The organism is Actinomadura sp. NBRC 104412 (assembly GCF_030269515.1).
Lineage (GTDB): Bacteria > Actinomycetota > Actinomycetes > Streptosporangiales > Streptosporangiaceae > Spirillospora.
This window is the reverse complement of record NZ_BSTM01000021.1, coordinates 57,672-114,359: the sequence shown is the minus strand read 5'-3', so window position 1 is coordinate 114,359 and position 56,688 is coordinate 57,672. Positions and strand designations below refer to the sequence as shown.

At 71.4% G+C, this 56,688-nt stretch carries 53 protein-coding genes (2 of these 53 running past the window's edge); 23 read left to right on the top strand and 30 right to left on the bottom strand.

The features are described from left to right. Positions 1–160: the 3' end of an MFS transporter gene (locus tag QSK21_RS24460; protein ID WP_285699220.1), read on the top strand. It extends 1,361 nt beyond the left edge of the window; only the last 160 of its 1,521 coding nucleotides appear in the window; the start codon falls outside the window, past its left edge; its stop codon occupies positions 158–160. Here QSK21_RS24460 and QSK21_RS24455 read toward each other — a convergent pair. The 4 genes from QSK21_RS24455 to QSK21_RS24440 form a co-directional block, all read right to left on the bottom strand. Further along, complete coding sequence (locus tag QSK21_RS24455; RefSeq protein WP_285699219.1) at positions 102–1,358, bottom strand: MFS transporter; 1,257 nt, start codon at positions 1,356–1,358, stop codon at positions 102–104. The two genes, QSK21_RS24460 and QSK21_RS24455, sit on opposite strands and share 59 nt — an antisense overlap. 79 nt (positions 1,359–1,437) lie before the next feature. Then, on the bottom strand, positions 1,438–2,805 hold the full coding sequence (locus QSK21_RS24450; RefSeq protein ID WP_285699218.1) for a GH1 family beta-glucosidase: 1,368 nt from the start codon (positions 2,803–2,805) through the stop codon (positions 1,438–1,440). 6 nt (positions 2,806–2,811) lie between these two features. Beyond that, a complete protein-coding gene (locus tag QSK21_RS24445) occupies positions 2,812–3,723 on the bottom strand; it encodes a M56 family metallopeptidase (RefSeq protein WP_285699217.1) in 912 nt (303 codons plus the stop codon). Further along, complete coding sequence (locus QSK21_RS24440; RefSeq protein ID WP_285699215.1) at positions 3,720–4,151, bottom strand: BlaI/MecI/CopY family transcriptional regulator; 432 nt, start codon at positions 4,149–4,151, stop codon at positions 3,720–3,722. The genes QSK21_RS24445 and QSK21_RS24440 overlap by 4 nt, the downstream gene beginning before the upstream one ends. A gap of 91 nt (positions 4,152–4,242) precedes the next feature. Between QSK21_RS24440 and QSK21_RS24435 the strand changes: the two genes are divergently transcribed. Both QSK21_RS24435 and QSK21_RS24430 read left to right on the top strand, forming a co-directional pair. Next, positions 4,243–5,646 (top strand): cytochrome ubiquinol oxidase subunit I, encoded by a 1,404-nt coding sequence (locus tag QSK21_RS24435; protein ID WP_285699214.1) that lies wholly within the window; start codon positions 4,243–4,245, stop codon positions 5,644–5,646. Then, on the top strand, positions 5,643–6,548 hold the full coding sequence (locus QSK21_RS24430) for a cytochrome d ubiquinol oxidase subunit II (protein ID WP_285699213.1): 906 nt from the start codon (positions 5,643–5,645) through the stop codon (positions 6,546–6,548). Before QSK21_RS24435 ends, QSK21_RS24430 begins: the two co-directional genes overlap by 4 nt. Positions 6,549–6,552: 4 nt before the next feature. Here QSK21_RS24430 and QSK21_RS24425 read toward each other — a convergent pair whose 3' ends face one another. Beyond that, the gene (locus QSK21_RS24425; RefSeq protein ID WP_285699212.1) at positions 6,553–7,026 is read right to left on the bottom strand and encodes a hypothetical protein; all 474 of its coding nucleotides are present in this window, start codon (positions 7,024–7,026) and stop codon (positions 6,553–6,555) included. A gap of 129 nt (positions 7,027–7,155) precedes the next feature. On the opposite strand from QSK21_RS24425, the gene QSK21_RS24420 reads away from it, so the two are divergent. Further along, on the top strand, positions 7,156–8,463 hold the full coding sequence (locus QSK21_RS24420; protein ID WP_285699211.1) for an NAD(P)/FAD-dependent oxidoreductase: 1,308 nt from the start codon (positions 7,156–7,158) through the stop codon (positions 8,461–8,463). On the opposite strand, the gene QSK21_RS24415 is transcribed toward QSK21_RS24420, so the two are convergent. Beyond that, on the bottom strand, positions 8,460–8,930 hold the full coding sequence (locus tag QSK21_RS24415; protein ID WP_285699210.1) for a MarR family winged helix-turn-helix transcriptional regulator: 471 nt from the start codon (positions 8,928–8,930) through the stop codon (positions 8,460–8,462). The two genes, QSK21_RS24420 and QSK21_RS24415, sit on opposite strands and share 4 nt — an antisense overlap. Positions 8,931–9,029: 99 nt before the next feature. On the opposite strand from QSK21_RS24415, the gene QSK21_RS24410 reads away from it, so the two are divergent. Further along, positions 9,030–10,157, top strand: a complete 1,128-nt coding sequence (locus tag QSK21_RS24410) for a GDSL-type esterase/lipase family protein (protein WP_285699209.1) — start codon at positions 9,030–9,032, stop codon at positions 10,155–10,157. Here the strand turns inward: QSK21_RS24410 and QSK21_RS24405 are convergent. From QSK21_RS24405 to QSK21_RS24390, 4 genes are read right to left on the bottom strand one after another with little or no spacing between them, the layout of a single operon-like run. Beyond that, a complete protein-coding gene (locus QSK21_RS24405) occupies positions 10,096–11,127 on the bottom strand; it encodes an isopenicillin N synthase family dioxygenase (RefSeq protein WP_285699208.1) in 1,032 nt (343 codons plus the stop codon). The genes QSK21_RS24410 and QSK21_RS24405 overlap by 62 nt on opposite strands. Next, positions 11,124–11,774 carry a nitroreductase family protein gene (locus QSK21_RS24400; RefSeq protein ID WP_285699207.1) on the bottom strand — a complete coding sequence of 217 codons (651 nt, stop codon included), beginning with the start codon at positions 11,772–11,774 and terminating at the stop codon, positions 11,124–11,126. Before QSK21_RS24400 ends, QSK21_RS24405 begins: the two co-directional genes overlap by 4 nt. A gap of 60 nt (positions 11,775–11,834) precedes the next feature. Continuing rightward, positions 11,835–12,134, bottom strand: a complete 300-nt coding sequence (locus QSK21_RS24395) for a 4a-hydroxytetrahydrobiopterin dehydratase (protein ID WP_285699206.1) — start codon at positions 12,132–12,134, stop codon at positions 11,835–11,837. Between the two features lie 59 nt (positions 12,135–12,193). Then, entirely contained in the window at positions 12,194–13,336 is a 1,143-nt protein-coding gene (locus QSK21_RS24390) for a helix-turn-helix domain-containing protein (protein WP_285699205.1), read from the bottom strand. Positions 13,337–13,540: 204 nt separating this feature from the next. Between QSK21_RS24390 and QSK21_RS24385 the strand changes: the two genes are divergently transcribed. Continuing rightward, the gene (locus QSK21_RS24385) at positions 13,541–13,975 is read left to right on the top strand and encodes an ATP-binding protein (RefSeq protein ID WP_285699204.1); all 435 of its coding nucleotides are present in this window, start codon (positions 13,541–13,543) and stop codon (positions 13,973–13,975) included. On the opposite strand, the gene QSK21_RS24380 is transcribed toward QSK21_RS24385, so the two are convergent. Next, entirely contained in the window at positions 13,885–16,263 is a 2,379-nt protein-coding gene (locus QSK21_RS24380; RefSeq protein ID WP_285699202.1) for an MMPL family transporter, read from the bottom strand. The genes QSK21_RS24385 and QSK21_RS24380 overlap by 91 nt on opposite strands. A gap of 71 nt (positions 16,264–16,334) precedes the next feature. Between QSK21_RS24380 and QSK21_RS24375 the strand changes: the two genes are divergently transcribed. After that, the gene (locus tag QSK21_RS24375) at positions 16,335–16,976 is read left to right on the top strand and encodes a TetR/AcrR family transcriptional regulator (RefSeq protein WP_285699201.1); all 642 of its coding nucleotides are present in this window, start codon (positions 16,335–16,337) and stop codon (positions 16,974–16,976) included. Here the strand turns inward: QSK21_RS24375 and QSK21_RS24370 are convergent. The 5 genes from QSK21_RS24370 to QSK21_RS24350 form a co-directional block, all read right to left on the bottom strand. After that, entirely contained in the window at positions 16,966–17,700 is a 735-nt protein-coding gene (locus QSK21_RS24370; protein WP_285699200.1) for an alanyl-tRNA editing protein, read from the bottom strand. The genes QSK21_RS24375 and QSK21_RS24370 overlap by 11 nt on opposite strands. A gap of 28 nt (positions 17,701–17,728) precedes the next feature. Then, a complete protein-coding gene (locus QSK21_RS24365) occupies positions 17,729–18,061 on the bottom strand; it encodes a DUF2516 family protein (RefSeq protein ID WP_285699198.1) in 333 nt (110 codons plus the stop codon). A 111-nt stretch (positions 18,062–18,172) separates the two neighbouring features. Further along, positions 18,173–18,640 (bottom strand): hypothetical protein, encoded by a 468-nt coding sequence (locus QSK21_RS24360; protein ID WP_285699197.1) that lies wholly within the window; start codon positions 18,638–18,640, stop codon positions 18,173–18,175. Then, the gene (locus QSK21_RS24355) at positions 18,637–19,101 is read right to left on the bottom strand and encodes a helix-turn-helix domain-containing protein (protein ID WP_285699195.1); all 465 of its coding nucleotides are present in this window, start codon (positions 19,099–19,101) and stop codon (positions 18,637–18,639) included. Before QSK21_RS24355 ends, QSK21_RS24360 begins: the two co-directional genes overlap by 4 nt. Positions 19,102–19,326: 225 nt before the next feature. After that, positions 19,327–20,301, bottom strand: a complete 975-nt coding sequence (locus QSK21_RS24350; RefSeq protein ID WP_285699194.1) for a neutral zinc metallopeptidase — start codon at positions 20,299–20,301, stop codon at positions 19,327–19,329. Between the two features lie 85 nt (positions 20,302–20,386). Between QSK21_RS24350 and QSK21_RS24345 the strand changes: the two genes are divergently transcribed. From QSK21_RS24345 to QSK21_RS24330, 4 genes are all read left to right on the top strand, one after another. Next, the gene (locus QSK21_RS24345) at positions 20,387–22,156 is read left to right on the top strand and encodes a DUF2207 domain-containing protein (protein ID WP_285699193.1); all 1,770 of its coding nucleotides are present in this window, start codon (positions 20,387–20,389) and stop codon (positions 22,154–22,156) included. Between the two features lie 118 nt (positions 22,157–22,274). Then, positions 22,275–22,514 (top strand): hypothetical protein, encoded by a 240-nt coding sequence (locus QSK21_RS24340; RefSeq protein ID WP_285699191.1) that lies wholly within the window; start codon positions 22,275–22,277, stop codon positions 22,512–22,514. A gap of 70 nt (positions 22,515–22,584) precedes the next feature. Beyond that, complete coding sequence (locus QSK21_RS24335; protein WP_285699190.1) at positions 22,585–23,838, top strand: CynX/NimT family MFS transporter; 1,254 nt, start codon at positions 22,585–22,587, stop codon at positions 23,836–23,838. Between the two features lie 45 nt (positions 23,839–23,883). Continuing rightward, a complete protein-coding gene (locus tag QSK21_RS24330) occupies positions 23,884–24,180 on the top strand; it encodes a hypothetical protein (protein WP_285699189.1) in 297 nt (98 codons plus the stop codon). Between the two features lie 64 nt (positions 24,181–24,244). Here QSK21_RS24330 and QSK21_RS24325 read toward each other — a convergent pair whose 3' ends face one another. Beyond that, positions 24,245–25,078 carry a beta-keto acid cleavage family enzyme gene (locus QSK21_RS24325; protein WP_285699188.1) on the bottom strand — a complete coding sequence of 278 codons (834 nt, stop codon included), beginning with the start codon at positions 25,076–25,078 and terminating at the stop codon, positions 24,245–24,247. 20 nt (positions 25,079–25,098) lie between these two features. On the opposite strand from QSK21_RS24325, the gene dtd reads away from it, so the two are divergent. Then, entirely contained in the window at positions 25,099–25,536 is a 438-nt protein-coding gene (dtd, locus tag QSK21_RS24320; RefSeq protein WP_285699186.1) for a D-aminoacyl-tRNA deacylase, read from the top strand. Between the two features lie 12 nt (positions 25,537–25,548). On the opposite strand, the gene QSK21_RS24315 is transcribed toward dtd, so the two are convergent. The 4 genes from QSK21_RS24315 to QSK21_RS24300 all read right to left on the bottom strand — a co-directional run bounded on the left by QSK21_RS24315 (position 25,549) and on the right by QSK21_RS24300 (position 28,336). Beyond that, on the bottom strand, positions 25,549–26,031 hold the full coding sequence (locus QSK21_RS24315; RefSeq protein WP_285699185.1) for a hypothetical protein: 483 nt from the start codon (positions 26,029–26,031) through the stop codon (positions 25,549–25,551). Between the two features lie 44 nt (positions 26,032–26,075). Further along, positions 26,076–27,086, bottom strand: coding sequence for a CAF17-like 4Fe-4S cluster assembly/insertion protein YgfZ (gene ygfZ / locus QSK21_RS24310; RefSeq protein ID WP_285699184.1), 1,011 nt, complete (start codon positions 27,084–27,086; stop codon positions 26,076–26,078). Positions 27,087–27,096: 10 nt separating this feature from the next. Then, on the bottom strand, positions 27,097–27,516 hold the full coding sequence (locus tag QSK21_RS24305; RefSeq protein WP_285699183.1) for a Fur family transcriptional regulator: 420 nt from the start codon (positions 27,514–27,516) through the stop codon (positions 27,097–27,099). 334 nt (positions 27,517–27,850) lie between these two features. Next, positions 27,851–28,336 (bottom strand): heme-binding beta-barrel domain-containing protein, encoded by a 486-nt coding sequence (locus QSK21_RS24300; protein WP_285699182.1) that lies wholly within the window; start codon positions 28,334–28,336, stop codon positions 27,851–27,853. Positions 28,337–28,528: 192 nt separating this feature from the next. Here QSK21_RS24300 and QSK21_RS24295 point away from each other — a divergent pair, with 192 nt between their 5' ends. Together QSK21_RS24295 and QSK21_RS24290 are read left to right on the top strand one after the other, a co-directional pair. Continuing rightward, positions 28,529–28,891, top strand: a complete 363-nt coding sequence (locus QSK21_RS24295; protein WP_285699181.1) for a DsrE family protein — start codon at positions 28,529–28,531, stop codon at positions 28,889–28,891. Positions 28,892–28,978: 87 nt separating this feature from the next. After that, positions 28,979–30,007: a TerC family protein gene (locus QSK21_RS24290; protein WP_285699180.1), complete on the top strand. Its 1,029-nt coding sequence runs from the start codon at positions 28,979–28,981 to the stop codon at positions 30,005–30,007. A 17-nt stretch (positions 30,008–30,024) separates the two neighbouring features. On the opposite strand, the gene QSK21_RS24285 is transcribed toward QSK21_RS24290, so the two are convergent. Both QSK21_RS24285 and QSK21_RS24280 read right to left on the bottom strand, forming a co-directional pair. Further along, complete coding sequence (locus QSK21_RS24285; RefSeq protein WP_285699179.1) at positions 30,025–30,744, bottom strand: type 1 glutamine amidotransferase; 720 nt, start codon at positions 30,742–30,744, stop codon at positions 30,025–30,027. Next, positions 30,734–31,984: a MurT ligase domain-containing protein gene (locus QSK21_RS24280; RefSeq protein ID WP_285699178.1), complete on the bottom strand. Its 1,251-nt coding sequence runs from the start codon at positions 31,982–31,984 to the stop codon at positions 30,734–30,736. Before QSK21_RS24280 ends, QSK21_RS24285 begins: the two co-directional genes overlap by 11 nt. A gap of 387 nt (positions 31,985–32,371) precedes the next feature. Between QSK21_RS24280 and QSK21_RS24275 the strand changes: the two genes are divergently transcribed. Continuing rightward, on the top strand, positions 32,372–33,709 hold the full coding sequence (locus tag QSK21_RS24275; RefSeq protein ID WP_285699177.1) for a hypothetical protein: 1,338 nt from the start codon (positions 32,372–32,374) through the stop codon (positions 33,707–33,709). A gap of 56 nt (positions 33,710–33,765) precedes the next feature. Next, positions 33,766–34,506: a hypothetical protein gene (locus tag QSK21_RS24270; RefSeq protein ID WP_285699175.1), complete on the top strand. Its 741-nt coding sequence runs from the start codon at positions 33,766–33,768 to the stop codon at positions 34,504–34,506. A gap of 19 nt (positions 34,507–34,525) precedes the next feature. Here the strand turns inward: QSK21_RS24270 and QSK21_RS24265 are convergent, their stop codons facing one another. The 5 genes from QSK21_RS24265 to QSK21_RS24245 all read right to left on the bottom strand — a co-directional run bounded on the left by QSK21_RS24265 (position 34,526) and on the right by QSK21_RS24245 (position 43,478). Then, on the bottom strand, positions 34,526–37,444 hold the full coding sequence (locus tag QSK21_RS24265; protein WP_285699174.1) for an ATP-binding protein: 2,919 nt from the start codon (positions 37,442–37,444) through the stop codon (positions 34,526–34,528). A gap of 9 nt (positions 37,445–37,453) precedes the next feature. Beyond that, a complete protein-coding gene (locus QSK21_RS24260) occupies positions 37,454–39,589 on the bottom strand; it encodes a hypothetical protein (protein ID WP_285699173.1) in 2,136 nt (711 codons plus the stop codon). 168 nt (positions 39,590–39,757) lie between these two features. Continuing rightward, positions 39,758–41,182 carry a glycosyltransferase family 39 protein gene (locus QSK21_RS24255; protein WP_285699172.1) on the bottom strand — a complete coding sequence of 475 codons (1,425 nt, stop codon included), beginning with the start codon at positions 41,180–41,182 and terminating at the stop codon, positions 39,758–39,760. Positions 41,183–41,301: 119 nt separating this feature from the next. Then, complete coding sequence (locus tag QSK21_RS24250) at positions 41,302–42,243, bottom strand: glycosyltransferase (protein ID WP_285699171.1); 942 nt, start codon at positions 42,241–42,243, stop codon at positions 41,302–41,304. Then, a complete protein-coding gene (locus tag QSK21_RS24245) occupies positions 42,240–43,478 on the bottom strand; it encodes a hypothetical protein (RefSeq protein WP_285699170.1) in 1,239 nt (412 codons plus the stop codon). The genes QSK21_RS24250 and QSK21_RS24245 overlap by 4 nt, the downstream gene beginning before the upstream one ends. Before the next feature lie 303 nt (positions 43,479–43,781). Here QSK21_RS24245 and glf point away from each other — a divergent pair, with 303 nt between their 5' ends. From glf to QSK21_RS24225, 4 genes are read left to right on the top strand one after another with little or no spacing between them, the layout of a single operon-like run. After that, a complete protein-coding gene (glf, locus tag QSK21_RS24240) occupies positions 43,782–44,951 on the top strand; it encodes a UDP-galactopyranose mutase (RefSeq protein ID WP_285699169.1) in 1,170 nt (389 codons plus the stop codon). Next, complete coding sequence (locus QSK21_RS24235) at positions 44,948–47,152, top strand: glycosyltransferase (protein ID WP_285699168.1); 2,205 nt, start codon at positions 44,948–44,950, stop codon at positions 47,150–47,152. The genes glf and QSK21_RS24235 overlap by 4 nt, the downstream gene beginning before the upstream one ends. Further along, positions 47,149–48,021 (top strand): ABC transporter permease, encoded by an 873-nt coding sequence (locus tag QSK21_RS24230; RefSeq protein WP_285699167.1) that lies wholly within the window; start codon positions 47,149–47,151, stop codon positions 48,019–48,021. The genes QSK21_RS24235 and QSK21_RS24230 overlap by 4 nt, the downstream gene beginning before the upstream one ends. Further along, the gene (locus tag QSK21_RS24225) at positions 48,018–48,845 is read left to right on the top strand and encodes an ABC transporter ATP-binding protein (protein ID WP_285699166.1); all 828 of its coding nucleotides are present in this window, start codon (positions 48,018–48,020) and stop codon (positions 48,843–48,845) included. The genes QSK21_RS24230 and QSK21_RS24225 overlap by 4 nt, the downstream gene beginning before the upstream one ends. Here QSK21_RS24225 and QSK21_RS24220 read toward each other — a convergent pair. Further along, on the bottom strand, positions 48,815–50,200 hold the full coding sequence (locus tag QSK21_RS24220; protein WP_285699165.1) for a family 43 glycosylhydrolase: 1,386 nt from the start codon (positions 50,198–50,200) through the stop codon (positions 48,815–48,817). The genes QSK21_RS24225 and QSK21_RS24220 overlap by 31 nt on opposite strands. Before the next feature lie 188 nt (positions 50,201–50,388). Here QSK21_RS24220 and QSK21_RS24215 point away from each other — a divergent pair, with 188 nt between their 5' ends. Next, positions 50,389–51,867 (top strand): sulfatase family protein, encoded by a 1,479-nt coding sequence (locus tag QSK21_RS24215; protein ID WP_285699164.1) that lies wholly within the window; start codon positions 50,389–50,391, stop codon positions 51,865–51,867. Positions 51,868–52,080: 213 nt separating this feature from the next. Further along, positions 52,081–55,002: a sialidase family protein gene (locus tag QSK21_RS24210; protein ID WP_285699162.1), complete on the top strand. Its 2,922-nt coding sequence runs from the start codon at positions 52,081–52,083 to the stop codon at positions 55,000–55,002. A gap of 45 nt (positions 55,003–55,047) precedes the next feature. Here QSK21_RS24210 and QSK21_RS24205 read toward each other — a convergent pair whose 3' ends face one another. Next, entirely contained in the window at positions 55,048–55,980 is a 933-nt protein-coding gene (locus tag QSK21_RS24205) for a glycosyltransferase (RefSeq protein WP_285699161.1), read from the bottom strand. A 596-nt stretch (positions 55,981–56,576) separates the two neighbouring features. Here QSK21_RS24205 and QSK21_RS24200 point away from each other — a divergent pair. Then, a protein-coding gene (locus QSK21_RS24200; RefSeq protein WP_285699159.1) for a DUF6177 family protein crosses the window boundary here: on the top strand, positions 56,577–56,688 show its beginning. Its footprint extends 848 nt past the window's final position; 112 of the gene's 960 nt are visible here — the first part of the coding sequence; it begins with the start codon at positions 56,577–56,579; its stop codon lies beyond the right edge, outside the window.

The window sequence follows — 56,688 nt, the reverse complement described above, 5'->3', positions numbered from 1 at the left end:
CGGCTTCCACCTGGCGTTCGGCATCGGCGCGGGCCTGCTGGCCACCGCCTTCCTCATCACGCTGCTCGTCCTGCGGCGCCGGGGCGGCGCCGGGACGCCCGTCACGCGTGAGGCGCCCGCGGTGGCTCGGGATCTGCCTCAGGGAGCACCGGGGGCGTGAGGGTCTTCCCGTCCTCCTCGCCTCGCGCCGCGGCGGCCGTCACGGGCCGCGGCGCGAAGCCGTTCGCGACCACGACGATGGTCACCACCAGCACCGCCGGGACGAGGAACACCAGCCGGAGCCCGGACGAGGCGAGCGCGCCCGCGATGGCCGCGCCCAGCACGAAGCCCACGTAGTTGAAGACGTTGAGCCGCGCGACCGCGATGCCCAGCCCCGTCGGGTCGACCCGTCCCGCCGCCGAGAACGCCACCGGGGCGACGACGCTGAGCCCCAGCCCCGCCACCGCGAACGCCGCGATCGCGGTGACCGGTCCGGGCGCGATCACGACGAGCGCCATCCCGGTCAGCCCCACCGCGCCGCCGAGCCGGATGACCAGGACCGCGCCGTACCGCCTGACGCCGAAGTCGGCGGCGGCCCGCGCCACCACCATCGCCACCTGGTACGCCACGTAGCCCAGCGGGGCCGCGGAGTCGCCGGCGCGCAGCTCGTCCTGGAGGAACTTGGCGCTGTAGTTGGAGACGACCGAGTCGGCCAGGTAGAACACGCCCAGCGCGACGCCCACGATCAGCACGGGACGCCAGGGCACCCTCCTGGCCGCCGCCTTCAGCTCCTCGGCGCTGGGCGCCGTCCCCTCCTCGTCCTTGCGGAACAGCCCGGGTCCGGTGGTGAGCGAGACCAGCACGCCCAGCGCGGCGGGGACGGCGAACCCGCTGAACAGCCCCAGGTCCAGGCGGTTGGCCAGCGCCACCCACAGGCCGCCGAGGATGCCGGCGACGCTCCACACCGCGTAGAACCCGGTGAGCAGGCTCATCCCGTGACGGCGCTCGACCGCGACCGCCTGCGCGTTCATCGCCGCGTCCACGGCGCCGACGAACGTCCCGAACAGCGCCGTGGCCACGAACAGCGGAGCCAGATGGCCGCCCGTCAGCCCGACCAGCACCATCGCGACGCACACCGCCGGCTGCGCCACCCGCAGGACCGGACCGCTGCCGAAGCGCGCGAACAGGGATCCGGCCACGACGCTGCCCACCCCGGCGATCACCGGGACGAGCAGCAGCACGAGGGCGAGCAGCGCGTCGCCGATGCCGTGCGCGTCCTGGACCTGCGGCACCCGCGTGACCAGCGTGGCGAAGCACAGGCCCTGGATGGCGAAGGCGGCGTAGGCCGAAAGCCGTGCCCGCCGGTCCCGTACGGTCATGGGCGCCTCCGGCCGATATGAGGGGGTTTCGCGTTGGCGACGGAGGTCAGAGTAGCGGGACGTTCAGGGAACCGCGCTGTCACCGGGCCTTTTCCCGGTCGAGGAGCTCCTTGTACCAGGCGAAGGAATCCTTGGGAGTGCGGTGCAGCGTGGCGTAGTCGACGTGGACGAGGCCGAAGCGCTGACGGTGCCCCTCGGCCCATTCGAAGTTGTCGAGCAGGGACCAGACGAAGTACCCGCGCACGTCCACGCCCGCGTCCATGGCCTCGCGCAGGGCGCGCAGGTGCCCGTCAAGGTAGGCGATGCGGTCGGGGTCCGCGACCCGGCCATCACCGTCGGGGGCGTCGTCGCAGGAGCAGCCGTTCTCGGTGATGACGATCGGCGGCAGGGCCTCCCCGTACCGGTCGCGCAGGGCGACCAGCAGCTCGCGCAGGCCGTCCGGCACGACCGGCCAGCCGAACGCCGTACGCGGGTAGCCCTCGATGTCGTGAAGGGCGAACGGCAGATCGGGGGGCAGCGCGATGCCCGAGTACGGGTCCGGCTCGCCCGGCCGCGGCGCCCCGACGAGGCTGGGGTTGTAGTAGTTCACGCCGTAGAAGTCGAGTGGCGCGGAGATGGCCTTCAGGTCGTCCTCGACCGGGCCCGGCATGGCCTCGGCGAACCCGTCCGGGTAGCGGCCGGTGAGGATCGGGTCGGCGAACAGCCGGTTCATCAGCGTGTCGTAGAGATCGGCGGCGGCCCGGTCGTCGCCGGTCCCGCCCGCCGTCCAGACGGGGGTGTGGGACATCGCGACGCCGACCCGGTGCCTGTCGCCGGCGGCGCGGAGTGCCCGCGTGGCGCGGCCGTGGGCGAGAAGCTGGTGATGGGCGACCGGAAGCGCGTCGAAGAGCAGCCTGTGCCCCGGCGCGTGCTCGCCGATGCCGTGGCCGAGCAGGGTGAACTCGGCCGGCTCGTTGATCGTGATCCAGCGGGTGACGCGGTCGCCGAGGCGGTCCGCGACGGCGGCCACGTAGTCGGCGAAGCGGTCGGTGATGGAACGGGCACGCCAACCGCCCTCCTCCTCTTCGAGGAGCAGCGGGGTGTCCCAATGGAACAGGGTCGGGACGGGCGCGATCCCGGCGGCGCACAGCTCGTCCACCAGGCGGTCGTAGAAGTCGAGCCCGAGCGGGTTGACCGTGCCCCTGCCGTCCGGGACGACGCGGGGCCAGGCGATCGAGAAGCGGTACGCGCCGACGCCCAGGTCGGCCATGAGCGCGACGTCCTCGCGGTAGCGGTGGTAGTGGCCGGTGGCGATCCGGGCGTCCGTGCCGTCCTTGATCCGTCCGGGCTCGGCGGTGAAGGCGTCCCAGGACGACGGGCCCCTGCCGTCCTCGTCCACGGCGCCTTCGATCTGGAAGGCGGAGGTGGATACGCCCCAGAGGAAGTCCCCGGGGAAGTCCGGCGGCACGATGCCTCAGTGCGGAAGCGCGTAGAGCAGCAGCGGCACCACGCCCACGAGCGGGATGGCGGTCGTCGCGGCGCACCGCGTGTACCGGCCGACCGGCATCGGGTCGAGCAGCCGGTTGACCCGCGCCATCACCGGGATGCCGCTCGCGTCGGCGACGCCGAGCGTCCCGGACGGGGCCGCGGCGGGACGCGCCGCGGCGAACCGCAGCAGCGCCGTGGCCAGCTCGCGGGACGGGCGGTGCCTGCGGGCCCGGTCGTCGGCGGCCATCTCGATCAGCAGCTCGACCGCGTCCAGGCAGCGACCCACCAGCCGGATCTGCGGGAACACCTGGCGCAGCGAGGCGAACGGCAGCAGCACCAGGTCGTGCCGCTCGCGCGCGTGCGCCCGCTCGTGCGCCAGCACGGCGGCCAGCTCGGCCTGGTCGAGCAGCGCGAGCGTCCCGGCGCTGACGACGACCTTGGACGAGCGCACCCCGGGCACGCAGTACGCGGCGGCCTCGGGGTGGTCGAGCACGAGCGTGCCGTGCGGCACGGACGAGTCGCTGCGCGACACCAGCGCCAGCAGCGCCCGGTGCCTGCGCCGCGCCCGCACCACACGGATGATCGCGTACCCGAGCATGACCAGCAGGACCGCGGCCAGGCTCACGGCGGCCAGCAGCGCCGCGACATGCACGGGACCGAGCCGCGCGCCCCGGTCGCCGAGCAGCGCGGGCACGCCCTGAACGATGCCCCGGCCGTACGGGAGGAGGGCGACGCTGAGCAGCGCCCCGATGGTGGCGACACCCCAGCCCAGCCCGAGCGCCTGCCACAGGAGGATCCCGGTGCGGGGCGCGTGCCACGTCCACCGGGCCCGCGAGAGCAGGTGCGCCCCGCCGATGGTCCCCAGAGAGATCAGAGCGAGCAGGGCGGCGGCGGTCATGCCGGTGGCTCCTTGCCGGAGGGCTCCTTGCCGGAGGCGGTCTCGGTGCGGGCGCCCTGGCCCCCGTCGAGGGCGGCGAGGGCCTTGCGGATCACGTCGGCCTCGTCCTCGGAGACCGACCTGACGAAGTGGGTCAGGGCGGCGTCCCGGTCACCGGTCTCGTTCAGCGCGCCCAGCATCAGCTCGGTGATGTAGCGCTCACGGCTGGCCACCGGGCGGTACCGCCAGGCCCGGCCGTCCCGCTCGCGCTCCAGGAAGTCCTTCTTGGCCAGGCGGTCGAGGACGGTCATCACGGTGGTGTGCGCCAGGTCGCGGTCGCTCGCCAGCGCCCGGCTGACGTCGCGTGCCGTGGCGGGCCCGGCACCGGCGTCCTCCCGTGCCCAGAGGACCTCCATGACCGTGCGTTCAAGCTCTCCCAGACCCCTCACGCCGAACAGGGTATGCGATCGAGAGGAATGTCACCACGGCGGGTAGTACGTGGGCTTTAGTACTACAGCTTGTAGTACTACGCTTTGTGGTATGAGCAGTGTCGCTCTCGTCCCCGACGTCCTCGGCGCCCTTGACGCCGTGCGCGAGGCGTCCGGCGCCGCGTCCCCCGCCGACTTCATGGCGGCGCGCCAGCAGATGGCGTTCACCCTCGGCTTCCACATCATCCTGGCCTCCATTGGGATAGGTCTCCCGGCGATCACCCTGCTGGCCGAATGGCGGTCGCTGCGCACCGGCGACGCCGTCTACGCCGAGCTGGCCCGGCGGTGGATGAAGGCCGCCGGGGTGCTGTTCGCGGTCGGCGCCGTGTCGGGCACCGTCCTGTCGTTCGAGATGGGCACCCTGTGGCCCGGGTTCATGGACACCTACGGGCAGGTCTTCGGCACCGCGTTCGCCCTGGAGGGCATCGCCTTCTTCATCGAGGCGATCTTCATGGGGATCTATCTGTACGGCTGGGACCGGCTGTCGCCCCGCGCCCACTTCGCCACCGGGATCCCCGTGGTGATCGCCGGGCTGCTGTCGGCGTCCTTCGTCGTCACCGTGAACTCCTGGATGAACCAGCCGCGCGGATTCCGGCTGGTCGACGGCCGGGTGACCGATGTGAACCCGCTCGCGGCGATGGTCAACCCGGCCACGCCCGTCCAGGCCGTCCACCTGATCCTGGCCTCGCTCATGGTCTGCGGATTCATCGTCGCGTCCGTGTACGCGGTGGCCCTGCTGCGCGACCACCGGGCCGGGCGGGTCGACCGGTACCACCGGATCGGCTTCGCCGTCCCGTTCTCGCTGGGCGCGGTGTGCGCGCCGCTCCAGGTGCTCGCCGGGGACTGGGCCGTCCGGTTCGTCCACGAGAACCAGCCGATCAAGTTCGCCGCCATGGAGGGCGTCGAGCACACCCAGGCGGGCGCGCCGTTCCGGTTCGCGGTGTTCGAGATCCCGAACGCGCTCTCCTTCATGCTGACCCTCGACCCGCACGCCACGCTGCGCGGCCTCGACTCCTTCCCCGCTGGCGCGCGCCCGCCCGGCGAGGTGGTCAGGACGTCCTTCGAGATCATGATCGCGCTCGGGGTGGCGCTGCTGGCGCTCGCCGCCTGGTGGGCGCTGTCCTGGTGGCTGCGCCGCCGCCGCGGCGCGGACCTGCCCTGGCACCCCTGGTTCCTGCGGCTCGCCGCGTGCGCCGGCGTCGCCGCCGCGATCGCCATGGAGGCCGGCTGGACCACCACCGAGGTCGGCCGCCAGCCATGGATCGTGTACGGGGTGATGCGCACCGAAGAGGCCGTCAACCCCAACCCCGGGCTGCGCTTCGGCCTCTACATCGTGCTGGTCGTGTACGCCGTCCTCGCCATCGCCACCATCAGCGTGCTGCGCCGCCTGCGCCGCCGCCACCGCCCCGTCCCCGCCCCCGTCGTGGACGAACCCCCTGTAGGGAGCCCGGTATGAGCCACGGTGACATCGCCCTGAGCCTGATCCTGCTCGGGCTGTCCGCGTACCTGCTGTTCGGCGGCGCCGACTTCGGCGCCGGCCTCTGGCACCTGATCGCCCGCCGCCGCGCCGAGAAGGAGGTGGTCGAGCACGCGATGGGCCCGCTCTGGGAGGCCAACCACGTCTGGCTGATCTTCGTGATGGTGATGACATGGACGGCGTTCCCGCCCGTGTTCGCCGAGGTGATGAGCGCGCACTGGGTCCCGCTGTCGCTGGCGGCCCTGGGCATCGTCGCCCGCGGCAGCACCTTCGTCTTCAGCAAGACCGCCCCTGACCGGCGCTGGTACGCCTGGACGTTCGGGCTGTCCTCCGTCCTCACGCCCTACTGCCTGGGCGCCGTCGCGGCCACCATCGCCACCGGCTCCACATCCTGGCTCAGCCCGTCCGGGGTGTACGGGGGCATCCTGACCACCGCCCTGTGCGCCTACCTGGCGGCCGTTTATCTGATCTGGGACGCGCTGCGGCTGGGCAGCCGGTCCATCTCGCTGCGCTTCCGCGGCTACGCCTTGATCTCGGGGGTGGTGGTGGGGATGCTCGCCATACCGGGTGCCGTGGCCTATGGCGTCCACTCCCCGCTCCTGCTCCTTTCGGTCATCGCGGGCACCGTCTCCCTGGCGCTGCTGGTCCGGCGCTCGTACCTCGCCGTACGGGCGACGGGCGCGCTGGCCGTCGTCGCCGTGCTCTGGGGCGCCGCCGAGATGGCGGGGCTCGACCTCGAATCCACGGTCGCGCAGGACGCGGTGCTGGAACTGGTCTTCGTGGCACTCGGCGTGGGCGCGGTGATCCTCGTGCCGTCGATGGTGTGGCTCTACGTCCTGTTCCAGCGTGGGCCCGGCGACACGGCCGCACGGAGGCCATGACGGCTCAGCAATAGTCGTTGGCGGTGCGGACCAGCTCGTCCATCCCGATGTAGATGTCCACGTCCCGGTCGGTCTTCTCGTCATATCTCTGCCGCAGGATCTGGCCGTTCCCGCGCAGCCTCGCCAGCGAGAACCTTGGGCCGCGGGCGGTGTAGTCGCTGCCGGTGACCGGGGCGTAGGCATGGTAGACGAGGTGGGGTTTGAGCGAGGGCGAGGGAGGCGTGACACGCCATCCCGCGGGCGGGTCGGTGATCGGGACCTGGATGGTGCGCCCGGGGAACTTGCCCGGCGCCTCGAGGACGATTCTTGGTTCCGAGTCGTCGTCAACGGCCGCGATGATGATCGTGTCCGGTGCCTTGCCGGGGCACCAGGCCACCACCGCGGTCGGGCGTCCCTGCGCGTCCAGCGTCATGCCGGTGGCACCGGCGTCCGGCGGCGCGCAGGACGTCAGCAACGGGCAGGCGAGCAGAACGGCCAACGGCGCATACTTGTGCAGTTTTGGGCGCATAACCATATGACGCGCGAGTCGCCCCGGCGGCGCCATGCGACGTGGCGTACCCCGCCGTCGGCACGCGGACATGCGATCATGGCCGGAGGGGGGATCATCATGCCGGTCGGGCGCGAGCACATCGTCATCGTCGGCGCCGGGTTCGCCGGGTTCCACGCCGCGCGGGGGCTGGGCCGGCTGCTCAAGGGTGCCGCCGACATCACCCTGATCAATCCGACCGACTACTTCCTCTACCTGCCGCTCCTGCCCGAGGTGGCGACGGGCATCCTCGACCCGCGCCGCGTGGCGGTGCCGCTCACGACGACCTGCGACGGCGTCCGGATCCAGCTCGGCACGGCCGACCTGATCGACATCGAGGCCCGTACCGTGCACGTGGTCGACCCCGAGGGCAACCCGGACACCGTGCGCTACGACCGGCTGGTGCTGGCCGCGGGCAGCGTCAACAAGCTGCTGCCGATCCCCGGAGTGGCCGAGTACGCGCACGGGTTCCGCAGCATCGCCGAGGCGCTGTATCTGCGGGACCACATGGTGCGGCAGCTCGAACTGGCCGACACCGCCGACGACGCCGCCGAGCGGACCGCCCGCTGCACGTTCGTCGTGGTCGGCGCGGGCTACACCGGCACCGAGGTGGCCGCCGCCGGCGAGCTGTTCACCCGGCAGACCGCGCGGCGCCGGTCCGGCCTGCGCACCCAGCCGATCCGGTGGATGCTCGTCGACGTCGCGCCCCGCGTGCTGCCCGAGCTCGACCCCCGGCTGTCCCGTACCGCCGCGCACGTGCTGGCCGACCGTGGCGTGGAGGTCCGGATGGAGACCACCATCGAGGAGGCCACCCCCGAAGGGGTGCGGCTGTCCGATGGGGAGTTCGTGCCCACGCGGACGCTGATCTGGTGCGTCGGTGTCCGTCCCGACCCGCTGGCCGAGACGATGGGGCTGCCGATGACGAAGGGCAGGCTCGTCGTCGACGAGTACCTGACCGTGCCCGGCCACCCGGAGATCTCCGCGTGCGGCGACGCGGCGGCGGCGCCCGACCTGACCCGGCCCGGCGAGGTGACCGCGATGACCGCCCAGCACGCCGAACGCCAGGGCACCCACGTGGCGCGCAACATCGCCGCCGCCCACGGACGGGGCACGCGCCGCCCGTACAAGCACCACGACCTGGGCTTCGTCGTGGACCTCGGCGGCGTCAAGGCGGCCGCGAACCCGCTGGGCGTCCCGTTGTCCGGCATCGCCGCCAAGGCCGTGACCCGCGGCTACCACCTCTTTTCGCTGCCGCGTAACCGGGTCCGCACCGCCTCGGACTGGCTGCTGGACGCCCTGCTCTCCCGGCAGGTCGTCCAGCTCGGCCTGGTGCGCGGGCACGCCGTCCCCCTGACCTCCGGAACGCCCGACCACCCGCACGCGCCCTAGTCGGGGGTGCGCGCGGTGGCCTCCGGGTTGGTGGCGTCCCGGATGATGCGCAGCCCGGCGGTGAGCACCTCAAGCTGGCCGGGGTCGAGCAGGGAGATGAACCAGCGTTCGATCGCGGCGATGTAGCCGGGCAGAACCTCCTCCAGCCGCTCGGCGCCCTTCGGGGTCAGCACCGCGAACGTGCTGCGCCTGTCGTCCCGGCTGGACTCGCGAGCGACCAGTCCCCCACGTTCCAGCCGGTCCACCAGGCGCGTCACGCCGCTGGTGGACAGCTTGATCTGCGTGGCCAGGTCGTTCATGCGCAGCCTGCGTCCAGGAGAACGGCTCAGCCGCAGCAGGGCGTTGAGGTCGAGCCCTGACAACCCGGCGCGCTTCCAGGTGGGCTCCAGCTTGCCGACCAGGCCGATGTGCGCCTCGAACAGCAGGCCCATGGTCGTCACTCGGTAGTCGTCGACGAGCTCGCTCACGAGCCCAGCGTATTTGATGCGCGGATAGTTGACACGAGGAAGAGTTGGTTATAGATACATGCATAAGCATTATTCCTCACGGCAACGAAGGTGATGACGATGGGATGGGTGGCGGGTTTCCGATCCGCGCTGGTCAGCCCGTACGAAGAGGTCAGGCTCGCCGAGCCGCGCGCCTTCGGCGACCAGACCGTGCGGCAGGTGCTGCACCTCGCGGGCGGCGGTGAACGGCTGAAGGTGCGGCTGTCCAACCGGTACGGGCGGCGGCCGCTGGCGATCGGGAGCGCACGGGTCGCGGTGCGCAAGGCGGCCGAGGAGATCGTCCCGGAGACCTCCCGGGAGGTGCTGTTCGGCGGAGCGGCGCGGGTGACGGTCCCGGCGGGCGAGGAACTGATCAGCGATCCGGTCGACCTGGCCGTGCCCGAGGGGACCGATCTGGCGCTGAGCCTGTTCCTGCCGGGCGAGACAGGCCTCGCGAGCTACGCGGTGTTCGCCCGCGAGACCGCCTACATCACCGGCGGGGACCAGGTCGCGGCGCCCGCCCTGCCCGGAGCCGAGCAGGTCGAGGGACGGTACTACGTCAGCGGCGTGGACGTCCTGGCGGACGAGACGCCCCGGATCGCCGTCGCGTTCGGGGACTCGTGGTTCGAGGGGGTCGGCACCACGGTCGGCGCCAACCGGCGCTCGGTGGACGTGCTGAACGAGAAGCTGGGCCGCGACCTGGTCGTCAACCAGGGAATCGCAGGGAACCGGCTGCTGACCGACGAGGTCGGCGAGCACGCCCTTTCCCGATTCGAGCGTGACGTGCTGTCGGTGCCGGGCGTCTCCCACGTCCTGCTGCATCTCGGCATCAACGACCTGGCACTGCCGGGCATGGCCGGGCTGCCTCCCGCCCGCGAGGAGGACCTGGTCGCCGGCCTCACCGAACTGGCCCGCCGCGCCCGCGACGCCGGTCTGACGGTGACCGCCGCCACGATGGGGCCGTTCGCCGGAGCGATCTACGAGGGGGTCAGCACCCCCGAGGGCCTGGCGGCGCGGCGGCGCGTCAACGAGTGGATCCGGACCGGCGGTGCCTTCGACGCGGTCGCCGACGTCGCGCGGGCCGTCGAGAACCCGGACGATCCCGACTTCATCCGTCCCGACTTCGACAGCGGGGACGGCATGCACCTCAACGACGAGGGAGCCCGCGCCATGGCGGAGGCGTTCCTGGCGGTGACCGATCTCCAGTGAGCACGTCCGCCCCCAACTGGGGGAACACCTTGGCGACCTTGCCAAGGAGGTAGTCGCCGTAGGTGCCGCTGAACGCCCGAAGGTCCCGCCCGTCCCAGCGAGGGCGCCGGGCATCGGCGTTCTCGCTGGACGGGAGCGGCGGCACCTCGGCGTCCCAGCCGGGGTCGAAGAAGAACGGCATGGAAAGCCGGTCCCGGCCGCTGGTGTTGCGGACTCGATGCGGGGTGGACAGGTAGTGGCCGCCGGTGAGCCTGTCGAGCATGTCCCCGATATTGCAGACCAGCGTGCCGGGAATCGGCGGAGCCACGATCCACTCGTCCCGCACCCGGACCTCCAGGCCGCCCACCTCGTCCTGGGCGAGCAGCGTGAGCAGGCCATAGTCGGTGTGCTCCCCCACGCCCCACTCCTGCGACCCGGGCTCGGACGGCGGATAGTGGAACACCCGGAACAACACCGTGGGATCGGCCGTGCAACCCGCCGCGAAATAATTCTCAGGAAGGCCCAAACTCAAGGCCACACCACCCAGAACCGCCTGCCCCAGCCGGGCCATCCGATCCAGGTACTCCAGAACGGCATCACGCAGCTCCGGGACCTGCCTCGGGAAGAGATTCCGCCCATGAAGGGGCGTGCCGGCCCGTACGCGCGGATCGTCATCGGGCAGTTCCGCCCCGAAATAGATGCCCTCCTTGAGATCGGGACGCCCGGAGGTGAGCTCCGCGCCGACAGGGAAGAACCCGCGCCAGGCCCGCCCGCTCCGCTCCATGGAGATCTCCATCTTCTCCACGAGCGGCAACCGAAAGAACCGGCGGCTCGCGTCGGCCAGCCGATCGATCAGCTCACCGGGAATCCCATGCCCCGCGACGTAGAAGAACCCGCTGTCACGACAAGCGACCTCGATCTCACGCGCGACCTCGTCCCGAGGCCCGCCGTTCACCAGCGGGCCGACATCGATCACCGGTACGGCGGTCACCAGGTATCCAGATGCAACACGTCGTCCAGTGGAACACGCGGCGCGGGCTTGAACGAATCACCGGTGTAGTACGCGGTCGGCATGAGCACCCCCTGCCGCACCTCCGGAGGCAGCCCGAGCAGCGCCGCCACCTCTTTCTCGTACACCAGGTGCAGGGTCGTCCAAGCGGTACCGAGCCCACGCGCCCGCGCCGCCAGCGCATAGTTCCACACCGCAGGCAGCAGCGACCCCCACAGACCCGCCTGGTTCCCTTCGGGCAGCTTGCCGCCGGGCACCTCAAGGCACGCGATCAGCAGAACCGGCACCTCCCCCATGTGCTCGGCCAGGTAGGACGCACTGCTACCAACGCGCCGCTGCACCTCCGCACGCTCGGGGTCGTCCTCGTAAAGACTTCCGGCGAACGCCCTGGACTTCGCGTACGCCGCGAACGAGCGCCGGTAGTACTCCCCGATCGCCGCACGTTTCTCCGGGTCGGTGACCACGACCCAGTGCCACCCCTGCGTGTTGCTACCCGACGGCGCCTGCACCGCGATCTCCACGCACTCACGCACCAGCTCAATGGGCACCGGCCGCCCAAGATCCAGCCGCTTCCGCACCGTACGAGTAGTGGTCAGCAGCTCATCAGGCCCAAGCGAAAGAGTCACCATGATCCCCATGGTGCACCACCCACCGCCCCCAACCACGCGATACGCGAAGCCCGTGCGGATCTAGACCGGCTGGGCTCCGTGTCCGACCGCGATCGCGTCGATGTGGCGGGCCAGCTCGAAGTCCTTCTCGGTCAGCCGGTGACCGGCGTCATGCGTGGTGATGTCGAACCTGATCCGCTGCCACGTGATGTGAATATCGGGATGATGCCCGACTTCGCGCGCCTTGGCGGCGACGTACATCGCCAGATGAACGGTCTCGTGGTAGGTGTGCGAAAACGTACGCGTGATGGCGTTACCGTCACGACTACAACCGGGCAGGCCGCTGAGACGTTCGGTAATCTGGGCGTCTGTCAGTGGCACGAGCACGGTACCTCCGTCAGTGAAGGTGAAAGAGCGGCACAGCCAACGTCGAGTCGGCCTTACTTCACATCGGACGAGTCAGCCGAAACGACGGACTGTAGCTGCTCGCGTGCTTCGCGGACCTCTGGCACTCTTTCCCACTTCCGGGAGGTGCTCAGGATCTCAGCGACCCGGCTGTTCACCCTGGCCGAGGCGACGAAGGGAAGTGCCCGCGCCAGCTCCGTCATGCGATCGGCGGCGAATGCGGGATCTGACGCTCGGAACGACGTCTGGATCTGCCGTCCCAAATACTGGGCCTGGAAAAGGGGCGACCACTGACCGATCCGCGCGGCCGCCTTGCCAAGTAGCGTTCCGGCCTCACGGTAGATGCGAAGGTGGCCTAGACCGATGCCGACGTCCCCGATCAGGGCGGCCTCACCGAAGGGGGAAAGGCCACCCACGGAACGGGCCTGATCGAGCGCGGAACGCGAAGCATGTTTTTGCGCGGGCATGTGGGCCAGCGACCGCCCCAAGCGCATGTACAGCGACGCGCGCTGGCTGTTGGACATGTCCGGGACCTTAAGCCCTCTTTCTGCATAGCGGACGGCTCGGGCGAAGTCACCACGGTAAAGGCTGATCCGGCTCAGCCCGTCGTACGCTCGGGCCTGCCCCTCGGGGTCCTTGGCGCGAACGGCGAATTCCAGGGAAGAAGCACCGGCGTGATCGGCGGCGGCCAGCCTGCCTGCGTCATAAAGCACCAGGGCCGCCTGGTTGGCGAGGGCCGAGGCGGCACGTTGGAGGGATGCGTCACCCGACCCGTTGAGCACTTTTTCCATACGTGCGATGTGGCCCACAGCGGCGGCGGCCAGTGGCATGCCTCCCAGCTCGTACCGGTTACGGGCCAACGAGTCGGCGACAGTGGTGACGTACTCGGCATCCTGATAGGGCGACGACGTGCCAGACGGTACGAAGATCACGGACGCCGCGGCGGCCATGAACTCCCTTCGCTGCACGGGTTCCTCCGCTCTGGGCGATATGCGTACTTCCCAGCCTACGCGGGCGAGCAGGCCGATCGCCTTGGTGACCGTGGTGTCTTTCTTCCCGCGCGAGACCTCGGATACCCATACCTGCGATACGCCCAGCTCACGCGCTAGATCACTCTGGGTCCAGTGATTGCTGGCCATGATCGCTTTCAGCGCGTCCGGCAAGGTCCGCACTTCCATCAATGGCCTCCTATCGCTGTGAGCGATGAGCTTTCTATCGCCTCTGAGGACGCCATAGCGAATATACGGACCATCACAGATCGTGTCGGGTATCCGAAAGGACAGGTCGGGGCCATGGGTGCTGAACGACCGGCGGGCGCCGTCCGAGATGGGTGGCGTGGGCAGCGTTGGCGTGCGGAACCGGAGGCGACGAACGTGTTCGATATGGCGTGCTTGGCGGGGTGGACGGCTCCGGGGCGGGTTCGGGCGGTGATCGGGTTCCGGTTGGGCGAGTGGGGCCTTGCGGCGATCGCGGGGGACGTGTGCCTGGTCGCCTCGGAGTTGGTGACGAACGCCGTGGAGGCCGCGCCGGACGGCAGGATCCAGGTGCGGTTGACCCGGGAGCCGGAGGCCGTGTTCCTCGGGGTGTGGGACTCCGTGGACGTGTTGCCGGTCGCCCGACGGGTCTTTGAGCCATGCAGGGTGACTGCCGACTCGCAGGCGCTCGACCCGGGGCATGACGACGGGCTGGGTGGATGGGGGCTGCCGATCGTCCGGGCGCTGTCCGCTCAGTGCGGCGTGGAGCGGACGCGCCCCTGCGGCAAGTGGGTCTGGTCGCGCATCTCGTCCGGTGTGCTGCGGGACGGCGTTCCGCGCTGAGGTTTGCGTTGGTCGATGGCGGGGGTCGGGCGTTCGCGGCCGGGGAACCACCAGTTGGCGTGGCCGAGGAGGCTCATCAGGGCCGGGACGAGGACCAGGCGGACGATGGTGGCGTCCAGGGCGACGGCCACGGCGAGGCCGAGGGCCATCATCTTGATGGTGGGGTCGGGCTGGGGGACGAAGCCCAGGAACACGAAGATCATGATGAGGGCGGCCGAGGTGATGAGGCGGGCGGTGGCGGCGATGCCGGTGACGACGCTGCCGTGCGGGTCGCCGGTGCGTTCGTACTCCTCCTTGATCCGGGAGAGCAGGAACACCTCGTAGTCCATGGAGAGGCCGAAGACCAGGGCGAACATGAAGAGGGGGACGAACGACATGATCGGGATGGCCTGGTCCACGCCCAGCAGCCGGACGCCCCAGCCCCACTGGAAGACGGCGGTGACCACGCCGAACGAGGCGCCGATGGACAGCAGGTTCATCAGCGCGGCCTTGATCGGCACGAGGATCGAGCGGAACGCGACGACCAGGAGCAGCAGGGCGACGCTGACGACCGTGACGACCACGGTGAGCATGCGGTCCCCCACGGTGTCGGCCAGGTCGATGATCGCGGGGTTCTCGCCGCCCAAGTAGAGGACGGAGCCGGGGTGCGCGGAACGAACGGCGGGGATCTCCACGTGGCGGAGCCGGTGCACCAGGTCGGTGGTGGCCTGGTCGTGCGGTGCGCCTTCCGGGATGACCTGGAGGGTCGCCGTGGTGCCGACGATGACGGGCTCCCCCACATGCGCCACGCCGCGTACCTCGGCGACGCGCCGCTGGAGGTCCTGGGCGAGGAGGGTGGCCCGGCGGTCGGGCTTCTTGGTGAGGTCCGGAGCGCCCTTGATGCGGGTACTCGTGGATGGCTTGGGCGTGGGCGGGGGGCCGGTGAGCCCGGCCAGCCCTTCGATGCCCGGAGGGCTGGGCTTCGGGGTCGGCTGAGCGGGAAGCTTGGGCGGCTTGACGCGCTGGGCCTTGCCGGGGACCTTGGCGACGATCACGAAGGGGCTGTAGTGGCCGGCGCCGAACTCCCGGGCCACCGCGTCGTACGCCTGGCGTGACTCCATGCGCGGCGACGCCATGCTGTCGGCCATCACGCCGAAGCGCAGGCTGAGGGTGGGGATGGCGAGGCCGAGCAGGACGAGCGTCGCGATGACGGCGTACGGCCAGGCGCGGCGGTCCACATGCCGGCCCCAGCGTTCCCAGCGGGCCGCGCTCCGTTCGGGACGGACGCGGGGCAGCCGGTAGCGGTCGATGCGGGTGCCGATGGCGCCGAGGACGGCGGGCAGCAGGGTCAGCGCGGCCACCACCATGATCCCGACGGCGAGGGCGGAGGCCAGGCCGATGCGGGCGATGAACGCGATGCCCGACAGGAACAGGCCGAAGATCGCGAAGACCACCGTCCCGCCCGCGAACACCACGGCGTGGCCGGAACGGGCCATGGCGCGTCCGATCGCGGTCTCCACGTCGTCGCCCGCGGCGAGCTGCTGCCGGTAGCGGGTGACGATGAACAGCGCGTAGTCGATCCCGGCGCCGATGCCGAGCATCGCGGCGACCATCGGCGCGGTCGGGTGCACCTCGAACAGCGACGCCGAGTAGTGGACGATCGAGTACGCGACCACCATCCCGCACAGGGACACCAGGATCGGGATGCCCGCCGCCAGGTATGAGCCGAACGCGAGCAGCAGCACGACCATGGCCAGCCCGATCCCGGCCGCCTCCTGCGGGCCGCCGCGCGGCTGGTTGAGCAGCATCGCGGTGATGCCGCCGAACTTCACCTCCAGCCCGGCCATCCGGGCGGGTTCCACGGCCCGGTTGAGCGCGTCGAGGTCGGCCCGGCCGACATCGCCCATGTCGCCGGTGAAATTGACCCGGATGGCCACCACGTCGTGGCTCCGCAGCCCGCCCATGCCGGTGGCGTAGGGGTTCTCAACGAACGCGACCCGGTCGAGGGCGGCGATGTTCTCGATCGACTTGCCGACGGCCAGCGCGACCCGCCAGTCACCGGGGCCGACGTCCGGGGTCGAGTGGAACACCACGGTGGCGGTGGGGCCGGTGAGGGCGGGGAAGTCCTCGCGGAGGGTGTCGATGGCGCGCTGCGTCTCGGTGCCGGGCAGGGTGCTCTGCTGAACGAACACGCCGCCGTGCACCGTCCCGATCACACCGGTGGCCAGCATGAGGACGGCCCAGATCGCGAAGACCCCGGTGCGCCTGCGCGCGCAGAGGCGGCCCAGCCTCTCCAGGAAACCCCCCATACCGGAAGGACAACACAACGGCCGAAAGTCTGCAACCGATGCAACTTTGCAGTCGTGGTAATATTCGTGATATGCGTCACTCCAGCGAGCCGTCCACGGGACTGCGCGCCCGCAAGAAGAGGCAGACCCGTGCCGCGCTCGCCGCGGCCGCGCTCAAGCTGTTCGCGGAACGGGGCTACGAGGAGACCACGATCGCCGACATCGCCGCGGCGGCCGACGTCTCACCCCGCACCTTCTTCGGCTACTTCCCGAGCAAGGAGGACGTGGTCTTCGCCGAGATCGACGACCGGCTGGAGGAGGTCGCCGAACGGCTGGGCCACCGCGTGCCCGGCGAGGCCCCGCTGGAGACCATGCGGCGCGGCATCCTCGGCGTCATCGAGGCGCTGGTGGCCGGGCAGGGCGAGTACGGCGCCGTCCAGGTGCGCCTGGTGACGGAACGTCCCGGGCTGCGGGCGCGGGCGCTCCAACGGCTGATGGACGTGCAGGAGGAGATCGAGAGCCGGCTGCGCGAGCTGTGCCCGGACATCGACGAGATCGACGCGGTCGCCGCGTCCGGGATCGCGATCGGCGGCATGCAGGCGGTCATCATGCACTGCCGCCGGCACGGCTACGACCCGCCGTCGATGAGCGCGGCCCTCGACCGCGCCATGGCCATCGTCGAGAACGGCCTCGGCTCGGTCGCCGCGCTCACCGAGCCGCGGATCAGTCCGTGATCTTGATTCTCAGGCGGCGGAACCCGCGGCCCTTGTTCTCCACCTTGGCCACCGTGATGTGACCGATCTGCCGGGTGGACGCCACATGGGTACCGCCGTCGGCCTGGGTGTCGAGGCCGACGATGTCGACGATCCGCACGTCCTGCACCTCGGGCGGCACCAGGTTGGTCGCGGTGCGGACGATGTCGGGGATCTCGAACGCCTCCGCCCGCGGCAGCGTCCTGATCTCGATCCGCCGGTCCGCCTCGATCTCCTTGTTGCACGCGTCCTCGACGGCCTGCTTGAAGCCGGGCGGCACCTCGCGCAGGTCGAAGTCCATACGGGCGCTAAGGGGATCCATGTTGCCGCCCGTCACCAGGCAGCCGTAATCCCGGAACACCACGCCGCACAGCAGGTGGAGACCGGAGTGCGTGCGCATGAGCGCGGTCCTGCGCTCGTCCTCGACGGAGCAGCGGACGGACGTGCCGACCGGCGGGACCGGGTCGCCCTCCACCGGGATCAGCTCCAGGTCATCGCCCTTGCGCACCCCGGCGATGCGGGTCTGGACGCCCTGCCAGAGCAGCACGCCGTGGTCGGGCGGCTGGCCGCCGCCACCCGGGTAGAAGGCCGATCGGTCGAGCACGATTCCCTCGGGGCTCGCGTCCAGGACGAGCGCGTCCCAGTCGCGGAGGGCCTGGTCGTCCAGTTCGAGCCGCGCGGTGCGGCCATGGGTTGTCTTGGTCATCGTCGACTTTCCGAGACTCGTCCAGGGGTCACCAGGGTCCGTACGGGCCGGAGCTGGAACCCCCGCCCTTCCCCTTGTTCTTGTACGGCTTCACCGCGGGCTTCACGTCCGCCAGGTAGATCGCCGCCACGATGAACGCGGCGATCGGCAGGAACGACAGCAGCGGCAGGATCCCGGCCGCGCCGCCGAGCCCGACCACGTTGGCGACCACCAGCAGGATCAGCCAGAGCTTCTTGGTCTGCTTGTCCGCCGCGGGAAAGGCGCCCTCGGGCACCTGCAGGATGTCGACGAGGGCGACGACCTCGAAGATGAAGGCGACGATGGCCAGCAACCAGAAGAAGTAGAAGAGTCCGTCCATCATAGTGATCACCGTTCCGTCGCCGCGACTCGCCTTCGATCGTGTGCCCACCCTAGTCAACGACGGAACCCGGCCGGTTGATCCCGGCCGGGTTCCGTGGGAAAGCGAACGACGTCAGTTCTGGGTCTTGCGGGTCGAGCCGCTGCGGGCGCGGGTCTGCGCCGTCCTCTTCTGCTGGGCGGCGCGGGGCTTGGGGGCCGTGGCCGGCGTCTCGGTGATCTCGGCCCGCTCGGCGGCCTCCCTGTGGACGACCTTCCGGCCGCGCTCGGCCAGCTCGTCGATCAGCTCGACGGCGCGGGTGCCGAAGTGGGTCGCGTACGAGACCGCGACACCGGGAAGGTCCTTGACCTCGATCCGGCCCACGTTCTCCCGGACCTCGCCGCGGTACCGGTCGACGGCCTCGCGCAACTGCATGCGGTACTTGTCGAGGCTCTCGCGCATCTCGCCCTGGTACTTGCCGGCGGACTCGCGGGCCCTGTTCACCTGCTCCGGCACTTCGCGGAGCTTCTCGTACGCGAGGTCGCCCATCCCGGCGACCGTGTAGACGGCCTTGTTCTCACGGATGGTGTTGGTGATCGTCATCCGGCCTCCTCCTTGTTCTGGCGGGAGTCCTCATGGGCGCTCCCGTTCCGTGGTCCGTGGTGTGGCTCCGGGGACGCGTCCTCGTCCTCGACAGCCGTGTCGCGCCCGACCGTTCCGTCCGCCTCGTTCTCCTTCAGGAACGAGGCGTAGATGTCGAGCAGCACCTGCTTCTGGCGTTCGGTGAGCATCAGGTCGGCCCGCACCGCGGCCTGGACGTCGGTGTCGGCCTCGCGGTCCTCCAAAATCCCCGCCCGCACGTACAGCGCCTCGGCGGAGATGCGCAGCCCCTTCGCGATCTGCTGCAATATCTCCGCGCTGGGCTTGCGCAGCCCGCGCTCGATCTGGCTCAGGTACGGGTTGGAGATGCCCGAGACATCGGCGAGCTGGCGCAGCGAGATCTTCGCCCGGGTGCGCTGCTCGCGGATGTACTCCCCGATGGAGCCGACCTTGGAACCCGCCATCTCTCCACCCTGCGTCATGGTGCTTGCAATTGCAAGCACTCTTGCTAGCACACGGCCGTGATGGTGCTCACATCCCGTGATCAGATGATCTCAAACCTGTGACCGGGCCCACGCAGGGACACCCGGGTGTCCCTCAGTACCCCTGTGGGGGACGACCCCCACACCCCCGACAAAACAGACTGACCGACACCCTCCACTCCGCTGGCGCTCCGCTCCGGGTGTCGGTCAGTCAACGTCTTCCGCAGGGACCGTCCAGGTGTTGCAGACGGCCAGGCGTTGGTCGCGGTAGCCCTTCACCACCCAGCCCGCGTAGTTGCGGCTGGATCCGTGGTCGCGTTTGTCCTCGGGTTGCTGCTCGTCCCCGCGTCCCTGGACGTCGTTGATCAGGGCTACGTACTGGGCGCGCGTCATCGGCAGCGTGGCGCGTTCGGCGCCCAGGAAGGCGCCCGCGAAGCACTGCGCCTGCAACTCGATGCGCCGGCTGACGGCGGCACGGGCGACCGCGTCCCGCTGCCGCTCCATCTCCTGCTGCCCGTACAGCAGGATCCCCGCGCGGTCCTGGACGTGATGGCCGTACTCGTGCGCGATGACCCTGGCGAACACCGCGTAGTGCGACAGCGGCTCACCGCCCGAGGTCTCCACGATGTGTTCCAGCCCCACGTACATCGTGTTGTTGGCGGGACAGTAGAACGCCGACGCCCCCGGGCTCGGGTACGTGCCGCACGGGCCGCGGCCGGGCGCGTCCCAGAAGATCCGGTTGGGCGGGGAGAACGGCATCCGCGCCTTGCCGAACTGGCCGCGCCACGAGCCGTCCAGGCAGTCGCTCAGCACGTTCATGAACCGGCGCATGGAGTCGGCGCCGGGCGCGATGGACGGCAGCCGGCAGCTCACCGGATCCAGCGGGCCCGTCGTGTAGAGCCGGTTCGAGGTGGCGCTCTCCTTGCCGGCCTGCGCGCCGGGACGCAGGATGCCGGGGGCGGACACGCCGCCGTCCCCGGGGCCGAACAGCGCGAAGCCCAGGACGACCACCACGACCGTCGAGGCCAGCGCGCCGAGGATGCCCGCGATCGTCCCGCCGGGGGCGCGACGCGGCGCGCGGCGGCGCGGCTCGTACCGGTAGATCGTGCCGGGCGGGCCACCCGGCAGGCCCGCCCGCACCTCGGCCCTCGGGGGCGCGGGTGGGGGATTGTGACCTGCCATAGCGGAAAATCATCGCACAGGTGGTGTATGCCGCACTCCTGCGTGGAACGTCGGCGTCCACCCGCAACGGCTACGATGGGCGGCCATGCCGGCTTGCTCGCGACCACTGGCCGCCTCCCTGGCCATCGCCGCCTTCCTCCCCCTGCTCGGTCCTCTGTTCGGCCCCGTCCCGGCCGTCGCGGCCGAGGCCGGACCGGAGGTCCCGTCCACCGTGGCCGCGCCCGAGCGGGTGGTCAAGGACGAGGTGGCGCTGCGGATCGGGCGGGGCGGGGTCGCCCGGGTACGGGAGACCATCACCTACGAGTTCGGCGGCTCCCGCGGCCTGGAGCGCGCGTTCGTCACCAAGCGGCACAGCAGCGTCAGCGAGGACCGGGTGAACCCGATCGCGAACGTCCGCGCGTCCAGTCCCGACGGAGGCCCCGCCCAGGTCGCGATGACGGAGCACGACACCCGCACGCTGCTCAAGGTCACCGGGAACGCGCCGTTCACGGGCCGCCGCACCGTCGTGCTGGACTACGAGGTGCGGGGGACGGTGGCGCCGATGGGCGCGGTCGAGGAACTGCGCTGGACGGCGATCGGCGGCTGGAAGGTCCCGGTGGACGAGGCGCGCGTCACCGTGGACGGCGGGGCGCCGATCCGCAACGTCAACTGCTTCGCCGGGCCGCTGGACAGCGCGATCGGCTGCACGCAGTTCTACACCAACCACACCCACACGCAGGGGATCTTCGTCCAGCAGCGGATGCCGGCCGGCGAGTACCTGACGGTCGTGGTGGGCCTGCCCGCCGGGGCGACCGGCGGCAGGCCGATCTTCGAGCGGCGGCGCACGGTGGCGACCGCGTTCTCGGTCAACGGGGTCACGGTCGCCGCGCTGTCCGGGCTGCTGGCGCTGCTGATCGGCGGGCTCGGCGGGCTCTACCTGCTGCGCGGGCGGGACGCCCGGGTGGTCGGCAAGCGGGCGGCCGAGGGCGACCACGCCCCGGTCGAGGGGTCTCGGTTCGAGCCGCCGGACGGGGTACGGCCCGGCCAGATCGGCACGCTGATCGACGAGCGGGCCGATGTCATCGACGTGACCGCCACCATCGTGGACCTGGCGGTGCGCGGCCACCTGCTGATCGAGGAGGAGGACAGGGCCTCCACCGGCCGGCTCGACTGGGCGCTGCGGCGGCTGGACCGCCCGTCCCCCGAGAACCTGCTGCGTTACGAGCGGCTGCTGCTGGACGCCCTGTTCACCGCCCCGGACGGCGCGGCCCGCGACTCGGTGAAGCTGTCGGAGCTGGGCGGGACGTTCGCGACGCAGCTCGCCAAGGTCCGTTCGGCGATGTACGACGACGTGGTCGAGCAGGGCTGGTTCGCGCGCCGTCCCGACAGCGTGCGGTCCCGCTGGACGATCGCGGGCCTGGTGCTCACGGTCCTCGGCGTGGCGGGCACGGTCGCGCTGGCGCTGGCCACCGAACACGCGCTGGTCGGACTGGCCTTGATCATCGCGGGGGCGGCGCTGACGTACGGCGGGCAGTACATGCCGGCCAAGACGGCGCGCGGCTCGACGGTGCTGGCGCACACGATCGGGTTCCGCGCGTTCCTGGAGCGCGGCGAGCTGCCGGACGACGCCGCCGGGGAGATGGCCGCGCCACAGCGGATCGCGCTGTTCTCGCGCTTCCTGCCGTACGCGGTGGTGTTCGGCGTCGTCGCGAAGTGGGCCAAGACGGTGGAGAACGCGGGCGAGCGGGCCGAGGGCGCCGACAACCTCTACTGGTACGAGGGTCCCGCCGAGTGGGACCTGTCGGAGTTCGCCGAGTCGATGCGCACGTTCACGCTGGCCACCTCGGGCTCGATCTCCCAGTCGCGGGGCATGTGACCCTTCGCCGGGCCGCCTCGCGGCCTCCGGCCCGCGTTCCGACCGGCCGCCCAAAACCCGGCATTTTGGGTTGAGCCTGACATGTCGGGTAGGGCGGAGCGGGAGGAGGTGTGGCCGAATGCTCGCAGACGCATCCCCGGTCGGCGCCAATATCCTGCTGGCCGTCGCCCCGCTCGTCGTCGCCCTGGCCCTGATCACCTGGCTGTTCCTGACGCTGTACGTCTCGCGCAGACGGGTCCGCACGAACAGGATCCGCGGCGCGAGCCCCCACCGCGGCGCCGTCCAAGGCGGGGTGATCGAGGGCAGCCCCGCCCAGCGCACCCGGCGTGACGAGGCCCCACACGACACCGACCGGTGACCCCGCCCCCGGCGCCCGGCCGGCCCCAACTGTATGATCATTGACATTTCGGGCCGTCCGGGGAGGCGCCGTGACCGCGCGGCGGGGCGTCATCGCCCTTCAGTTGTCGCTGCTCGTCCTGGTCGCGGTGAACCTGCGGCCCGCGGTCGTGGCCGTGGGGCCGCTGCTCCCCGAGATCAGCGACGAGTACGACCTGTCGGGCACCGCGGCGGGCGCGCTCACGACGCTGCCGCTGCTGTTCTTCGGCTCCTACGGGCTGGCCGCGGCGTTCATGCGGCGCTCGCCGCGCAGCGAGACGCTGCTGGTGTCCAGCATGGCGCTGCTGGTGGGGGCGCTCCTGCTCAGGCTCGTGGACGCGCCGGCGGCGCTGTACGCGGGCTCGCTGGCCGCCGGGATCGCGATCAGCATCGGGAACATCGCGATGCCCGCCGTGATCAAGCGCGACCACCCCTCCTCGATCGCCTTGGTGACCTCGATCTACACGGTCGCGATCACGGCCAGCGCGGCCCTGGCGGCGGCGGTGGTGATCCCCGTCGACCAGGCGCTGGGCGGCGGCTGGCGGGTCCCGCTGGCCCTGCTCGCCGTTCCGGCCGCGATCGCGGGCCTCGCCTGGCTCCCCCGCCTCGCGCGTACGAGGGACGTCCCCGGCGCACGTCCCGCCGTAGGGGACGGGACGCGGCCACCCGCCGCCACGGTGTGGCGATCGACGCTGGCGTGGCACGTCACGTTCTTCATGGGCGTCCAGTCCCTGCTGGCGTACGTGGTGGTGGGCTGGCTGGCGACGATCCTCCAGGACCGCGGGATGACCGCGGAGACCGCCGGTTACGCCTTCGCGCTCACCAACCTGATGCAGGCCGTCGGCTCGCTGTCGATGCCGCTGCTGGCCCGGCACATGCGTGACCAGCGTCCGCTGGCCGTCATCACCGTGGTGCTCGCCTTCGTGGGGTTCGCCGGGATCGCCTGGGCGCCGCTCGGCTCGGCCTGGCTGTGGGGAACGGTGCTCGGGCTCGGACAGGGGGTCGGGTTCGCCATGGCGCTCGCGCTCATCGGCCTGCGCGCGCACGACACGCGGGTGGCCGTCCAACTGTCCGGGATGGCGCAGGGCTGCGGGTACGTGGTCGCGGCGCTCGGCCCGCTGGCGGTCGGCGCGCTGCACGACGCCACGCACGGCTGGAACGCTCCGATGATCCTGGTGCTGGCGATCACCGCGGCGCTGGTGGTCCCCGGCCTGGCCGCCGGGCGGAACCGGACGATCCAGGGCCCCGCCGCCGAACGGTCGCCCGCCCTCCACGGCGTCCAGGGAGATAACCGGTCAAGTCCGTGAAAGTCGGCGCCGATCGCGGGTATGGGGCCGCAGGGGGTGGATCACATGGACCTGACACTGCTCGCGGCGGCCGGGCTTGGGGCCGATGGGGTGCTCGCGGATCCGGGGCAGGTGAGCTGGGGGCTCGTACTGATCACCCCGCTGGCCGCCGCCGCGGCGCTGCTGCTGTGGCTGACGATGACCCGGCGGGCCGCCAAGAACCCGCGCCGGCCCGATCGGCGCTTCAAGGACCAGGACAACCACCGCGGGCCGGAGCAAGGCGGCTACTACCGCTACACGCCGGGCGCCTACTCGCACAACCACAGCCCGGGTGAGAGCACGTACAACGACGAGAACCGCTAGCGGAGCGGAGGGGGCCGGGCCGGTCGGCTTTTCCAGGGGGTGACGAGCACGGGGTTCATCGCGGTCATCCGTCCGTGGCCTTGACGCCCAGGAAGGCGCGGGCCTCCGCGGGGGTCATCGGCGGCCGCTGCGCCAGACCGGACAGCGTCGCCGCCCGTTCCACCAACTCGGCGTTGCCGGTCACCGGCCGGCCCTTGGCGAACGTGATCGTGTCCTCCATGCCGACCCGCAGATGACCACCGGCCGACAGCGCCGCGAACATCACCGGCAACGTCGTACGGCCCACCCCGGTCGCCGACCAGGTGGCGCCCTCGGGCAGCGCCTCCACCGCCGCCACCAGCGACCGCGCGTCCCCCGGCATGCCGCCGGGCACCCCCATGACCAGGTCGCAGTGGACATGGCCGCCGTACGGGGCGCCGTGCTTGTCCAGCAGCCGGTGCAACGCCGCCACCTGGCCCAGGTCGAACAGCTCGAACTCCGGGACGATCTCCAGCTCCTGCGTCCGCCGGTAGAGCTCCACCATGAACGGCCACGGGTTCATGAACACCTCGTCGCCGAAGTTCACCGTGCCGCAGGTCAGCGAGCAGGCGTCCGGCCCGGCCTCCAGGACGCGCAGCCGGTCCTCGTACGGGTCGGTCACCGCGCCGCCCGTGGACAACTGCACGATCAGCCCCGTGGCCTCGCGCAGCGCCCGCACCGTGTCGCGCAGCCTGCCGAGGTCGAGCGTCGGCCGGGCGTCATCGTCCCGGATGTGCACGTGGATGACCGCGGCCCCGGCCTCCTCGCACTCCTTGGCCGTCTGGACGAGTTCGTCGAGGGTGACCGGCAGCGCCGGTACGTCCGTCTTGGAGGACTCCGCGCCCGTAGGCGCCACCGTGATGAGCGTCGTTGCTCCCATGCGAGGCAGAATGCATGGTCATGCGTGCGGTAGTCCAGCGTGTGAGCCAGGCGAGCGTGACCGTGACCGGCGACGGCGGTCCCCGGGTCGTGGGTGCCATCGAGGGGCCGGGCCTGCTGGTCCTGGTCGGTGTGACCCACGGCGACACACCGGAACAGGCGCGCAGGCTCGCCGCCAAGCTCTGGGGCCTGCGGATCCTCCCGGACGAGCGGTCGTGCTCGGACCTGAACGCCCCGCTGCTGGTGATCAGCCAGTTCACGCTGTACGGGGATACCCGCAAGGGACGCCGCCCGTCCTGGATCGCGGCGGCGCCGGGCCCGGTGGCCGAACCGCTGGTGGACGCGGTGGTCGGCGAGCTGCGGGCGCTCGGCGCGAAGGTCGAGACCGGGGAGTTCGGCGCGGACATGAAGGTGGCCCTGGTCAACGACGGACCGATCACCCTCGTTCTGGAGGTCTGAGCCGGGACCCGCTCAGCCCACCGCGTAGCTGTAGATCATCACGATGGTCACCGCCAGCGTGCCCGCGGCGGCGAGCGCGATCAGCAGGCGGTCGCGCGGATCGAGCCGCCCCCGGATCTCCGGCGACACCACCACCTGACCGGTCTCCCGGTTCGGGTCGGGCCGCGTCGCATCGGACCGGTCGCGGAACGGGTCCTTGAGGCCCACGAGCCGCCACAGCGCGGCGTTCTTCAACCGCTGGTGCTCCGTACGGCACGCGAACAGCCGTCCCCGCACAGGCTCCATGCAGGCCGCGCCCCGCCGCGTCATGATCCGGCACAGCGTGGGGACGAGCAGGAACTGGTACAGGCACCACAGCAGCAGCCCCAGCAGCGCCAGCCGCCACGACCAGAACCACACGACGGCCACCGCCCACAGGGCGAACACCGCCCACCACACCAGCGCCGACTCCCGCCGCGGACGGCGCCGGCTGCCCTTCCCTGGCGTTGCGACCATGGGTGAGCCCATCCTTGTCCGTAAGGTCGCCGAGGAGGGGGAGCCTACCCCCGATGCGCCGCCTGGCGGCGAAGTTCGATCTTGGCGTTGGCGCCGGTGTCCGGGGACACCACGACCTCCTGGGCGGCGGCCACCCCTCCCGCCAGCAGCTCGACGTCCACCGGGACGGTCCGCTTCACCAGCGCCAGCGCGATCGGCCCCAGCTCGTGGTGGCGGGCCGCCGACCCCACGAAGCCGACCGTGCGCCCGCCCGGGATGTCCACGGGGTCGCCGTGCGCGGGCAGCCGGTCCACGCTGCCGTCCAGGTGCAGGAAGACCAGACGGCGCGGCGGGCGTCCCAGGTTGTGCACGCGGGCCACGGTCTCCTGCCCGCGGTAGCAGCCCTTCTCCAGGTGCACCGCCTCCTCGATCCAGCCCATCTCGTGCGGAATCGAACGGTGGTCGGTGTCCAGCCCGAAGCGCGGCCGGTGCTCGGCGATCCGCAGCGCCTCGTACGCCCAGAGCCCGGCCGGCCGTACCCCGGCGGAGCGCAGCCGCTCGGCGAGCCCGGGAAGCGCGTCCCGCCGGACGATCCGCGTGGTCGTGCCGGCAAGATCGGGGAACGCGGGCCCCTCGGCCTCCGTTCCCTCCGGGACGGTCACCACGGCGTAGGAGTCGCTGATGTCCTCGACCTCGACGCGCAACAGGAACCGCATCCGGTCGAGGAACTCGGTGAGGGCAGGTGCCGTGCCCGGCTCCACGTGCGCCCAGACCGCCTCGCCGTCGTCCACCAGGTGCAGATGATGCTCGATGTGGCCGTTCGGGCTCAGCAGCAGCGCCTGGGTGGCCTCGCCCGGCCGCAGCCGCTCCAGATGCTGGCTCAGCAGGCTGTGCAGCCAGCTCAGCCGATCGGGACCCGGCACCCGGACCACGCCGCGATCACTCCGGTCGACGAACGCCCGGCCGGATTCGAGGGCGCGCTGTTCCGCCGTCGGCTCACCGTAGTGAGCGGCGATCTCCTGGTCTGGCGCGTCCGCCGGGACGGCCCCGGGCACCTGCAGCAGCGGGCTCTCCATGACGCCCAGACTACGCACTCTTCCTGCAATCCTTGCAGCGGCCGTAGACCGTCAGATGGTGGACGTCGGTCTGGAATCCGTGCGCGCTCTCCAGCCGCGCGGCCAGTCCCTCGGCGGCCTCCGGAGCGACGTCGTTGACCGTCCCGCACTCCCGGCACACCAGGTGGATGTGCTCGGCGTCGGCGGCCAGATGATAGTTGGGCGGACCGTGCCCCAGGTGGGCGTGCTTGACCAGCCCCAGCTGCTCCAGGAGTTCCAGCGTGCGGTAGATGGTGGAGATGTTCACGCCCCGCGCGGTGCGCTGCACCTCCGCGCAGATCTCCTCCGGAGTGGCGTGCTCGAGGTTGGTCACCGCCTCCAGCACGAGCTGGCGCTGCGGGGTGACCCGGTACCCCCGGGCCCGCAGCTCCTCCTGCCACGTCTCGGACATGCCACGAGTCTAGATCCCCGGGAAAAGTCGCTTGCCCCGATCGCGGACGCTCGCATAGCGTGCCAGTACGCGCGAAAGGAGGTGGTCCAGGAAATGGTTGATTCTGGGACTCGCGAGGTGACTGTCCGCTAGTCGCCGTTCCGCCTCGTAGCCGACCCGCGCCGTCGGGCGCCGGGCCGGTGTGGCCGGTCGGTGACCGGCGAATACCAGGCAGTTACCCGATCCCCGGACCGATGGATCAGTCCTGTCCATCGCCCCGCCACCCGGCGGGAAGGTCCGGGGATCGTTTATTTCCCGGCCGTACCGGTACGTTGCGGCCTTCCCGGTGCCGGGCCTAGGCCACGCGCTTGAGCTGGGCGGAGATGTGCGACTGGAGCGGCTGCCCCACCGCCGCCAGGTCATAGGCCCAGCCCAGGTCCTCCCCGATCAGGCCGTACAGCCGCTTGCCCGCGGTGACCTCCTTGGCGCTCTGGGTCCGCGCCACCACGTCGGTGATCAGCTCCACCCGGTTGAACGCGACCGTCCCCACGTAGATCTCCACGATCCCCGTCGGGTGCGCGAGCGTCACCTCGACCTGGTGGTCGGGACGCGGGCGCCAGTACCCGGACTCGGTCGCCAGCGGGCGGCCCAGCGAGCCGTCCTCCTCGATCAGCCAGGTCCGGCTGGTGTAGGTCAGGAACGGCTTGCCGATATGGCCGAACGAGACCTCCTGCCCGAAGCGGAACCCCTCGATGGTGGGGTAGCCGCCGACTCCGGCGCCCTCCCACGTGCCGAGAAGGAACGCCAGCGGTTCGAGGTCCGGGTGCAGCTCAGGCTCCATAGCCACAGAGCGTAGCGGCGCGGCGGCCGGGAAATGACCGTTACCTCCGCACCGCGGACCGCTACCGGAGGCGGGACAGGCGGATCAGGACGAGGACCGCCGCCACCGCCACCACGCCGAACATCAGGACCAGGACCGCCGCGTTCACCATGCCCACGGCGGCCCATCCTAGGCACGGGTTACCCTCCCGGTATGGCGAGAGCTCTGGTGATCAAGGCGACGGCGGGCGCGGACGGCCCGGAGCGGTGCAACCAGGCGTTCACGGTCGCGGCGGCGGCCGTGGCGGCCGGCCTGCCGGTGTCGCTCTGGCTGACCGGGGAATCGGCCTGGTTCGCGCTTCCGGGCCGGGCCGCCGAATTCAAACTCCCGCACGCCACCCCCCTGGAGGACCTGCTGGCCACCGTCCTGTCGGGCGGACGGGTGACCCTGTGCACCCAGTGCGCGGCCCGACGGGAGATCGGCCCGGACGACGTGATCCCGGGGGTGCGCATCGCGGGAGCGCCCACCTTCGTCGAGGAGATCACGTCCGAGGGCGTCCAGGCGCTCGTGTACTGACCCCGGCGCCCGCGGGCGCCCCTCCCCGGGGTCGGCGGTTGATCGGCCGCCGATCGGATATGAGCACCCGGGAAGGAGGCGCCGCGGATGATCGACATCCCGCTCTGGGCCTGGGCGGCGACCATCGCGTTCATCATCGCGCTGTTCGTGTTCGACCTGCTGGTCGCCGTGCGGCGCCCGCACGCCGTGGGGCTGCGGGAGGCGACGGTCTGGTCGGTCTTCTACATCGTGGTCGCCATCGCCTTCGGCCTGGTCGTGATGGCGGCGGGCGACGGGACGGCGGGCACCGAGTACTTCACCGGATGGCTGGTCGAGAAGAGCCTGTCGGTCGACAACCTCTTCGTCTTCGTCATCCTCATGTCCCGGTTCCAGGTCCCGATCGAGTACCAGCAGAAGGTGCTGCTGTTCGGGATCGCCGCCGCGCTGGTGTTCCGGACGGTGCTCATCGCCATCGGCGCGGCGGCGATCAGCGTGTTCTCCTTCACCTTCCTGCTGTTCGGGCTGGCGCTGATCTGGACGGCCGTCCAGCTCATGCGGCACCGCAACGAGGAGCCGGACGTCCAGGACAACTGGCTGGTCAAACGCACCCGTGCGCTCCTCCCCCTGTCCACCGACCTGCACGGCGGCCGGCTGCTGGCACGCGAGGACGGGCGCCGGGTCGCGACGCCGCTGATGCTGGTCTTCATCGCGATCGGCAGCACCGACCTGCTGTTCGCGCTCGACTCCATCCCGGCCGTGTTCGGCGTCACCACCGAGCCGTTCATCGTGTTCACCGCCAACGCGTTCGCGCTGCTGGGCCTGCGCGCCCTGTACTTCCTGATCGAGGGCCTGCTGGGACGGCTGGTCTACCTGTCCACCGGGCTGTCGCTGATCCTGGGCTTCATCGGGATCAAGCTGATCGTGGAGTTCGTGCATCTGGACGTCAGCGAGACGGTCCCGGAGATCCCGACCCCGCTGTCGCTGGTCGTCATCCTGGCGATCCTGGCGATCACCACCGTCGCGAGCCTCCTGCGCGTCCGGCGCCACCCGGAGGAACGCGCCAAGCCCGGGGCCGTGCGCAAGCCCAGGCCACGCGAGGACGGCGACACGCACGACAAGGACCGCGCGGCCACCTAGGCCGGTTGCCTGGTTGCTCAGCCCAGCACGGCCTTGAGGCGTTCCTCGCGCAGACGGCCGGCCCAGGAGTCGTCGATCGGCTGGATGTCGCCTCCCACGGCCCAGCGCAGCAGCAGGTCGGCCAGGCCCGGGTTGCGGACCAGCGCCGGGCCGTGCATGTAGGTGCCCATGACGCGGCCGCTGTAGGCGCCCTCGAAGCCGTCGCCGTTGCCGATGCCCGTGACGACCTTGGCCAGCGGCTTGACCCTCTGGCCCAGGTGGGTGATGCCCTGATGGTTCTCGAACCCGGTGATCCGCGGGACGTTCAGCTCGGCGGCCACCTCACCGACGATCTCGCCCACGGCGCGCTGCCGGCCCCGTCCGCTGCGGATGTCGAGCAGGCCGAGACCGGGCACGGGCTGCCCCTCCTCGCCGCCGAACTCGTGGCCGAGGAGCTGGTAGCCGGCGCACACCGCGAACACCACGGCGCCGCGCTGCGCGGCCTCGTAGAGACCGCCGTCGCGGCGCAGCCGCTGCGCCGCCAGGATCTGCGGGCGGTCCTCGCCGCCGCCGAGCAGGAAGATGTCGCCGTCCACCGGCACCCGCTCGTCGGACCGCAGATGCACCGTCTGGGTCGGGATGCCGCGCAGCGCCGCCCGGCGCTCCAGGACGATCGTGTTGCCCTGGTCGCCGTAGGTGCTGAGCAGGTCCGGATAGACCCAGACGATCTTGATGGGCTTCGGGTGGTCAGACGACACGGCCGTACCTCGTTCGGATGGTCTGGAAGGCGGTGTAGTTGGCGATCACGTCGAGGCGGCCCGGCGGGACCGCCATCACGGCCTGGTCGATGTCGTCCACCACGGAGAACTGGACGTCGGCGGCCTCCAGGCGGACGGCGAGGTCGACGCGGCGCTCGCCGGTGACCCAGACGGGACGGCCGCGCAGGATGCGGTAGTCGACGTCCCAGAGCCAGGAGGTGTCGCGTCCGTCGGGGCCCTGCGCGTTGATGGACAGCGCGACCGGGGCGGGCGCGGGCTCCAGCACGTCGAACGCCTCCAGCCAGCCCGCCGGGTTCTTCGACAGCAGCAGCCGGATCTGGCGGCCCTCGTGCTCGACGGTGGTGTAGCGGCCCGCCACCGAGCGGACCTCGCCGAGCAGCGGAAGGGCCTGCTCGGGTGGTACGCCGAACTGGTTCACGACGGCGAGCGCGATGGCCGCGTTGGACCGGTTGGCGCGGCCGGGCAGGGAGAGGTTGGAGAGCTGGAAGGAGCGGCCGTCGGGCGCGGTGACCTGGTCGCCCTTCAGCACCCAGTCGGGACGGGGGCGGGAGAAGTGGCACTCCCGGCAGGCCCAGTTGCTGTCCTCGTCCGTATCCTCGCGGTCGAGAGGGCCGCCGCATTCGGGGCAGCACCAGGAGTCCTCGCGCCAGTGCTGGCCCGCGGCCACCCAGGTGACGCTCTTGGCGGTGGACGCGCCCCAGGTCACCAGCGGGTCGTCGCAGTTGGCGATGACGTGGCTCTGCGGGGACGCCTCCAGGGCCTTGCGCCACTTGCCGGCCAGCAGCCAGATCTCGGCGGCCCGGTCCATCTGGTCGCGGCTGAGGTTCATCAGCGCGACCACGTTGGCCCCGGTCTCGGCCAGCACCATCGGGACGTACTTCTCGTCGCACTCCAGCACGCCGTACCGGGCGTCGGGCGCGGCGGCGAGCGCGGAGACGTGGCCGGTGGGCATGTTCGCGCCGAACGCGTTGGTGGCGACCTCGCCCAGGGGGGTCATCGCCGAGGTGATCAGGCGGGTGGTCGTCGTCTTGCCGTTTGTGGCGCTGACCAGGACGAGCTTGCGGTCGCGCGCCAGCCTGGTCAGCAGCTCGGGGTCGAGCCGCAGCCCGATTCTGCCGCCGATCACCGAGCCGTCCCCGCGGCCGGCCATCCGTGACATCCTCGCGGCCGTACGACCGAGCGCGACGGCCAGCTGCGAACGCAGCGGAAGATCGCTCATGGACTGTGTCTTCTCTCCGGGTCTTCTTTCCGGGTCTCGCCGAGACGTCCGATCGGACCGGTCCGAGCCTAGCCGTTGCGGCGTCCTCCTCGCGGAGCGTCCGACACCGGTTGGGCAACGGTTCTGCCCGAGCATGTTGTGACCAGTCTCACATGTTCTCCGGTAAACCGATTCGCCGGATCTTGACCGGATACCGCTTGTCATGATTCGGTGCGACCCCGGCGGCGTGGGGACAGTGAGGTATCCGATACAGGGGATGTTCAGGGGATACCGAGGACCGCGCCCGAGATGAGGCGTTACCCAGTACTTTGTCGGGAGCCCAGTGTTTTCTGCGCGGAGTCACGCCCGTCTGGCGGACGAAGCGGCGACAAGGCGAGGTTTTGAGCGATGCGGTGTCCGACGTGCGGTACGAACACGCCCGGGACGCTCGGCACGTGCACGAGCTGCAACGCACCGATCCACCAGCCGTCGAGCCTGATGGGCGCGCCGCCGCCCGAGGCGTCCCTGTCCCCCCAGGACGGGGAGCGGACGATGGTGGTCCCGATGTCCGCGCCCATCGCGGCCCCTGCCGAGCCCCGGTCTCAGGGGGACGAGGCCGCGGGCTTCGACCCGGTCGGGCCGCCGCCTCCTCCTGCCTGGGCCACCGGCGAGGTCACACCGGTGGAGGACAAGCCCAAGAACGAGGAGCACAACGAGGAGAACAAGGAACCGATCGTCCCGGAATCGTGGTTCGCACGTCCCCGTAAGACCGACGAGCAACGGGCGCAGGAAGATCAGCCCACCCAGCAGTGGCAGGCGCCGCCGCCCCCGGTGACGCCCGGTCAGGACTGGGGCACGGGGACGCAGGGGCACACCGTGCTCGACTCCGCGTACGCGAACAACGGCGCCACGCAACTCGACCAGCCTCCTATGCACATGGGCCAGCCGCCGATGGGGCCGGTGGGTCCCATGGGTCCGACGGACCCCTCGCTCGGGCCGGCCATGCCCATGGGTGGCCCGATGGGTGGCCCGCCCATGGGTCCGCAGGGGCCTGGCGGTCCTCCGATGGGGCCGGACGGGATGCAAGGGCCTTACTACGCGCAGCCTCCCGCGCCGTCCAACCAGGCCAGCAAACCGCTTCTCATCGCCGTGTCCGCGCTCGTCACGATCGCCGTGGTGGCGGTTGCGCTGGTGGCGTGGCCGGGCGGGGACAAGAAGCCCGCGGCGACCTCCCCGCCGAGCACGTCACCCAGCAACGACAACACCCCGGTGGCGCAGAAGCAGCCGCTGTCCTCCCCCGCCAAGGTGCAGGCCATCCAGGTCAACAAGGTGCTGAACTCCAGTGCCGACACCCGCAGGGTCCTCGCCCGCGCGATCGCGGCCACGTCCAAATGCCAGACGCTGCCGACGGCCATCAGGGGCTTCCAGGTCGTGGCGCAGCGCCGGAGCGCCCAGATCACCCACACCAACCGCCTGAAGGTCGACAAGCTGCGTAACGGCGCGCGGATGCAGTCCACCTTGAGGGAGGCGTTCCAGGCGTCCCTGGAGGCCGATCTGCGCCTGCTCGCCTGGGCGAACAAGGCCAAGCGGGGATGCCGGGGCAAGCCGCGTCCGGATGTCGCCAGGGCGCCGGGACGGATCGACGCCGAGCGCCGCGCGACACTGGCGAAGAAGCAGTTCGTCGCCCAGTGGAACCCCGTGGCGCGGCAGGCGGGACTGCCCTCCCGCGTCTGGAACGGCCTGTAATAAGCCCGCTCCGGGCAGTATCTTGGTGCGCCAAGGGCTGGTAAGAAGGGGTTGCCATGCAGTGCCCGGTTTGCGGGAGCGATACGACCCCGGCCCTGTCGCGCTGCCCCCGATGCGACACCCCGCTCCCCGCGCCGCCGCCTCCCGGCGGCACTCCCGGTGACGAGACCGTCACGTCCCTGTCCCCGGAGCCCTGGAGCATCCCGGAGCCGGAGATCTGGCGTCCGCCGCCACCTCCCAAGCGGAGCCCCCTTCCGTACGTGGCGCTGGGCGCGGGCGTGGTCCTGCTCGCCGCGGTCGCGCTCGCCATCGTCTTCTGGCCCGCCTCGACCAAGGATCCGGGTCCGCCCCTCGGCTCTCCGGCGCAGCAGACCCGGTCCGGGTCGTCGGGCGACGCCGCGCCCCGGCTCAACCAGCAGGCGGGGCAGGTGGACACGCTGCTCACCGAGATGGCGGGGACCCGCGACGAGCTGGGCGGCGCCGTGACCGGCGGGTGCCAGACGGCCGCGCTGGAGCAGGTCCGCTCCCAGCGTGAGGAACAGCTCGCCAAGGCCAGGAACCTCCAGGTGGACGCGCTGGAGAACGGGCCCGAGCTGCGCGACGCGCTGATCCGGGCGCTGGAGGCGGCGATCGAGTCGAACCAGCGGTACCTGGCCGTCGCCCCCGGCTGCCCGGCCGAAAGCGAGGTCGCGTCGGTGAACGAGCGGGCCAGCGAGGCCAAGCGCGCGTTCATCGACTACTGGCGTCCGAACGCCGAACGCGCCGGGCTGGACGTCCGCGACGCCAGCGAGATCTGACGCTCCTCTCCACCGGGGCTCAGGAAGAGGGCGAAAAGGGGAGTCCCTGCGACGGATCCTCGAAGGGCGCTATCAGGCGGGCGGGCCAGCTCAGCACCGGCTCCAGCCAGGACGTGACGTGCATCGTGTCGGCCGCCTCCGCGAGCTGCTCGTCTTCCTCCACCCCGATGGCGACGACCGACAGGTCCTTGTAGAAACCCTCGTGATGGTCGTCGCCTTCTAGTGCGGTGAGGGCGATGGGCCGGTTGCGTTCCAGTTCCATCGACAACGGATGGCGGCGCAGGGCACGGAGACGGTGGCCGAACTTGGGCTCCGGGGGCTGCTTCAAGCCGGGGAGCTGGTAGTCCAAGGGCGGCGCCGGGGCGTGCTTGTCCGGGACGCTCCCGCCGTAGGGGAACAGGCGGTCCAGCTCATGCAGCCAGCGGAGTTGTGGGATGACCCAGGTCGGGCCTGGGAGCGTCCCGACGAGGCCGGAGTCGCCCGCAAGGAGCTTCTGCGCCACGTCCGCGACGACCGCAGTGAGCTCGGACGGCAGGTAGGCGTTGCGCAGCGCCCAGGATCGCCGCGTCACCGCCCGTTCAAGGACGGTCGCCAGCGTGCATTCACGCAACCGCGAGGTGAGGCGGGAGCAGGCGCGCAGCAGTTCGGCCGGTACTGCGGGCAGCGGACGGTTGACGACATGGGCCAGGACGAGCGTGTCGGCCCAGAGGCGAAGCCAAGCCCAGTCAGGGTGTCCTGCGAGAAGGTCGGCCTCACGCAGCTCGTACAAGGTGCAGGCCCGTCCCGAACGGCACTCGCACCCGCACGCGGCGGAACGGCGTCCGTCCACGGGCGGAGGCGGGCCCGGCATCGTCCCCTCACGTCCCTCGCCCAAGGGGACGCGGACGCGCAGCGGGCGGTCCATTCCATCGGCGAACACCGCCGCGACACCGGGACGGAGCGAGACCACCTCGCGCGACTGGTCCTCGTCCAGGTTCATCGCCGCGCCGACCTGATGCCGGTCGTCGAACGCCGGCAGCCGGTGCACCACCTTCAGCGCGGTGTTCTTGATGACGTCCGGGACCAGCTTGGTCGGGATCTGCTCGGCGACGATGATGCCCTCGCCGTACGCGCGGATCTCCGCCAGCATCCCCGCGAACAGCTCCACGGCGTGCGCGCTGGTCCGCTCGGGGCCGCGGTTGCGCAGCAGCCGGTGCGCCTCCTCGATCACGATGACATGCCGCAGGCCGGGCGCCGGTCTCCCCTGGCCGCGCTCGCGCATCCGCAGGTGCTCCACGATGCGGATGATCAGGGTGCCCATGAGGAACGCCTTGTCCTCGTCGTTGGCGACGTCCTCGATGGCGAGCACGATGTTGTCGCGCAGCATGCCGCCGATGTCGGCGGGATGGCCGCCCTCGAAGAACCGGCCCGCCGAACCGATCCGCAGCGACCGCAGCCGCACGTCCACGAAGCCCTGCACGTCGGCCATCAGCTCACGCCCGTACCCGACGTCCTTGATGACCTGAAGCGCCGCCTGCTGGAGCTGCTCCAGCGTCGGGACGGCCGGTTCGATCAGCGAGCCGGGCACGCCGGCGCCGGTGACCACGTCCCAGCCGTTGGCCTCGTACACCCGTTGCAGGGCCTGCGCCATGATCTGCGGGAACGGCTCCTCGGCGTCGAAGGCCGCCTGGAACAGCGCGCGGACCATGTCGATGTGCGCCTGCACCGGGTAGCCGGGCTCGGGCGCCAGCGGGTTGACCGACAGCGGCACCGCGGCCGGGTCGGACGGGTTGACGACCGTCACCGGGCCGCCCAGGTCGGCGATCCGCCCCGCCATCGCCGCGTACTCCGACTTGGCCGGTTCGATCGCCAGCCACGGGATGCCCGCGCGGGTGAGCTGCTCCAGCAGATGCCGGACGGTCTGCGACTTGCCCGCGCCGGTCGCTCCGGTCACGAACACGTGCCGGTTGAGGGTGGAGCGGGGAACGGTGAACCGGCCGACCTGGCGGTCCTGCCCGTCCAGGATCGCGCCGAGCTCCAGCGGCGCGCCCGCCGACGGCTCATCGGCCTCGGAGGTCACGTCGAAGTACCCCGCCTCCAGGACGCGCAGCCCCGGCACCTCGCGGCGGGGCAGCCCGGCCAGCGCCGCCAGCGCCCCGGCGGTCGTGAGGAAGGGGTCCTGGTGGTCGGCCTGGTCACCGGCCGCCAGCGCCTCGGCGAACGGGACGGCGGCGTGCCCAGACCGCAGCCGGTACGGGTGGTGGCCCAGCTCCATCGAGCCGACCAGCACCGGCGCGATCTGCGCCAGCTCGGCCTGGTCGGCGGCGCCCGCGAGCACCCGGACCTGCCACAGCCCGGCCTCGCGGAACGCGTCCAGCTCCACCAGCCGCTGGTCGGCGCGTGCCACCGCGAGCCTTGCCTGCTCGTCCTCGCCTCGGCGCAGCATCCGCAGCTCGTGGTGCAGCTCGCGCATCTCCGCGTCCAGCCGGCGCTCGTCGCACGGCTCGGCGACCACGAACCAGCCGAACGGCCGTTCCATCAGCGTGACCAGCGTCGACTCGAACAATCCCGGGGCCGGGAAGGGAGGGCCCGCGTCGGCGCGTCCCGACTGCGGGGCCAGCCGCCCCGGGCAGCGCGTCCACACCAGCCGCTCGGCCGCCCGCCGCCACCCTTCCCCGATCGGGACGCCCCGCGCACCGCTGGGAAACAGCAGACTGTCGTGGCCGTCGCCGACCGGGCCCGCGTTGGTGATCAGTTCGAGCGGGGCGCCGCCGCCCGCCGACAGCCAGCCGACCACGAACGGGCGCCGTCTCCGCGCCGCCGAGAGGGCGGCGGGCAGCACGCTGACGAAGTCCCACTCGGCCGACGCGGGACGGTCGGGGGCGGGAATGGCCTGGATGCGGTACCAGGGACCGGGAAGGTCCGGCATGCCCGCGGGGAGCCGGGAGGGCGTAGCCATGCTGCGAGCCTACGAGGGCGGGTCGGCCTTATGCCTGCCATTGGGCTTCATCGGCGGGACGATGCGCGCCCCACGCACACTCGCGCCACGCGGCGCCGCTCCCCTGGGCAGGGCATGCCTGGCCCGGGACGCCCAAGGGAACCCGCGCTGGCCCAGGGGCGGAGCAGCGTCGTCACCGGTATCCGTGTCAGGCGTGGGAGCGGCGAAAGGTTCGCTCTTATCCGACTCGCCGCTCTCCTCCTCGGACACCTGCTCCTTCTGCTGTTCCTGTTCTTTCTGCTCGCGCAGGTACTCCTCGAACTCCATGGAGTGCGCGGTCGGCAGGGTGATGATGCCCGGGTTGGCGTCCACCAGAAGGATGCGGCGCCCGGCCGCGCCCGCGTGCGTGAACACCATCGCGGTGGTGGGCAGCTCCTGTAGCTGCGGCGGCTCGATCAGCAGCTCCCGGTAGCGCTGCTTCGGCTCGCCTCCCTCGTCGCGGCGGCGTCCCTCGGTCGCGGCCAGGCTCCGCCCCCAGGCGGTGGCGGAACTGATGCCCTCGACCAGCGCCGAGTCGTCGGCGGCCGGGGCGGGCAGCGGCGACCACACCGGGTCGGTCAGCTCGTTGCCGCGCGCCCGCGCGTACGCGACCGTGCTCGCGTACCCCTCGCCGGTCACGTCGCCCAGGGCCGCGCCCGCCGCGTCGGTGATCTCGGCGACCAGCAGCGGCTGGTCGGCGCCGATGTGGTCGGCGGCGATCCGGGCGTCCTCGGGGTTGCCCAGCCGCATGAACCCGACCGCCGCGTGGCCCCTGCGCCCCAGCCGCTCCCGCACGTGCTGCGGAATCGACCGGTACATCAGCACCAGGCCCGTCCCCGTGGCCTCGCAGGCGTCGATGAGACGGTCCAGAACGTCCCCACGCAGCTTCTCAGCGCCGCACAGGAACAAGGTGTGCTCCCACCGTCCCCCGGGCGGCGCCTCGCGGATCCGGTGCGTCAGAGCCGTCGCGACGTACGTGCCGAGCACCCGGTTGGTGAGCACCCCCGCACGGCGGTCCATGGACACCACGTGCAGCCGGGACGGCGGCAACCGCACCGGCTCCCCCGCCAGCTTCTCCAGCTTGCGAAGCTGTGCCTCCAGCGCCCAAGCCCGCCGCACCACGATCCGGTCGGTCGCGTCCCGCCCGTACAGCGTGGCGATCTGCTCCAGTTGAGAATCAGTGAGCAGGCCCTTGCGCAAGTCGTCGCGCGGGTCACCCACCTGGGCGAGCACCCGCAACGCCGCGGTGATGCGGGGGATGGTCGCGTCCTCGCCCAGCACTCCGATGATGCGTTCAAGGATGGCGTTGTCGAACGACAGGTCCCTTGTGCCGTTCTCCTGCTCGCCTGCGCTCACCACCAGCGACAGCACGTCCGCCAAGGCTTCGTTGCCAAGCCCCCGCGTCAGGTCGAGCCGGGGCAGGTCGGCGGGCAGCACCCATACCAGCGGGTCATCACCCCGTGCCGCCGCCAGCCGCAGCAGGTCATGCGCCACCGCGCCCTCGGACAGGTCGATCACGGTCAGCCGGGCGCCCACCGCGAGCCGTGCCGCACCCATCGTCGTGATGGCCGCGGACCACCCCGCCAGCGTGCCGCCCACCACGTCCACACGATCCACGTCCGGCGGCACCGCGACCGGATACCACTCACGCTGCCCCGCGTACGCGCGCTGCCGCTCCTCCCACTCCCGGTACGCCTCGCGGTACCGCGACTCGGCTGCGTCGCGTTCCCGCTGCCACGCGGCCCGCTCCCGCTCACTCCGCAGCCGCTCCTGCATGAGCCGCTCACGGATGGCCCGCTCGTCCTGCCACCACGCGTACCCGGTGATGCCCAGCACCGCCGCACACGCCGCCATGGCGACCGCCACGAACACCCACGGCATCACGCCCAGCAGCCCGCACAGCAGGAAGAGCATCCCCCCTGCGGTGCCACCGGCCGCCGCGACCCTCAGCGGACGCCCCGCGAGGTACTCGCCGGGCCGCCGTTCCAGGCGCGGCGCCGGCGCGGGCCCCGGCGGCTCCGGCCGCTCCGGCGGCGGACCGGGATCCGCATGCACCTGCGCGTAGCGCCAGCCGACGTAGACACGATCTGCCTGGACAAACCGCGCCGTCGCGGAACCACTCGCCATGTCGGTCACGTCGCGAGACCCCTGGGTGTTACGGGAGGGTGAGGAACGCCTGGGGTTGGGTTGGTTTCCTACACCGCACAGAGTAAAGAGGATCCGTCATTTACGCGCCTCGTTCAACCGAACAGTGCCCCCAACGCCCGCCATTGAGCCCTATATCGGGCACCAGGGTCACCTCCGGCCTACACCGGACGTTCGTTCGAGCAGCCTGATGGTGCCCGCTTTGTAGTGCCATTCCCCCCGCCGAGCATAGGGGCCTGTGGAGTTCAGGGCCGCGCGCCGTACCCGTACCTCCTCGTCCGGTGAATTGACCAGCTCACGGTCGATCACCCACACCCGCCGGGTGCGGCGCAGGCGGTCGGCGATGTCCGCCGCGGCCGGCAACGGGGTGCCGATCAGGTTCCTCGCCTGGACGGGGGTCTCGCGCATAGTGACGTCCACGAGCCCTCGGTAGGCGTCCGGATAGGCTTCCGCGTCCCAGCGGGACACCTGGTCGAGATAGAGGATGCCATCGCCCGGCCGCGCATGCGCGGTCAGCACCTGGGCGATCGCCCGCAGATCGTCGGACTTGCTGTCCTGCTCGCGCAGCTCGACCTGTTCGGGCAGGGTCAGGACGGCGAGCGGCACGAGCGCCGCGACGAGGAACCGCGTTCCCTGCCCTGCCAGCCAGGCCAGCCCCGCGCCGGCCAGCAGCGCCACCGCGGGTACGGAGAAGAACAGGTAGCGGGGATGGAAGATCGGGTCGAGCACCGACGCCGCGAGCAGCACGACCACCGGCAGCACCGCCCACGGCACGGCGAGATCGCGCAGGGGCGCCGGTACGTCCGGAACCCGCGGCACCATGGCCCCGAGGCCCACGATGACCGCCATGATGAGGATGAGCTGGTGATCCCCTGCCAGGAAGGCCGCCGTGTTGCGGAGCATGTCGTCGTTCACCGGCGGCAGCCACGCCACCTGCTCCCTCTGACTGACGGCGAGGAACACGAACGGGGCCAAGGCCGCGCACGCCGCCACGGTTGAGCACAGCCACCTCAGTACCGCGCCACGCCGACCCGGAGACGACCACAGAAGGAACAGGGTCACGGCGTGTGCGGGTATCAGAAGCAACCCGAAGACATTGAACAGCCCGAGCAGGATCATCGACAGCGCGTATGCGATCGGCCATCGCAGGCTGCGTGCCTCGATGACCCGGGCGAAGGCGTAGGTGGCCGCCACCGCGGTGAGCCCCGCGAACGCGTAGGGACGGGCCTCCTGCGCGTACTGGGTCACCGTCACGCCGGTGGCGTAGAAGAGCCCGGCGAGCCAGCCGGTGAGCGGACCACCGCAACGCCGCCCCAGCATGGCGACCAGTGCCGCCGCCACCATGGTGGCCAACGCGGTGGGCAGCCGCATGGCGAACTCGCCGGTGCCCAGCGCCGCGATCACGAAATGCATGATCAGGTAGTAGAAGCCGTGGACGATGTCCTGCCCGTCCAGATAGCGCAGCAGGTCGGGCCAGGACCGTTCGGCGGCGCTGATGGTGGCGGCCTCGTCCACCCAGAACGAGGCTCCCGTGATGCCGAGCAGAGACACGGCCAGCGCGACGCAGGCGGACACGGCGGGCGCCCATGTTGCGGACGGCGCCCAACGACGCCGGTCCGCGGGCGCCGGTTGCCTGGGCTGTTCGGGCTGGCCGGGCTGTTCGGGCGTGGCCTCCGTCGCCGCTCGTGTGTCCGTCACGGTCCGCCCCGTCCCTGAGCACTGGTGGTGAGGTCGCCGAGAACACGGCTGTTGGGACGGGGACCGGCTTTCAACCCGCTCGCCAACCCGCGAACCAGGCACCGCCGAAGGGTCGCCCGGTCAGAGGAACGCAGGAAGGTCCGGCCCCAGCGCCGCACAGTGGAGAGCGCGTACAGGACTCGCTCGCCGGGGGCCAGCCCGCGGCTGCGCGTGAACAGCCAGACCTTGTTGCGCACCTCGTAGAAGAACCGGTCGCCCGGGTCGGCGTCCGTCGACCCGAACGTCCCCGTCTTGTGGACGACCTCGCTACGCGGGCACAGCAGCCCCAGCCCGCCGCGCAGCAGCCGCGTCGTGAACTCGAAGTCGTCGTTCCAGAGGAAGTAGTCGGCGACCGGCGGTCCGCACCGGCGCGCGGCGTCGGCGTCGACCAGCACGGAGACGAACGAGGCGGAGCGGATGGGCTCGCAGCCCGCCGACTCGGCCGCCTCGCGCTCCCACCTGCGTGCCCTCGGCTTGGTCCTGGGGGTGTTCATGGGGTGGGCGCGGCCGTCGGTCCAGACCACCCGGCTGGCCACCAGCGCCGGTGAGGGCGTCGCCCGCTCCCGCGCCTCCAGCAACGCCTCCAGGGCCGAGGAACGGGGCACGGTGTCGTCGTCCATCAACCACACGAGGTCGGCGTCCAGTTCGAGGGCGCGGGAGAGGGCCACGGCGAAGCCGCCGGCCCCGCCTGTGTTGCGCTCCAGCCGGACAAGCTCAACGGCGGGGAACGCCTCCCGGACCATGAGCGCCGTCCCGTCCGTCGAGGCGTTGTCCACCACGATGGTCGCGTCCGGCGGCCGGGACTGCTCGGCCAGGGCGGTCAGCGCCTCGGACAACAGGTCGCGGCGTTGGTGGGTGACCAGCGCCGCGACGACTCGCGGTCGCGGCGGCCCCGTCACCGCGTTCCCCGGCCGGCCTCGGCGCGCTCGGTTGCCTTGGCGCGCTCGGCGGCCTCGGCGCGGTGGACGGCCTCGGCGACGTACGCGGCCTCGTCGTGCTCGGCGTCCACGGCCTGGCCGGGCTCGCGCGACGGTCTCCCCTCGCGCAGCCGGGCCGCCAGCCGGAGTACGGGACGGAGCGGCGGCACCCAGCGGGCGACGCGGTGCAGCACCTGCCGCCACAGAGGACGCTCGTAGGCGGCGGCCAACGCCTTGTGCGTCTGCTCCAGTTCCTCACGGAGCTCGCTGTTCATCGCGGTCCGCTCCGCCAGTTCGTCGAGCACAGAGGCGATCCCGTCGAACGACGCCTCCAACATCGCGTCGGCCCCGACGTCACCAGGGTGGGGACACATCGTCCCCGGCTCGCCGGGGATCAGCTCGGCCAGGTCGCCCACGACCGCATAACGCCGTTCGGCGAGTTCCCGGACCAGTTCCCGCGACCATGCCGAGGCCCACGCGTACTCGGACGCCGGCAGCAGGATCGCCTGCTTGCCGGATCTGCCCGCCAGCCCGCGCTCGGCGAGATGGAACTTGACGAAGGACTCGTACGTGGGCCAGTCGATGTCGCGGCTCTTCAGGTGCTCGTTGAACCGCCGCAGCAACGCGGCCTCGACGGTGCCCAGACTCGGGTTGGCCCGCACGGACGTGCGGTCGCACAGGTCCGGGTCGACTCCGATGACGCTCGCGAAGCGCTCCCACAGCACGTCGGGCGGCGACCCCGGCGGCGGCACCGTCACGAGATGCACACATTCGGGCGGCAGATCCGCCGCCCAGCGGCGCAGGATGCCCCCTGCGCCCTGCATCCGCCAAAAGCCGGTGGCCTGCTCCACGTCGGCGCGGTCGCGCACCGCGTCGACGTATTCGGTCAGCCCCATGCTGTAGCGGTTCTTCAGATCCTCCTGCCAGGCGGCCGGGATCTGCCGCGCGATGTCCCGCACGGTGAGGATCAGATGAACCTCGGCGAAGTCCAGATCGGCCAGCGCCGCACGAGCCCTTTCCTTGGGGGCGGCGCAGAAGACCTCATGGGATATCACGACCGTGCCGGTCCAATCTCTGGCCTCCTCGACCAGGGATTCCCATGCGTCCTCGGACTCGGGGTCGTGATGACCGCGAAAGTCGATGCGCTGCTGCCCGATCGCGGCAAGAAAGTGCGCCCTGCGGGTCTCACCCGGATACAGCAGACCCGCCGATCGCAATACATCACGATTCAGCCACATCGTGTTCTGCAGGTACGTAGTGCCGCTCTTAGGCGTCCCTATATGCAGGTACACCACGGGCCTGCCCTTGCGCCCGCCAGCCCGCCGCCTGCTCCGCACCACGACAGCTCCAAAGGGACACGGACACACCAGCGACATGTATGACACCGAAGGCTTCGAGCGCGGGGAGCGTAGCCGCCATATCGCGGGTGCGTGCACACCAACTGCTCGGTATCTTAGCGGCGCCCCCGCTACCACTACCGAGCTCCCGTCGCGTTGCCTGGACGGCCCCGGAAGGAACGCATGAATGTTGATCTTGTAGTGGTCGGGTCCGGCTTCTTCGGGCTGACGGTCGCCGAACGCTGCGCCGCCGGCCTGGGGCTGCGCGTTCTGGTCCTGGAACGGCGCGACCACATCGGAGGCAACGCCTACAGCGAGGATGAGCCGCAGACGGGCATCGAGGTGCACCGTTACGGCGCGCACCTCTTCCACACCTCCAACGAGCGGGTCTGGCGGTACGCGAACCGCTTCACCAAGTTCACCGACTACCGGCATCGCGTGTACACGACCTTCAAGAACCGGGTCTACCCGCTGCCGATCAACCTGGGGACGATCTGCGAGTTCTTCGGCCGGGTCTGCACACCCGACCAGGCGCGCGCCCTGATCGCCGAACAGTCGGCCGAGGTGACCGACCCCCGCAACCTGGAGGAGAAGGCGATCTCCCTCATCGGGCGGCCGCTGTACGAGGCGTTCGTCCGCGGCTACACGGCGAAGCAGTGGCAGACCGACCCCAGGGAGCTGCCCCCGGAGATCATCACCCGGCTGCCGGTGCGCTACACCTTCGACAACCGGTACTTCGACGACGTCCACGAGGGGCTTCCGGTCGACGGCTACACGGCCTGGCTGGAACGGATGGCCGATCACCCGAACATCGAGGTCCGGCTCGGCACCGACTTCTTCGACCTGCGCGCCGACCTGGCCGGGCGGGTTCCGGTCGTCTACACCGGCCCGCTGGACCGTTACTTCGACTTCGCCGAGGGCGCGCTCGGCTGGCGGACGCTCGACTTCGACCTGGAGGTCAAGCCGACCGGCGACTTCCAGGGGACGGCGGTCATGAACTACGCCGACGAGGACGTCCCGTACACCCGCATCCACGAGTTCCGGCACTTCCACCCCGAGCGGGAGCACTACCCGGACGACAGGACCGTCATCATGCGCGAGTACTCCCGCTTCGCCGGACGGAACGACGAACCGTACTATCCCATCAACACCCCCGAGGATCGGCGACGGCTGCTGAAATACCGGGAGCTGGCCCGCGGCGAGAACGGCGTCCTGTTCGGTGGCCGGCTCGGCACCTACCGGTACCTCGACATGCACATGGCCATCGCCAGCGCCCTGAGCCTGGTGGACAACCGGCTGCGCCCTCATTTCGCCGAGGGCGAGCGGCTCGTCAGCGGAGGAGTGGACTCATGACGGCGCTCACCACGGGCACCGCGTCGGATGGCGGTGCCGAGAAGGCCGTCCGGCCCGACGGCGCCGGGCCGGGCCCTGTGTCCAAGCCCCGCGTGCTGCACCGCGTCATCATGCCGGTCGACCGGGACCCCGACGTGCTCAAGCTCTACGTCGAGGGCAACGTCATCCACGGACGGCCCGCCGTCGTGGACGAGGCGGAGGCAGCCGCCACGAACGGCGGCACGAACGGTGGCACGGGCGGCGCCACGGGCGGTGGCACGGGCACGACCGCGCCGAGGCCCGCCGCCGAGGCGCCGGAGGACGTGGAGGACGGCCTCCGGCCATCGGCCGCCGACAGCGCGGAGATCACCGGCCGCCGCGGCATCCGGGTTCCGCCGGGAGCACGGGTGTCCTTCTGCACCTACTTCAACGCCTTCCCCGCCGGGCACTGGCGGCGGTGGAGCGTCCTGGACGAGGTCCGGTTGCGGCTCACCGTACGGGGTCAGGCCACCGTCATCGTCTACCGGTCGACGTCCAAGGGGCACGTCCAGCGGGTCGACTCCATCGACGTGGCCTCGGCCGGGCCGGTCGACCACGAGTTCCGGCTGAGCCTGATGCCGTTCATCGACGGCGGCTGGTACTGGTTCGACATCCTGGCCGGAGGGCGTGCCGCCAACCTGGAACAGGCCGAGTGGGTCGCCGACAGCGGCCGCCCGCAGGGACACGCCACGATCGGCATCACCTCCTTCAACCGGCCCGCGTTCTGCCACGAGCAGCTCGCCATGCTGGCCGGCGCGCCGGACGTGCTCGACGTCGTCGACGAGATCCTGGTCGTCGACCAGGGCACCGACAAGGTCGAGGACGCCGAGGGCTTCCCGGTGACGGCGGCGCTGCTCGGTCCCCGGCTGCGCGTCATCCACCAGGCCAACCTCGGCGGTTCGGGCGGCTTCTCCCGCGCCATGGCCGAGACGCTCGCCGGTGGGCGTTCCGACTACGTGCTGCTGCTGGACGACGACGTCATCGCCGAGCCGGAGAGCGTCCTGCGCGCGGTGGCGTTCGGCGACCACGCCCGCAAGCCCACCATCGTCGGCGGGCACATGTTCGACCTCTTCGACCGTCCGGTCCTGCACGCCTACGCCGAGAGGATCGCCCCCTACCGCTGGTGGATGGTGCCCGCGCCGGGCACCGAGTACTGGCACAACCTCGCCCAGTCGACGCTGCGGACGACCCCGTGGCTGCATCAGCGCGCCGACGCCGACTTCAACGGCTGGTGGATGTGCCTGATCCCGGTGGACGTGCTGCGCCGGATCGGGCTCTCGCTGCCGGTCTTCATCAAGTGGGACGACATCGAGTACGGCGTCCGGGCCAAGGCCGCCGGGATCCCCACCGTCCCGCTGCCGGGCGCGGCCGTCTGGCACGTTCCGTGGCGGGACAAGGACAACGACCTCGACTGGCAGTCCTACTTCCAGGAGCGCAACCGGATCATCAGCGCGCTGCTGCACTCCCCGTACGGTCACGCGGGCAACATGATCAAAGAGAGCTTCATCATGGTGACCAAGCACGCCATGGCGATGCAGTACTCCACCGCCGAGCTGATGCTGCGCGGGATCGAGGACGTGTTCCTCGGCCCGGAGAGCCTGCACGCGTCCATCGGCACCAAGGTCCGGGCGCTGCACCAGGTCAGGGCCGGGTTCACCGACGCCAGGCAGCGCTCCGACATCGAGGAGTTCCCGCAGGTCCGCCGGCGCAGGCCGCCTCGCAAGGGGATCGAGGGCACCGCTCCGCCCGCCGGCAGGACCGACACCGTCAGGAAGGCGCTGGTCGCCGGCCTCAAACAGCTCCGCCCCGTCGATGACTTCGCGCTGAAGCACCCGCAGACGATCGTGCCGCACGCCACCCAGCGCTGGTGGGTGCTGTCGCGGTTCGACAGCGCCCTGGTGTCGTCGGCCGACGGCACCAAGACCTCGTGGTACCGGCGCGACCCCAAGGCGTTCCGCGAGCTGATGCGGCGCAACAGCGCCCTGCACGCCCGGCTCTACATGGAATGGAACCGGCTGGCCCGCGACTACCGGCGGGCGCTTCCGGAGATCACCGCCCCCGAACGGTGGGCGAAGACCTTCGCGGAGGCCGAGGCGCCGACCGAACCGACCGAGACGACCACGAGGACGACCACGGAGACGGCCACGGACACGGCCACGGACACGGGGGCGGGCCCGGAATGACGGCGGGGACCGCACCGCCCGCCCCGCCCGGGCTGAGGGATCCAGGCCGGGGCGGAGGAGCGGTCGGCCTCGCCCGCCAGCGCTACCTGCTGCGCCTGCTGGTGCGCCGGGAGCTACGGGCCCGCTACCAGGGATCCCTGCTGGGCCTCGGCTGGTCGTACGTCAGGCCCGCGGTCGGTTTCACGGTGTACTTCCTCGCCGTCGGCGTCTTCCTGCGGATGAACGAGAGCATCGAGGACTTCGCCGTCTTCCTGTTCTCCGGCATGGTGCTGATCAACTTCTTCACCGACACGCTGCACGCCGCGACCCGCGCGGTCCGGGGCAACGCGCCACTGATCCGGAAGATCTATCTGCCGCGGGAGCTGTTCCCGGTCGCCTCGGCCCTGGTCTCGGCCGTCCATTTCGTCCCCGGCCTGGTGATCCTGTCGTGCGGAGCGGTGATCTCGGGCTGGCACCCGTCGCCCGCCGCCCTCGGCGCGGCGCTGCTCGGTTTCGCCATCGTCGCCGTCCTCGGCATGGCCCTCGGGCTGCTGTGCTCCGCCTACAACGTCTTCTACCGCGACTTCGAGCAGGTCGTGGACGTCCTGGGGATCGTCTTCACCTGGTCGGTCCCGATGATCTATCCCTGGACCCTGGTGCGCGACACCCTGCCCGGCTGGGCCCTGGAGCTCTACCTGGCCAACCCGCTGGCCATCGCCGTCTCGCTGTTCCAGCGGTGCTTCTGGTCGCCGGGAACGGCCGGCGACTTCGAGTTCCCACCCGGCATGGTCCGTGACGGGCTGATCGCCCTGGTCCTCGCGGGCGCGCTGCTCGCCGTGGCCGCCCGGGTCTTCGACCGCAAGCAGACGCGATTCGCCGAGGAACTGTGACAACCACCGAACCGCCATCCTCGCCGCACGCCGCGCACTCGATCGTGATCGAGGCGGCGACCAAGCGCTTCACGCTACGGCACGCCCGCTCCATCCGCGAGATCAGCATCCGCGCGCTGCGCCGCCGGCCGCTCTCGGACACCTTCAACGCCGTCGACGGGGTCGACCTGACCGTCGACACCGGCTCGACGGTCGCGCTGCTGGGGCTGAACGGCTCGGGGAAGAGCACCCTGCTGAAACTGATCTCCGGGGTGATGACGCCCGACAGCGGCCGGGTACGGGTGCGCGGCCGCGTCGCCGGGCTGATCGACGTGGGCGCCGGTCTCCATCCCGAGCTGACCGGACGCGAGAACGTCTACCTCAACGGGGCCATCCTGGGGATGGGCAAGGAGGAGATCGAGCGCAAGTTCGACGCGATCGTCGACTTCGCCGAAACCGAGGCGTTCCTCGACACGCCCGTGAAGTTCTACTCCGCGGGCATGTTCATGCGGCTGGGCTTCTCCATCGCCGTGCACACCGAGCCCGACGTCTTCCTCATCGACGAGGTGATGGCGGTCGGCGACCCGCTGTTCCGCCGCAAGTGCCGCCAGAAGCTGATGGAACTGCGGCACGGGGGCCTCACCATGGTCATCGTCGCGCACGACCTTCCGCTGCTGCGGGATCTGTGCCGGCGCGGCATCGTCCTCAGCGAGGGCCGCGTCGTCTTCGACGGGCCGATGGAGCAGGCCGCGGACCTGCTTCTGGAGCAACGCAGGAACCGTCGGCTCCGCACATCGGGGTCACCGCTCGCCGCTCAGCCGACCCAGCCCACCACCTCGACATAGGCGATCCGCGCGGAGCCCGCGAGCGGACGCAGGCGCACGGTGTTCCACCCGGTCCGAAGCCGGGTCCTCACCTCCGCCACGCCTTCCTTCCCTGTGTCCGCCGGGGAGGTCACCTCCGCCGCCCGAGTCCCGTTGACGGCGACCTCATGCCGTACGGCCCCGCCCGCGCGCCGGGCGTAGCCGATGCGGATCCGATGCTCACCGGCGGCCACCGCGAAGACATCGAACTCGACGGCCGCCCCGTACCGCCTCGCGCGCCCGGCCTCGTACCGGACGGGGCTGCCGTCCACCACCGGCCTGTCACCGGCCCAGGCCAGGCGCGCGACGTACATGGCCCGGGTCACCCGCTCACCGCCGTGGAACTCCACGATCCCGTGAAAAGCGATGTGGTCACCGCTCCCATCGCTGAAGACGTCCGCCCCGCCGGGGCCGATGAGGTTCCCGTCGTAGCCTTCGGTGCTCATGAGGGGAGCGGGACCCCGCGTGTACGGTCCCGTGATCCTGTCCGCCGTCGCGTATCCGGTTCGGTACGAGGAGTCGAAGAACACCCCGGCCGAGTAGAAGAGGACATAGCGGGCTCCCCGCTTGACCAGGGCGGGCGCTTCGACCAGCGTCGGGTCGACGCGGGGGTCGCGGACGAGGATGCGGCGCGGTGCCCCCGCCGTGCGCAACCCGTCGGCGGACAGAAGTTGCAGGTAGATGGCCGCCGGGTGCCCGCTGCCATGACCGTCGCTCTTGTAGAGCAGGTAGCGGTTCCCGTCGGAGTCGGTGAACGCATCCGCGTCGATCGCGTCCGCCCGCGCGGCCGGGCAGACCAGAGGGTCATCGCCGACCGGGCGGAACGGCCCGAGCGGGGCGGCCGAGGTCGCGACACCGATGCACTGCCGCCCGGAGTCCCTGTGCTGGGCCGTGTAGTACAGCAGGAGGATCCCACCCGGCCCGGGCGTGACCTCGGGCGCCCAGGTCCGGCCGTCCGCCGCCCAGGGTCCCAGGGACGGCAGGCCGTCGGAGTCCACGCGCCGCCACGGTCCGCCGGGGCTCCGCGCCGCGGCCATGGGCAGCCGCACTCCGCGATCGTTGGTCGCGTAGGCGTAGTAGCCGTCGCCGTGCCGGATGACGACGGGATCGGGGAAGTTGGAGGTGATGACCGGCTCGCGCGGCGAGCGCGGCACCGGCACGACGGGAGCGGAGGCGGGAGGAGAAGCCGTGGCGGCGGCCGGGGCGGCCCCCTCGTCCTCGTTCGGGACGCCTGTGCCTCCCGGCGTTCCGAAGCCGCACAGCACGCCGAGGACCGCGAGGGCGAGCAGGGCGGAAACGGGCGCTGTGGCGCCGACCCTCACCCGTGAGGCCGGCACGGAACGGTGCCCGCGGCGCGGTGCCCGGCCGGGCACCCGCCGGCCGCCGCGGCCGAACGCCCGGCGCGATCGGCGTTGTTGTAGCCTCCTCCGGGACCCCAAGGAATGCCCACGAGGTAACGCATGGGGAGAAAATACCCTGATCATCAGCCAAGGCCCAGGAGCGCCCGGAGCTGAGAGAGGAATCGATGGCCTGCTCCCGTGCGCGCCCGCGCGTGGCGGCGCTGCTGTCCATCGTGGCGCTGCTCGCCGCCTGCTCATGGGGGCCGGAGGCCCCCGTGACGGCGCCCGAGCCCACGAGGGCGGCCCATCCCAACATCGTCTTCGTGCTCACCGACGACCTGGCGCCGAACCTGATCCAGTTCATGCCGCGCCTCCAGCGACTGCGCGGAAGGGGCGTGGACTTCTCCAAGTTCTTCGTCACCGACTCGGCCTGCTGCCCGTCCCGCGCGACGATCCTCACCGGCAAACTTCCGCACAACACCGGGGTCCTCAGAAACGTCCCGCCGTCGGGCGGCTACCAGGCGTTCAAGGGACGCGGCAACGAGTCGGCGACGTACGCGGTGAGCCTGGAGAGGGCGGGATACCGCACCGCCATGATCGGCAAGTACCTGAACGGCTACCCGCCCGAGAGCGGCGGCGTCCCGCCCGGATGGTCCGAGTGGTACGTGACCGACCTCGGCTATGACCAGTACGGCTACGTGCTCAACGAGAACGGCCGCGTCGTCCGCTATGGGAACACCCCGCAGGACTACCTCAACGACGTGATCGCCCGGAAGGGCGTCGACTTCATCAACCGATCGGCGCAGGCCGGACGGCCGTTCATGCTCCAGCTCAGCACCTTCACCCCGCATCCGCCGTTCGTCCCCGCGCCGCGGCACGCGCAGACCTTCGCCGGTCTCAAGGCGCCCCGCGGGCCCGGCTTCGACGAACAGGACGTCTCCGACAAACCCCGGTGGCTGCGTCGCGTCCCGCCGCTTTCCCAGCACGACAAGAACCTCATCGACGGCCGCTTCCGTAACCGGGCGCAGTCCGTCCAGGCGGTGGACGAGATGATCGGGCAGATCCAGCAGGCGCTGGCGGCCAACAAGGTCGACCGCGACACCTACATCGTCTTCAGCTCCGACAACGCGCTGCACATGGGCGAGCACCGGCTGGTCGGGGGGAAGATGACCGCCTACGACACCGACATCAGGGTGCCGTTCATCGTCGCCGGACCCGGCGTGCCCGCCGGAAGGACGGTGGACCGGCTCGCGCAGAACACCGACGTGTACGCCACGTTCCTCGAACTGGCCCGGGTGCCGGTCCCGCCCCAGCACGACGGGCGTTCCCTCGCGCCGTTCATCCTGGGCAGGCAGGTGAAGTCCTGGCGCGGCGCGGTCCTCATCCAGCACGCGGGCCCGGTGACCGGCCCGGGCGACCCCGACCGGCCCGAACGGAGGGGGGAGAACCCGCCGAGCTACCGCGCCGTCCGCACCGGCGAGGAACTGTACGTGGAGTACGGCTACGGCGACCGCGAGTACTACGACATGCGGCTGGACCCGCACCAGCTCGACAACGCCGCCACCTCGCCGGCCGGGCCACGGCAGGTGGAGCTGAGCCGCCTGCTCCAGTCGCTGGAGCGATGCGCCGGCGACTCCTGCCGTGCGGCCGACGGCGTCTCCTGACCGTCCTGTGGGCGGCCCGCCGGCACGGCTCGGGAACAGCTCGGGAACGGTTCGAGAACGGCTCGGGTACGGCTCGATCTCCGGCAGCGTGGCCGATATGGGCGATTTGCGAGGATCGTTATCGCCAACGGCATCCGTGCCATCGGCGCCAGTATGATCCTGGAAAGCCCCGCCTCCTCGGTGCCGACGCATCCCATCGCTACGGAGATTGGCTTGACCCCTCCCAAGACTCCCGACGACGAGCCTGACAACGCCTGGCCGGCCGACCCCGCCAGCGCGCTGCCCCCGCCACACTGGCTCTCCGGGTCGCCGGATGCGGGCCTTCCACCGAACGACGGCGAGCTTCTGCCGCCGACCCCCTCCGAACCGGCCGACCCGAAGCAGGAGGAGAACACCCGGGCGATTCCGGCGCCCAGTGCGCCGCCGCCGCTCCCCCACGTCCAGCCGGCTCCAAGGGCCGATGAGACCATCGCGGAGCCGACGGACACCCCGGAGGCTCCCGAGGCGGCTTCCGACGCGGACGCCACCTTCGCGGACAAGACGGTGGCGGAACCCCTGCCCTCCCCGCGTCCGGCCCCGCCGCCACCGCCGTTCACCCCTGGACCGCCCGCCCCCACGCCGCTGCCGTGGGAGGACCCGGCCGCCGCTCTTCCGCCTTTCGACCCACAGGCGGTCTTCGGCTCGTCCGCACCGGGCGTCCAGGAGCCGCCCCCCACCCCACCGCCGCCCATGCCACCGGTGGGTGAGACGGCGCCGCCGGGACCCTCCATACCGCCCCGGCAGGCCATACCACCCCCGCAGATCCAGGAGCCGTGGCGGGTCCAGCAGCCGAAACGGACCCGCCGGTTCCGCCCCGCCCTGCTGATCGCGGCCGTCGCGGGAGCCGCCGCGGTCGCGCTCGTCGCCGCGGGCGGCGTGTACCTGCTCGGCCGGAACAGCGAGTCGACCACCGCGTCCGGAGGCGCCCGGCTGGCCGGGGCGATCTTCCCGGCGGCGCCCGGCGCGGCCACCGATGGGCGCGCCCAGGTGCTCAACGCCGTCGCGGCCGGCGGGACCACGGTCGTCGCGGTCGGCGGCGAGTCCGACCCGCTCGACATCCGCGGGCAGTTCCTGGTCTCGACCGACGGCGGGCGTACGTTCACCTCCGCCCGGGTCGAGAACGCCGAAGGCCAGGATCCCGGTCCCGCCGAGGTCCCGCGGCTGGTGGCCGCCTCCGCGGCCGGCTGGATCGCGATCGGCGACCGCCCGGGCGGCCCGGCCATCTGGAGCAGCGCCGACGGCAGGACCTGGCGGCGTGAGGCGGACGAGCTCGGCGCCCCCTTCGCCGACCGGGCCCGGGTCAGCCGGCTGATCGGGACCGGCAACGGCTTCGTCGCGGTCGGCGCGACCTCGGAGAAGGGCGACTTCAGCGACGCCAAGGCCGCGCTGTGGGTCTCCCCCGACGGCAAACGCTGGGAGCTGCGCCACGGCGACGGCCTCGGGCTGAAGGTGAACAAGGGCACCCTCACCATGGTCGACGTGGCGTCCAGCGGTCCCATGCTGATCGCCATGGGCCTCCACCAGGACGGCCGCAAGCAGGTGAGGCTCGCCTGGGTCAGCAAGGACGGCGGCACCACCTGGCAGAGCGCCAGGATTCCGGCGCCCAAGGGGACGGTGGGCCTGTCCATCGGCGCGGGTGAGCGCGGGCTCGTCGCCGTCCGCGACGTCCGGAGCGGCTCGACGGTCCGCGGGCAGGTCTTCATCTCGGCGGACGGCGGTGCGTGGAGTCAGGCGGGCAGGATCGAGACCCCCGGATACCAAGGGCTGTTCCAGGTGACGGCGAGCGACCAGGGGTACACCGCCGTCGTGCGCGGAGCCGGGAACATCACGCTGGCACGCAGCGCCGACGGCCTCGCCTGGACCCCGGCGGGCACCGTCCCGCTCGGTCCCGGGCTGACGCTGACCGGCGCCGCGACCGCCGGCGGCCAGACGGTCCTGGTCGGCGGCGACGGCAGCGGCCCCGACCCCGACGCCATGCTGGCCGTCCGCGACGCCGGGGGAGCCGCGGTCCCCGTGGACCTCACCAAGATCGAGGGGGCGGTCGACCGCGACCACCGGGTGACCGGGCTGGGCGCCGGGGCCGGACGGCTGGTGGCCGTCGGCAGCGCCGCCGGGGACGCGACGGTCTGGAGCTCCGCGGACGGGAACACGTGGAGCAACGTCCACACGGCCAGGCGCCCCGGACTCCAGAGCCTCCTCGGCGTGACCTCCGGAGGCCGCGGCTGGGTCGCGGTCGGCATGGACCAGGGCGAGCGCACGCATCCGCTGGTCCTCACCTCGACCGACGGCACGCGCTGGGAGGACTCCGACGCCAACCCGGCGTTCACCGCCTCCTCGGGGCAGCAGCTCGTCACCCAGGACGCCGCCGCGGGGCAGGCCGGCTACGTCATCGTCGGCGCCGACGAGTCGGCCGCCGCCACCTGGTACTCGTCCGACCTGAAGAACTGGGAGCGCGGCGTCGGCGCGGACCGCAACGACCTGATCGCGCCGGACGGCGGCGCGCACTGGATGAAGGCCGTGACCGCCGGGCAGTCCGGATTCGTCGCGGCGGGAGGCGCCGACGACGTCGCGGTGCGCGAGGGACCACGGGACCGGCCCGCCGTCTGGACCTCGCCCAACGGCCGCACCTGGAGGCAGCACAAGCTCCCTCTCCCCTCCGGGGTCAGGAACGGATCGCTGTCGGACGTGCAGGCCATGGGCAACACCATCGTCGCCATCGGAACCGGCTTCGACGACAAGGGCCGTGTCCCTCTGGCCTATGTCTCGGCCGACGGCGGCGCGTCCTGGAAGGCCGCGGGCGTGCGGGCACCGGCCGGCGACTCCGACGTCGGGATGACCACGATCACGGCCGCGACCGGCAACGGCTTCGCCGCGACCGGAACGGCCGGACGTCCCGGGACCTCCGATGTGGTGTCGTGGTCCTCACCGGACGGGCAGACCTGGACGGCCCAGAAGGCGGAGGGCACCGGCCTGTCGGGCGGCGGCGACCAGCAGATCACCGGCCTGGCGTTCCACCAGGGCGCGTTGGTGGCCGTCGGCAGGCTCTCCGACCAGCGAGGGCAGGAACCGGTCCTCTGGCGACGCCCGGCGAAATGACCTGCGGCACCCCGGCGCCCTCGTCAGCGGCGCCGGGACGGCCGGTCAGCTCGGGCGTGCCGACGGTTGCGAGGTGGGATCGGGACCGGCGACGGTTTGCGCCGAGGTCGACGGCGCCGCGGTGTCCGTGCCGCGGGAGCGGTTGCGGCGGGCGCCGTAGGGGGCCACCACCCAGCGGTAGACCGGGCGGCGGATCATGGTGGGGACGAGGCGGTAGCCGCCGCGGACCACGACGTTGCGCAGGTACTGGGGCTGGGAGATGAACCCCTCGCGAAGCATCTCGCGTTGCAGCCGCAGCTCCGAGCGGAGCAGGTCGCGGCCGCCACGGCGCTCGTAGGCGCCGTCGCCGACCCGGTAGTAGACCAGCGGCTCCGCGACGTTCACCACCCGCGCGCCATTGGCGATCATGCGGGCGAACAGCCAGTAGTCCTCCATCAGCGGCAGATCGCCGTAGCCGCCGGCCGCCATCACCGCGCTGCGGCGGTAGACGACGGTCGGATGGTTGAACGGGTCGTGCAGGCGGGAGTAGCGGGCGATGTCCTCCGGGTCGCTGGGCGGGACGCGCCGGCCCACGATGTCGGTGATGTCCGTGCCGAACTCCAGCAGGCCCGCGCCCACCAGGTCGGCGCCCGCGCCGACCAGCGGCACCTGCACCTCGAAGCGGTGCGGCATCGCGATGTCGTCGGCGTCCATGCGGGCCACGATGTCGTGCCGGCTGGCCTGAAGACCCGCGTCGAGCGCGGGGCCGAGACCGCGGTTGCGCTCAAGGCGGACGAAGGTGACCTCGACCGGGCTGCCGTCGACCAGTTCGGCCAGACCGCGCTCCAGCTCTTCGGGGACGGGACCGTCCTGGACCAGGATCACCTGGTCCGGGCGCAACGACTGCTCGTGGACCGCGCTCGCGTACGCCGCCCGAAGATGATCCTCACGGTCACCGCCGTACACGGTCATGAGTAGGGCGAACGGTTCGTCGCGCATGCGTCCCACTCTCGTGGAGCCCGGGGCGGGGTATGGCTCCGAGGTCTCGGGCACCACCGGTTTGTGACGCCGTATCTGTGACGCGCGAGTGGCCCCGATGGTTGAGCGTCGCCGCGAACGGGCGGGGGCGTTCATCCGGCCGCGGCGGGGGGCGTGACGCGCACGACCTGATCTTCCCAGCTCGGCCGGTGTGAGGCCACCAAGAGCCACGTTCGTAACATTCCAGCAGAGACGGGGCGGAAGCCGCCCACGGCGCGCGAGACATCCCCGCGGCTCCCCCTCCACTCCGCTTCGGGAGCCGGGCGGATCATCGTGGAGGGGCGACCCCCCGCACCCGAAAAAACAGACCGGCCCGGCTCCCTCCGCTGCGCTCCGGGAGCCGGCCGAATCATTGTGGGGGGACGACCCCCCACACCCCCCGGAAAGACCGACCGACCCAATCCCCTCCGCTCCGCTGGCGCTCCGCTTCGGGGACCGGGCGAATCATCGTGGGGGGACGACCCCCCACACCCCCCGGAAAGACCGACCGACCCGGCTCCCTCCGCTGCGCTCCGGGAGCCGGGTCGGTCCCCGAACGGGACTAGACTCGGATGAGGATGAGCACCGTAGACGTACTGACCGACCAGGCGATGGTCGTGCTGCAGGACCGCCCGGTCATCGCGCTGACCGGATGGATCTCCGAGGCGCTGGCCGACTGCGCCTCGTCCG

Coding starts and splice junctions, on each gene's coding strand:
- QSK21_RS24455 (WP_285699219.1), bottom strand. CDS start 1,358: ATGACCGTACGGGACCGGCGGGCACGGCTTTCGGCCTACGCCGCCTTC.
- QSK21_RS24445 (WP_285699217.1), bottom strand. CDS start 3,723: ATGACCGCCGCCGCCCTGCTCGCTCTGATCTCTCTGGGGACCATCGGC.
- QSK21_RS24435 (WP_285699214.1), top strand. CDS start 4,243: ATGAGCAGTGTCGCTCTCGTCCCCGACGTCCTCGGCGCCCTTGACGCC.
- QSK21_RS24430 (WP_285699213.1), top strand. CDS start 5,643: ATGAGCCACGGTGACATCGCCCTGAGCCTGATCCTGCTCGGGCTGTCC.
- QSK21_RS24420 (WP_285699211.1), top strand. CDS start 7,156: ATGCCGGTCGGGCGCGAGCACATCGTCATCGTCGGCGCCGGGTTCGCC.
- QSK21_RS24410 (WP_285699209.1), top strand. CDS start 9,030: ATGGGATGGGTGGCGGGTTTCCGATCCGCGCTGGTCAGCCCGTACGAA.
- QSK21_RS24400 (WP_285699207.1), bottom strand. CDS start 11,774: ATGGTGACTCTTTCGCTTGGGCCTGATGAGCTGCTGACCACTACTCGT.
- QSK21_RS24390 (WP_285699205.1), bottom strand. CDS start 13,336: ATGGAAGTGCGGACCTTGCCGGACGCGCTGAAAGCGATCATGGCCAGC.
- QSK21_RS24385 (WP_285699204.1), top strand. CDS start 13,541: ATGGCGTGCTTGGCGGGGTGGACGGCTCCGGGGCGGGTTCGGGCGGTG.
- QSK21_RS24380 (WP_285699202.1), bottom strand. CDS start 16,263: ATGGGGGGTTTCCTGGAGAGGCTGGGCCGCCTCTGCGCGCGCAGGCGC.
- QSK21_RS24375 (WP_285699201.1), top strand. CDS start 16,335: ATGCGTCACTCCAGCGAGCCGTCCACGGGACTGCGCGCCCGCAAGAAG.
- QSK21_RS24370 (WP_285699200.1), bottom strand. CDS start 17,700: ATGACCAAGACAACCCATGGCCGCACCGCGCGGCTCGAACTGGACGAC.
- QSK21_RS24365 (WP_285699198.1), bottom strand. CDS start 18,061: ATGATGGACGGACTCTTCTACTTCTTCTGGTTGCTGGCCATCGTCGCC.
- QSK21_RS24360 (WP_285699197.1), bottom strand. CDS start 18,640: ATGACGATCACCAACACCATCCGTGAGAACAAGGCCGTCTACACGGTC.
- QSK21_RS24355 (WP_285699195.1), bottom strand. CDS start 19,101: ATGGCGGGTTCCAAGGTCGGCTCCATCGGGGAGTACATCCGCGAGCAG.
- QSK21_RS24350 (WP_285699194.1), bottom strand. CDS start 20,301: ATGGCAGGTCACAATCCCCCACCCGCGCCCCCGAGGGCCGAGGTGCGG.
- QSK21_RS24345 (WP_285699193.1), top strand. CDS start 20,387: ATGCCGGCTTGCTCGCGACCACTGGCCGCCTCCCTGGCCATCGCCGCC.
- QSK21_RS24340 (WP_285699191.1), top strand. CDS start 22,275: ATGCTCGCAGACGCATCCCCGGTCGGCGCCAATATCCTGCTGGCCGTC.
- QSK21_RS24330 (WP_285699189.1), top strand. CDS start 23,884: ATGGACCTGACACTGCTCGCGGCGGCCGGGCTTGGGGCCGATGGGGTG.
- QSK21_RS24325 (WP_285699188.1), bottom strand. CDS start 25,078: ATGGGAGCAACGACGCTCATCACGGTGGCGCCTACGGGCGCGGAGTCC.
- dtd (WP_285699186.1), top strand. CDS start 25,099: ATGCGTGCGGTAGTCCAGCGTGTGAGCCAGGCGAGCGTGACCGTGACC.
- QSK21_RS24315 (WP_285699185.1), bottom strand. CDS start 26,031: ATGGTCGCAACGCCAGGGAAGGGCAGCCGGCGCCGTCCGCGGCGGGAG.
- ygfZ (WP_285699184.1), bottom strand. CDS start 27,086: ATGGAGAGCCCGCTGCTGCAGGTGCCCGGGGCCGTCCCGGCGGACGCG.
- QSK21_RS24305 (WP_285699183.1), bottom strand. CDS start 27,516: ATGTCCGAGACGTGGCAGGAGGAGCTGCGGGCCCGGGGGTACCGGGTC.
- QSK21_RS24300 (WP_285699182.1), bottom strand. CDS start 28,336: ATGGAGCCTGAGCTGCACCCGGACCTCGAACCGCTGGCGTTCCTTCTC.
- QSK21_RS24295 (WP_285699181.1), top strand. CDS start 28,529: ATGGCGAGAGCTCTGGTGATCAAGGCGACGGCGGGCGCGGACGGCCCG.
- QSK21_RS24290 (WP_285699180.1), top strand. CDS start 28,979: ATGATCGACATCCCGCTCTGGGCCTGGGCGGCGACCATCGCGTTCATC.
- QSK21_RS24280 (WP_285699178.1), bottom strand. CDS start 31,984: ATGAGCGATCTTCCGCTGCGTTCGCAGCTGGCCGTCGCGCTCGGTCGT.
- QSK21_RS24275 (WP_285699177.1), top strand. CDS start 32,372: ATGCGGTGTCCGACGTGCGGTACGAACACGCCCGGGACGCTCGGCACG.
- QSK21_RS24270 (WP_285699175.1), top strand. CDS start 33,766: ATGCAGTGCCCGGTTTGCGGGAGCGATACGACCCCGGCCCTGTCGCGC.
- QSK21_RS24265 (WP_285699174.1), bottom strand. CDS start 37,444: ATGGCTACGCCCTCCCGGCTCCCCGCGGGCATGCCGGACCTTCCCGGT.
- QSK21_RS24260 (WP_285699173.1), bottom strand. CDS start 39,589: ATGGCGAGTGGTTCCGCGACGGCGCGGTTTGTCCAGGCAGATCGTGTC.
- glf (WP_285699169.1), top strand. CDS start 43,782: ATGAATGTTGATCTTGTAGTGGTCGGGTCCGGCTTCTTCGGGCTGACG.
- QSK21_RS24235 (WP_285699168.1), top strand. CDS start 44,948: ATGACGGCGCTCACCACGGGCACCGCGTCGGATGGCGGTGCCGAGAAG.
- QSK21_RS24230 (WP_285699167.1), top strand. CDS start 47,149: ATGACGGCGGGGACCGCACCGCCCGCCCCGCCCGGGCTGAGGGATCCA.
- QSK21_RS24215 (WP_285699164.1), top strand. CDS start 50,389: ATGGCCTGCTCCCGTGCGCGCCCGCGCGTGGCGGCGCTGCTGTCCATC.
- QSK21_RS24205 (WP_285699161.1), bottom strand. CDS start 55,980: ATGCGCGACGAACCGTTCGCCCTACTCATGACCGTGTACGGCGGTGAC.